Here is a 57671-nt window from a genome sequence, read left to right on the forward strand (position 1 = left end):
CATGGCCTCGGCCATGCGCTCACGGCCATAGTCGGCCGCTGTCAGCGCCGCGTCTCCGGTGCCGAGCCAGTTCGTCTTGTAGTCGACGACGATGTAGCGGGAATCCACGCGCAGCACCACGTCCACCGAACCGGACAGGTACCCTCGCAGCGGCTGGTTGCCCAGTACACCCACCGACAACCGGTCGGCGTAGGAGGCCATCGGATCCTCGGCAGTCAAATGGGCACGCAGCAACGCCCCGACATCCGCCAACCGGGCGAACGATCCGCCCCGCAGATCTCCGCCAGCCATCGGGAACTCGAAGTCCAACTCGCGCAACCGGTCCCGCAGCCCGATCTGGCGCAGTGTCACGCCGGGCACCGACGGGCCCAGCGGGGTGTCATGCATGGGTATCAGCGCTGCCGCGAGCTCGGACGCCTCAACCTCCGCGGGCCAGCGCGCCGAATACGCCTTGATGTGGTCTTCCAACTCGGCTTCCAGATCCGGGGCGAACGGGTCGGCGGTCTCCAGCACGGCATGCACGAGTGATCCGAACGCGGCGCCCGTCGGAAGGGACGCCATCGGTGACGGCACATCGGCTCCCTGCGCGGGTGCGACGACGGGAATGTCGGCTGGCTCATCGGTGAGTTCGACGACCTCGGGTTCGCTGGAAACCCCGGCGTTCTCGGCGGCCCGCAACAGACCGGAATACGACGTGCGTCGCCACGCCGTATCGATCGCGCGGTGAAAGTGCCGGGTGGCCAGGTCGTCTCGTGCCGGTGGCGGCGGAACAGGGGTGAACGCGCCGATCATCGATTCCTCCAGGACCGGGCCGCCGACTGCCTCCCACGCCCGCAACCGCGCCAGGGCCTCGTCATCGGACACCCTCACCGGCACACTCTTATCCGGCACGACGGACTCGCCGGGAGCGCGGCCCCGCAACAGCCGTGACAGCCCGCCGTTGGGTTCGTCGTTTGACGGTGCCCACCACGCCACCACCTGCGACTGCGCCCGCGTCATCGCCACATACGTCAGCCTGCTGTCGTCGGCCGCCGCCTCGGCGCGGCCGGCTCGCGCCACCGCGGGATCCGCGCCGCCGATGTGCAGGCACCGCACGCCCTCGTCGTGGAACAACACCAGATCCGGTTCGGGGACATAGCGATTGAACGCGAACGGCAGGTACACGATCGGGAACTGCAGCCCCTTGCTGACCCATACCGTCATGATCTGCACCGCTGCCGCGTCGCTGTCCAGGCGGCGGTTGCGCTCGGATTCACCGCCGCCCTCCGAGCGCTGGGTGCGCAGCCAGTCCCGCAGCGCGGGCAACCCGAACCCCTCGCGGTGCGCGGTGTCCTGCAGCAGCTGGGACATGTGCGCGAGGTCGGTCATCAACCGTTCCCCGCCCTGCCAGGACAGCACGCGCTTGCCCATCCCGGCCAGCTGTGCGGCCTCGAAGATCGCCGCCACGCCGCGTTCCCGGGCATTCCCGGCCCAGGCCCGCAGGGTTTCGGCGACCCGGTCGGTCAATGTCTCTCCGCCTGCGGCGAGGGATTCGGCGGTCTCCCCGAAGAACATCGTGGCCGCGGCTGCCCGGACCAGGCCCGGCCGGTGCGGCTGGTCGAACGCCTCAAGCAGGTACAGCCAATCCTCGGCGGCCTCGGAGTTGAACACGTCCGAATCCCCGGTGTACACCGCGGGAATCCCGGCTTCGACGAGTGCGTGGTGGCAGGCCCTGGCGTCCTTGTGGGTCTCGGTGATGACGGCGATATCGCGTGCTTCTACAGGCCTTTCGCAAAAGGTCGCGCCGCCGGCAAGCAGCGCACCGATATCGGCGGCCAGGTCCTTGCCGATATGGGTACGCAGGTCGGCGATCGGGATCACCTTGGTGCCAGCGCGGTTCCGTGTCACCACCCGCAGCCGGAACGGGTCGTTGTGTGGCGCCCCGGCCAGCCGGTGGCCCTGATGATGCGCCTGCACATCGTGCACGACGATGTCCGGGCCGCCGAGTTGAGCGCCGCGCAGCACCGCCTGCAGCCGGTCGACCAGTGCGCTGTCACTGCGCCAGTTGGTGCCGAGCGTCTGCTTGTCACCCGCGGTGGCAGCGGCGCGCAGATATGTGGCGATATCACCGCCCCGGAACGCGTAGATCGCCTGCTTGGGATCGCCGATCAGGATCAGCGTCGAGTGCCCCGAGAATGCCCGTTCGATCACCTGCCACTGCACCGGGTCGGTGTCCTGGAATTCGTCGACCATCACGATCGGCCAGCGCTGCTGCATCTGTGTTCGGGCGGGGGAATCCTCCGTGGCCAAAGCACCTGCCAGTCGGGTGAGCAGATCGTCATAGCCGAGCACGCCGCGGCGGCGCTTGCGGATCTCCAACTCGGCCAGCACATCCCGGGCGAACTTCAGGCGCACGGCGGCAGACGAATCGGGCTCGGGGTCGACGGGCCGCAGTTCGGTCGCCGGATTGTTCACCACGACCCGGGCCAGCTTGAGTGCTTCGGCGTAGGCCAGCTCCGGATCGTCACGCTGAGTCCCGAAGTGTGCGAGGTACAGGTCATCGACGATCTCGCATACCAGGTCGTCGAGACTCTCCACCAGCGTCACCCCGGAATCGCTGTCCCCGGCCACGCCAAGCGATTTGAGGACGATCTGGCAGAACTGATGTGTGGTCGCGATGGTCGCCGCATCGAAACCGGCCAACGCGTCGCGCAGCCGCTGCTTGCGGACCTGCTGATCGGTGGCCACCAGGTATTCCTCCAGATCGTTGGCCGCGCGCGTCGGGTCCTGCAAGGCCGCGAGTGCGTCGACGATCTGGCCGCGGACCCGCTCCCGCAGTTCCTGGCTGGCAGCGCGGCCGAACGTGATGAGCAGCATCTGATCCAGGGTCGCCGCGCCCTCGGCCACCAGCCGTGTCACCAACCCGGCGAGGGCGAACGTCTTCCCGGTGCCCGCACTGGCCTCCAACACGGTGGTGGTGTTACCTGCGGGCAACGGACCGAGCAGATCGAAGACCTTCACTGGGGTGCCCTTTCGGCACGAAGCATCGGCAGCCACAGCCGCTCGGCATAGTCAGCCAGCCCGACGAGTCTGCTCAGCGGCGCGCCACGACCCCAGGCCCGGACGTGTGCGGGCTGCTCATCTTCACCGGGGTATCTGCCGCTACGCCAACGGAATCCGGCCTCGCGCTCCGGGTCGTCACCTGCGTGCTTGGCTGCTGCCCAGGCGTAGGACGTCTTGACCGGCAGCGGCAGCGGCTCGCGTCGTCCGGCGTCGTAGATCGCCACCAGATCGGCCAGCAGCTCTACCGGGTTGTCGGGACCTTCGAGCCCCTCGACGCGCGGGGTTGTGCCACGCTTCGGCCGCCCGATGCACACCGCCGACCAGTCCGAGCCCGGACATCCGGCGGCCAACGCCAACAACGGAATCCATGACTGCATCAGGTGCTTACCGTCCAACTTGGAATACGTCACCGACACCAGCCGCTCGCCGAACACGGGCGTGACGGTGCCGGTGAGCCGACGCCCGGTGCCCAGATCGATGTCGACGTCATAGGCCTGGCCGTCGGCGCTTCGGTACCGCATCGCCTCGGTGGCCAGCAGTGCGCATTGATCACGAAGTGCATTGGCCCGGCGCCAGCCGAGCTGGCCGGGCGGCAGGGTGCCGCGCCGCCACTCGGCCTGCTGGGCGTCGGCCGGGGTCATGCCGCGCATGATGTCGCCCAGCATGCGGTCGCCGACCATCCATTCCTCCAATGCGTCGATGTCGACGGGCATTTCGTCGGACACGCCCTCGACATCCCACGGCAGCGTGTAGTCCAGCGCCCGGAAGAATCCTTTCACCGGATCCCGGAAGAATGCGGCGAGATCCTCCAGTGCGACGTCACCGGCTGGTGGCGGCGGCAACGGATCGGAGAAGAACGGCGGCCGCTCGGCGCGTCGACCAGTGCTCGCCCTCGCGGCGGTGAGCGCGTTGGGGTCGAAGGTGAAGGGCTTTCCCGGCACCATCTCACCCGGGATCACGTTTCGAATGTCGAAGGGCTGCAACGGGTGGGCGGTGACAACGTGCACCGGCTGTTCGGTGGTGATGTTGAGCGTGTCGAGAAGCTCCGCCAACGGGACGGCCGGTGGGCGGGGCTGTCCGGAGTACTCGTTGGCGCCGGTATAGGTGACGACGAGCGTCTGCGTGGCCGCGCCGATCGCGTCGAGCAGCAATTGCCGGTCCTCGGAACGGATGTCGCGTTCACCGGTCACCGGGTCCCGGGCCAGCGCGTCGTCGCCGTCGACGGCACCCAGCCGCGGGAACACGCCGTCGTCCAGACCGACCAGGCACACCACCCGGTGCGGCACCGAACGCATCGGCACCATCGTGCACACGGTCAGGGTGCCGGTGCGGAAGTTGGCCCGCGTCGGGCGCCCGGCCAGATGCCGGCCCAACAGGGCGCGGATATCAGGCAGCCGCAGCATAGTCGTTGTGGCGCCAGGAGTCTCGGCGATATCGGCGAACTCGCGCTGTACCTGAGCGGCCGGCCAGTCCTCGTCGGCCAACGCCAGCGCATCGATCCCCTCGGTCAGTGCCGCGAGCCACTCCGCCAGGGTTCGGGTCCCGCTCAGTGCCCGGACCGTGGTGGCGAGCTTGCTGACATAGTCGGCGAACCGGCCGGCCAACTCGACGCGGTTGCTGCTGACGTCGTCGAGCGGCAGCGTGGTGCCCAGCCAGGCGTGCGAGTCGTCGGACATCGCCACCCCGGCCAGCACCCGGTCGATGCCGAAACGCCAGGTGTTGTGCACGAATTCGACGCCGTAGGGTTGGCGGTGGTCCTGATCGAAGCCCCAGCGGATGTTGGCTTCCCGCACCCACGCCGCAATCGCATCGAGATCGTCGTCGGTGAATCCGAACCGGGCCCGCACCGGGTCGGACTCGGCCAGGTTGAGGACCTCGCTCGCGGTGGCCCTCCCGCCGGACAGGCCCAGCAGTTGTGCAGCCACCGCCAGTAGTGGATTCGTCTGCACCAGAGCGCGATCGGCCAGCCGCACCCGCAGCTTGTGCGCCGGGTGGGCGCCGAAGCTGATTTGTGTTCCTCGCGTGCCCGGTACAACGTCACCCAACCCGAAACCCGCCGTGATCAACGGCGCATACGTGTCGATGTCCGGGCACATGACGAGAATGTCGCGGGGCTCCAGCGTCGGGTCATCGGCGAGCAGTCCGAGCAGCACCTCACGCAGCACATCGATCTGCCGGGCGGGGCCATGGCAACTGTGCACCTGTACTGAGCGGTCCTCGGTCCGGTGCACGCGCCCTGCCGGCCGGAGCGCGTTGGCCGCGATGTCGGACTGTAGCCAACCGAGCAGGGTGTCGGGATGGGCTGTTCCACTGAGATATTCGTCGGTGTCGGGGACCGGCAGCACGCGCTGCAGCTCGCGCAGGTCACGGCCGAGGGTGGCCAGCAGCGGGTGGCCGACATCGCGGTGGCTGGTGTCGTCGCGGCGGGGGAGCGGGCCTTTCCTTGACGCGAGTGATTTCCACAGCTCGTCACTGGGATGCGGCAGCCACAGATGCAGATCGTGGTGGGTGGCCAGTGCGCTCAGCAGCTCGACCTCGGTCACCGGCAGCCGGGTGTGCCCGAACAACGACAGCCTCGTCGGCAGGTCGGTAGGCGACTCCTGCAGGCGGACAAGTGCTTTGGCATGGCGGACATGAGGCGGGTCGGCATCGATGCGCTCCACCAGGGCCTGCCACAGTGGGGCCTGCCAGGCGAGATCGTCAGGGAGGCCGGCCCAGTCGATGAGAAGCTGCGGACGCTGCCGGGCGTAGGACGCATACAACCCGGCCAGTCGGCGGGCGACCGCGTACCGTCGGCCTTGGCGCAGCTCGCGCTCCTCGCCGGCTTCGAAACGCCCGAGATGGGTGGCCAGGGCGGTGCACCACGGCTGGTCCAGGTTCTCGTCGATCACCGCGAGCAGCGGCCACACCATCGCGTCGGGCGACCACGGATCGTCGTCGGCGGTGCCGGTCAACTCGGCGATCAACGAGCGCGGGTTGCGGAACTCGACTGCGGCGCACACGCCCAGCCGATTCGCCAGCCGTTGGCTCAGCCAGCGTTCCACGCCCTTGGCCGGTACCAGCACAAGCTCCTGCGCGAACGGGTCAGGCAGCGGATCCGACAGCAGCGCGCCGAGCCCGTCCGCGAGCAGATCGGTGCGCTCGGCCCGGTGCAGGTGCAGTGCCATCGACACACACCCTAGGAGACGGCGCTAAGAGTGCCAGGACTTTTGCACGGCCAACGTGACCACCAACGTCAACCCGGCGGCGATGACGAACGCCACCCGTACGTTGAACAGATCGGCCGCCCCGCCCAGCAGCGCCGCCGCGAACGGGCGGGAGCCGAGAAAGCCGACCAGCCACAGCGCCATGATGCGGCCCCGCAACTCGTCGGGCGCACGCTCCTGCACCACAGTGCTCAAGCCCGTCATCGCCCAGCCGAAGCCCAGCCCCGCGATCGCGAAACCGGCCAGGGCCACCGCCGTGACCGTGCTGAGCGCCAGCAGCCCGCAGCCCGCGACGAGCAGCCACAACCCGATCGATGACACCCTGGCCGAGGCCAGCCGCCCACCCAGAATCGCCAGTACCGCCATCCCGACCGCCGCGCCGACCCCGAACGCCGCCGACAGCGCCCCGACCAGATGAGTTCCGCCACCGAGGTCTTCGGCCATCGACGGGGTCAGGGTGATCGACGGATCGGACGCGAACCCGACGGTCGTCACGGCCAGCAGCGCCAGCAGCAGCGGACGGTCCCGCCACACGTAGCGCAGCGCCGCCCGCACCCGGTAGTCGCCGTCGGGGCTGAGCGCCGGCCGGGTCGGGAAGGTGACCAACAACAGGAATGCGGCGAACACCAGGTGCAGGCACGCGCTGATCGCGAACCCAGACGCCGCGCCGAGATGGGCAGCCAGATAGGCACCGATGGCCGGGCCGAGAATCCGTCCGATGGTCATCGGAATGCTGTTGAGCGCCATGGCCGTAGCCAGTTCGCCGTCGCGGATCAGACTGGGCACGATCGACTGCATGGCGGGGCCGCCGATGACGAATCCGAAGCCGACGAGGGCCGAGCCCACGAGGATCGGTACCGCCGCGGCATTGCCCTGCAGATCGGGCGCGAGGCCCAGCCACACCGCGGTGGAACCCGAGCCGAGGACGCACATCACCCGGCCCAGCAGGATCTGGCGGGCCGGGTTGCCGACATCGGCCCACTTGCCACTCGTCGGGCTCAGGATCAGCTGGGGGAGGAACTGCGCGACGCCGACCAGTCCCACCATCACCGCCGACCTGGTGGCGTCATAGATCACGATGGCCGCGACGATGCCGTGCGTCCACACCGCGACGACGGAGAACATCTTGCCCCAGAACAGCGCCCCGAAAACCGGGTCGAACATGAGGCGCAATGCCCCACGCGGACGCGCAGCAGTCTGGGCCGTCACGAGGCGACTCCGCGTTCGAAATCGGTGACCAGCCGGTCCAACAGGTCGACGAGGGTGTCGACGTCCGTCTCGGGCCAGTCGGTCACGGTCTCGGCGACCATCTCCCTGCGTCGCTCGGTCACCTCCGCCAGCGCGCTGCGGCCTTTGTCGGTGAGCACCAGCACGCACCGTCTCTGATCGTCGGCGGCAAGGTTTTTCGTCAGCAGGCCCGCGTTGACCGCGCCGGCGACGGTGCGGCTCGCGGTGGAATGTTCGACGGCCATGTGCTCGGCCACCTCGCCGATCGACGCGGCCTTCCGCTGCTCGACGGCCCGCAGTACCCGCAGCGTCGAGAGCGTCGGTACTGCGCCTGACGCGTCGATGAGCCCGCGCCGCCAGCCCGGACGCTGCCAGACGGCGTGGATGCGCACGAGCAGCTCGTCGAGTTCGTTGTAGCGCGGCACGTTATATGCATAGCACATACATGTTTTTCGGGCCCGACGTCGGTGGGCGTCGGCACACTCCTGCCATGGGGGATCCATTCATCGGCAGCGAGGCACTGGCGGCCGGGGCGCTGACGCGTCACGAGTTACGTACTCGGTTCGTCGCAGTGCACCGTGATGTCTATGTCGCGAAAGGAACTAAGCCCACTGCGGTGTTGCGGGCCAAGGCCTGTTGGTTGCGGTCGCGGCGGCGCGGGGTGCTGGCAGGCTTCTCGGCTTCGGCGTTGCATGGTGCCCGCTGGATTGATCCTGCTCTACCCGCCTTCGTCATCAACAACAACAGTCGGCGGCCAGCCCGAGGGATCGTCACCTGGGCAGATGCGATCGATGACGACGAGATCTGTCAGATCGGCGACATGCGGCTGACCACGCCGGCGCGTACTGCAGTGGATCTGGCGTGCAAGTTTCCCGAAGACACCGCCGTGGCGGCCATCGATGCCCTGGCCCGGGCGGCGCGGCTGAAGGTGGCTGATATCGAGTTGGCAGCGCAGCGTCACCCGGGCCGCAAAGGCATCAAGCAGGCCCGCGCCAGCATCGCGTTGGTCGACCCTAGCGCGGAATCACCGCAGGAAACGTGGTTGCGGCTACTTGTCGTTCGTGCGGGCTATCCGCGGCCTGCCACTCAACATCCCGTCTACAACGAATACGGCGCGGTGATCGGTGTGGTCGATCTTGCGTGGCCGGACTTGAAGATCGCCGTCGAATACGAAGGGCGGCACCACACGGATCCCGAGGTTCTGCGCAAGGACATCGCGCGGGTTGACGAGATGATCGAAAATCGCTGGATTGTCATCCGGGTCACCTGCCGCGACGGTGCGGCCAACGTGCTCGGCCGGATCGCCAAGGCTTGGGCGGCGCGTGCGTAGCGCTGTGGCGGAAAAGCGGCTTGAAAATCGCCGTAGCGCTTCACACGTGAAAAGAAGTAGCGCGACGGCGCACCGACCAGGACCTAACCCGCGAATTCAGTTGCCAATCCGTCGATCCCGGCCCGGATCGCCGTCAACGCATCGGCGCGGGCCTTCAACTTGCTGGCCACGTGGGCGCCCAGGTGCACAGAGCCCGCCGCCTCGGCCGCGACCTGCTGAGCGCGAAAAAGCACCGCATCAGGCTCCACGATCTCGTCGAGCCAACCGCCCGCGATCGCCGCGTCACCGGCGAATGTCGCCGCCAGAGAGATGCCCCGCTGGAACGCCGCGCGCGTCAACCGCATCCGCATGATCTCGATGGCGGCCAGCGGCAACGTCATGCCGATCGTCACTTCGTTGGCCTGGCACCGGGATTTGGGGGAGCCGACCCGATGGTCGCCGGACAGCAGCAGGAACGATCCCATCGCGATCGCCGGACCGGTCGCGGCCATGATCACCGGAACGGGGAAGGTCAGGCAGCGCACCGAGAGTTCGAACCCGCCGGCCAGCATGCCGAGCGTGGCCGCCACGTCTCCCGACGAGAACACACTGAGGTCGAACCCTCCGCTGAACACCCGCGAATTCCCGGCCAGCACAAGGGCCTTCACTTCACCGGCGCCCGCAGCCTGCGCAGCCTGGTCCAGAGCCGCGTTCAGCTCGGCCTGCATGGCCGGGGACAGCGCGTTGACCTTGCCGTCGTCCAGCGTGACCGTGGCCACGGACTCGTTCAGCGCGTAGCTCACCAGGCTGCTCATCGCACCGATGGTACGGAGTCACTCAGCGCGGTGGCGACGCCCGGTGCGCACGGGAGGAGCGTTGATCAGGTCGGTCTCGGGATCGTCGTCGTCGAAGTCCTCGTCGTCGTCTTCCTGGGTGGCGTCATAGCGGCTCTTCCACCGGTCGCGCGCCTCGGCACCCAATGCCTTGATCCGGTTGATCTCGGAGCGCAGCGTCTGCTCGTCGGTCTCCCTCGCCGCGTACTGGAAATACACCAGCACGCCGCGCAGCAGTTCCAGCTTCTGTTTCTCCTGGCGGGCCCGGTCGTGTGTGGTCAGCAGTTCCATGCGGTCCACCGGCGGCAGCGTCGCCCAGTCCAGCACCGCGGTGTTGCGGAACTTCCGGCCATTGGATTTGCCGCCGGCGACCGGCTCGTCGTAGTACGTGACGGCGCCGTCGAACCGCGAGGCGATGGCCTCGCCCAACTGCTTGCGATCCAACGCCGAATCCCACACGATCCGCCACTCCTGGGACGGCGCCAGATAGGGAATCTCGGCGGGCAGGTTCAGCGGAACGATGTCGACGTAGTTGTCGGCGTAGGAACTCTCGTATTTGCCGACGGTCGGCGGGTTCGCGAACTCGAACCGCAGACCGTAGGCCGGCCGCTGGCCGTAGTTGCGGATCACGAGCTCGACGAGGTGCCAGTCGGAACTACTGGGCTCCATGAACATCGAAACGTTCGGCTGGCTCAGTTCAGCCCGGCGCTCTTTGGCCTTCAGCCACTGCCGCCACGCGTAGATCAGCGCGACGATGACGACCGCAATCGCAACCCACGCCGCGAGCGCTGTCCACGCGCCCGGGTCGAAACTAGCCAACTCGCGCCCCCGATCCGCGATTGAGTCAAAAATCCCCACAACCGCTTATATCACGGACGGGCAGCCCCGGCAGTGGTCCTGCGCAGCAAACTACGACGCCACAGCGGTGAGAACCTCACGCCGGACAGGCGCCCCGACCGCGCCGGGCATGAGCCGCTCGCCGCGCGCGAGCCATTCAGGATCAGCCCACTCGATGCGGGCCGGCAACCGCCGCCAGTACTGCGGATGAGACCGCAGATACACCTCGACGCTGGCATGCACCCTGGCGTCCAGCGGTAGCCGGCGAACACCGATGGTGTGGGCCGAACCGGCCAGGGCGTCCAAATCGCTGGGCGATGAATTGCGTTCGCACACCTGCAAACCCGCCGCGACGGCACCGTCGAGCATCCAGTCCAGCGCGATATCGGCCAGCGGACAGCATGCGCCCGCACCGCCTGCGATGTCGCAGTGCGCCCCGCGGAACCACACCTCGTCAACGGAACCGCCGCGGTGGAGTGCCCGACGTCCGCCGTCGACGGCCACCGCGTGCCGCCCCGCCTCGACATTGCGCATCAGTTCCGCACTCCCGCGCGCGCCGGGGATGGCCTTCGCATCCCACAACCCGAGGAACCGTACGGGGACGGCGGTCTCGTCGTCGCGGAGCAACTGGGCGGTCAGGTTACTGAGCCGCAGCCAGTCCTGCGTCGTGCGTGGCGTGCGCGGAAGTACGTAGGTGGCCAGTGCGTACTCGAGCAGGTCGTCGGACCGGCTCGCCAACAGTCCGACGGTCCCGAGCAGTGCGGCCAGTTCGCAGGCGCGGTGACCGCCGGGCCCGCTGCCGAACAGGAAAAGGTGATCGCCGGGTTCCCAGCTGCCACGTAGGAATTGATAGGCCTCGACGACGGCCGCGCGAGCTTCGCTGACCACGTCACCGCGGCGGCGCGGCGTGAGCTTGCGTCCGCGCTCGTCGCCTGCGCCGCTGTGATACCAACTGAGTTGGCCGGGGCCGTCCAGCAACCCGAACAATGCCTGGGTGTTGGTTGCGTCACGCGGACCTGGACGTTCATCTGTGTGATCGAAACACAGGACGATGTTATTCACGACGACCCCCGTCGGGCTGACTTCAAAGGCTCCTATGTCAGTTTGCCGGGGCCACGTCGCGGTGTCCTGAGTATTGCACTACTCGAATCCTGAACTTCCGCGGATTCTTGCGTAGGCAAATGGCCGAACAACGGAATTCGTGGCAGTGGCAGCTCTGCACGGACGAATTACTCCGTTGAAACTCCTTTGACCTGCCGTACTCGACAGTTTGGAGCTGCGTCAGGATGCGTTATGCGCCCATCAGCATGCGCCACTGGTCCAGATTCGACGCCCGATACACGTAGTTGCTGCGCTTGACCTCGTCCAGCGGGGCGCTCGGCTCGGCCGAGTACCAGTGGCCCGGGAAAACCGTGGGATCGCCGGGCAGTTGAGCCAGCGCCTGCAGGCTACGGAACATGTCGTCGACATCGCCGCCAGGAAAGTCGGTACGGCCGCAGCCCTCCAGGAAGAGGGTGTCGCCGGCCACCAGGCGGCCATCCAACAGAAAGCACTGACTGCCCGGGGTGTGGCCGGGTGTGTGCAGTAGCTCGATGTCGACCGCGCCCACGCTGACCTCGTCGCCGTGCTCGTGTGTTGTCAGCTCGCTCAGGGCGATTCCGGTGACCCGCGAAACCCAATCCGCCTCATGGGTGTTGACGTGCACCGGGACGGCGACTCGCTCCAGCAGCTCAGCCAATCCCTTGAGCTCGAAGCCCATCATCGACCCGCCGATGTGATCGGGGTGGTGGTGGGTGACCAGAACTCCCGACAGGTGCATGCCGTCGGCTTCCAGCGCGTCGACCAGGTCTCCGGCGGCATACGCGGGGTCGACCACCACCGTGTCGCCGGTCTCCCGGTCGCCGATCAGATAGGCGAAGTTGCGCATCTGCTGGGCGATCATGTCGTCGGCCGCGAAGTCGCGGCCCGCCAGCATCTGGCGGAAGTACAAGCGGTCATCAACCTTGGGCTCAGCCATGTCCCAAGCCTATTGGCCGGACTGCGCGGGCAATACTCGCAGGTCTAAAAACCGCACGTCATGACGTGTTTAACCCCACAGGCGAATAAGTCGCATCAAAAATGCGGAATTACTAGCGTCTGAGGCATGCACCTGACCCGGTTCACCGACCTCGGACTGCGCACGCTGATGCTGCTGGCCGCCGGTGAAACCGATGACCGGCGCATCACCACCCGAACCATCGCCCGTGCCGCCAACGCCTCCGAGCATCACGTCGCCAAGGCGGTGTCACGGCTGGCCGAGTTGGGCATGGTCTACGCGCGCCGCGGCAGGGTTGGGGGACTGGTGCTCACCGAAGAGGGCCGCACCGCATCGCTGGGCTGGCTCGTGCGCGAACTCGAGGGCGATCGCGAGGTCATCGAATGCGGCGGCGACGCGCCATGCCCCCTGATCGCCGCATGCCGATTGCGCCGCGTGCTGGCCGAGGCCAAAGACGCCTTCTACCGCGAACTCGACCGCTACACCGTCGCCGATCTGACGGCAGGCCCGAGCTTGCCCATCGTTCTACAACTCGCCCCATAAAGAATCACCGGAGAGGAACATTTGATGACCGTCATAACCGAGCCGTCGGCAGTGCCCCAGGAAGAGGAACTCGAGTCCCGCCATGCCGAGATCGTTTCGGCGACACTGCCTCTCATCGGTGCTCACATCGACGAGATCACCTCGGAGTTCTACCGGCGCCTGTTCGCCAATCACCCCGAGCTGCTGCGCAACCTCTTCAACCGCGGCAACCAGGCCCAGGGTGCCCAGCAGCGGGCGCTGGCCGCGTCGATCGCAACGTTCGCCACCCACCTGGTGAACCCTGACCTGCCGCATCCCGCCGCCCTGCTGTCGCGCATCGGCCACAAGCACGCGTCGCTCGGGATCACCGCCGACCAGTACCCGATCGTCCACGACAATCTGTTCGCGGCGATCGTGGCGGTGCTGGGCGCAGAGACGGTGACCGCCGAGGTCGCCGAGGCCTGGGACCGGGTGTACTGGATCATGGCCGACACGCTGATCGGGCTGGAACGTGAGCTGTACGCCGAGGCGGGTGTCGAGCCGGGCGACGTCTACCGGCGGTTGCGCGTCGTGTCCCGCGTCGACGATCCGTCCGGTGCGGTGCTGATCACGGTGCGCGCCGCGCAGCCGGTGAAATTTGTTGCGGGACAGTATGTGTCGGTGGGTGTGACGTTGCCGGACGGGGCGCGCCAGCTACGTCAGTACAGCCTGGTGAGCGTCCCCGGCTCAACCGATCTGACGTTTGTGGTCAAACCCGTCGACGCGACCGCAGGCCAACCCGCCGGAGAGGTGTCGTCCTGGATCCGGGCCAACGTCTGCGTCGGTGACCTGCTGGACGTCACCGTGCCATTCGGGGACCTGCATATCGCGGGCGACGGCAAGCCCGTGGTGCTGCTGTCTGCCGGCATCGGCATCACCCCGATGATCGGCATTCTGGAGTACCTCGCCGCCGAGCACCCCGAGACGCATGTGCGGGTTCTGCACGCCGACCGCAGTGACAACGCCCACCCGCTGCGCGAGCGTCAGCGGGAACTGATCGACGCACTGCCCAACGCGTCGTTGGACATCTGGTACGAGGACGGTGTCACCGGCGGTGCACCCGGCGTGCACGCCGGACTGCTGAGCCTCGACGGCATCGAATTGCCCGTCGACGCGACCTTCTATCTGTGCGGCGGAGCGGGCTTTGTCGAGGCCGTTCGGGCCCAGCTCACACGGCGCGAGGTGCCGACCGAGCGCGTGCATTGCGAGCTGTTCGCACCCAATGACTGGCTGCTGGACTGATCGAGCGCAGTCGAGTGCTCCCGGCATCCGCGCTGACCTGCGGTTTGGTGCGGTTGCCGGGTAGGCTGTACCCTCTTTAAGGCCCCGCACCTAGCGTCGCGGGCACCAAGCAGGCAGGCCCCCTTAGCTCAGTCGGTAGAGCGTTTCCATGGTAAGGAAAAGGTCAACGGTTCGATTCCGTTAGGGGGCTCGGTGGACGCCCGGCGGAGCGCCGTCCGCGTCGATCGGGGCGGTGTAGCTCAGCTGGTTAGAGCGCACGACTCATAATCGTGAGGTCGGGGGATCGAGTCCCCCCACCGCTACAGGAACTAGCAACAGAACGTGGAAGAGGGCAGCTGACGTGGCGTCGAGTACCGACGTACGGCCGAAGATCACTTTGGCGTGCGAGGTGTGCAAGCACCGTAACTACATCACGAAGAAGAACCGCCGCAACGATCCGGACCGGTTGGAAATCAAGAAGTTCTGCCCAAACTGCGGAACCCACCAGCCGCATAAAGAGTCGCGGTAGTCCTTTCGCTGTGGGTCTTTCGTCGAACATCGTCGGGATGCACTACAGGCATCCCGAGCATTACGAGGTCGGTCGCGAGAAGATTCGTGAGCACGCGGTAGCTGTCAAGAACGACGACGCGTTCTTTCACGACGAGGCTGCTGCTGCAGAGCTCGGCCATGACTCCCTGCCGGCACCGCTGACTTTCATCTGCATCTTCGGCTACCAGGCGCAGTGGGCGTTCTTCGAGTACGCCAACATCGGCATCCAGGACGCCCAGATCGTCCAGGTCGACCAGGAACTGAAGTTCCTCAAGCCGATCAAAGCCGGTGACCGCCTCTACTGTGATGTTTATGTGCACGCCGTCCGGCGGGCGCACGGCACCGACATCATCGTTACCAAGAACATCATCACCGACGACGCCGGTGACGTGGTCCAGGAGACTTACACGACCCTCGCCGGTCGTGCGGGTGACGGAGAAGAGGGTTTTACTGATGGCTCTGCGTGAGTTCAGTTCGGTCAATGTCGGTGACACGCTCCCTGAGCGGGTCATTCCGCTGACTCGCGGGGACCTTGTCAACTACGCCGGCGTGTCCGGCGACCTGAACCCGATCCACTGGGACGACGAAATCGCCAAGCAGGTCGGGCTCGACACCGCGATTGCCCACGGCATGCTCACGATGGGCCTCGGTGGTGGCTACGTCACCTCCTGGGTCGGCGACCCCGCTGCCGTGACGGAGTACAACGTCCGGTTCACCGCGGTCGTGCCGGTGCCCAACGACGGTGTGGGCGCTGAGATCGTCTTCAACGGCCGGGTCAAGTCGGTCGAGCCGGAAAACAAGACGGTGACCATTGCGCTCACCGCCACCAGTGGAGGCAAGAAAATCTTCGGCCGCGCAGTTGCAACCGCGAAGCTGGCCTAGAAGATGGCGCTGAAGGCGAACATCCTCGGCATCGTTTACAAATACCCCGACGTTTTCGAGGTCGGCCGCGAGCAGATCAAGCAGTTCGCGCGGTCGGTGAAGGCCAATGACCCGGCGAGTTTCGACGAGGCCGCCGCGGCCGAGTTGGGCCACGATGCGCTGGTCGCAGGTCCGACCTTCTCGTCCATCTTCGCGTTGCTGGTGCAGGCGGATTTCTTCCGCAATGTCGATCTCGGCATGGAAACCATGCAGATCATCCAGGTGGACCAGAAATTCGTCTACCACCGGCCGATCAAGGTCGGCGACCGCCTGCACGCGGAGATGAAGATCGAATCGGTCGACGTGCGGTTCGGCGCCGACATCGTCGTCACCCGCAACATCTGCACCGACGACGACGGCGAGGTGGTGCTGGAGGCCTACACCACGTTGATGGGCCACGAGGGTGACAACTCGGTCGGCGTCAAGTGGGATCCGGAATCCGGTCAGGTGATCCGCAAGGCCGCCGGCGAGTAATGGACGCAATTAGTAACTGACACGGCCGCCGGGGTACACTCGATTTTCGGGGTTTCCCATTTCAGCGCGCTGTCCGTCGGCTTTTGATCGAGCGAACGGAGAGCGCGCGAATTATGTGAGCCCCGGCCGTAGGACGTGATGACGGTGCCAACCGGGTCATCGCTGAAGGGGCGTAGCTCAACTGGCAGAGCAGCGGTCTCCAAAACCGCAGGTTGCAGGTTCAAGTCCTGTCGCCCCTGCTCAACTGAATACTCGACAAGGTGTGGACACTGGAAGGTGACACATGCAGACCAGTCCGCTAGGAAGAAACGGAGTATGCGGTGAGCGACGAGCGCGAAGGTGCCGGCTCCGCAGACGACACTGGCACCGACGCTGACAGCACCGGCGACAACATCGGTCATACCGCGGTGGTGACCCGGCCGCTGCGCCCGACCGGTAAGCGGTCGCGCCGTGGTGTGGTCAGCGATGCCGACAGCGGTGACGAGATCGAGACCGAAGCCGAGCCGACCGACTCCGGCAAGAACGGTTCCGGTAAGGCCAAGAAGGTAAAGAAGGACGCGACGGGACCGTCGCGCAACCCGATCATGTTCGTCGTCAACTACCTCAAGCAGGTTGTTGCCGAACTCCGCAAGGTGATCTGGCCCAACCGCAAGCAGATGGTCAGCTACACCACGGTGGTGCTGGCCTTCCTGGCGTTCATGGTCGCGCTGATTTCCGGCGCGGATTACGGCCTGGCGCGACTTGTGTCGCTGGTGTTCGGCACCTGACTGGAATTGAGAGAGGACTGACAACGTGACCACGTTCGACGGCGATGAGACCGTTGCCGAAGATCCGACTGAGGATCAAGGGGCCGTCGCAGCCGCCGAGTCGGAGACCGTCGACGCACCTGTCGTCGACGAGTCCGCCGATGAGGCCACTGACGCAGCCGTTGACGAAGCCGTTGACGAAGCGGCTGCAGAGGCGGCGCCCGAAGTAGACGAGGACGAGGATCCGGCCGTCGCGCTCAAGAAGGAGCTGCGGCTGAAGCCGGGTGACTGGTACGTCATCCACTCCTACGCCGGCTACGAGAACAAGGTGAAAGCCAACCTCGAGACCCGCGTGCAGAACCTGGACGTCGGCGACTACATCTTCCAGGTCGAGGTGCCCACCGAAGAGGTCACCGAGATCAAGAACGGCCAGCGCAAGCAGGTCAACCGCAAGGTGCTGCCCGGCTACATCCTGGTTCGGATGGAGCTCAACGACGAGTCGTGGGGCGCGGTGCGCAACACCCCGGGCGTCACCGGATTCGTCGGCGCCACGTCGCGGCCGTCCCCGCTGTCGCTCGACGACGTGGTGAAGTTCCTGCTGCCGCAGGGCGCCGCGAAGAAGGCCGGCGGCAAGGCGGCGGCGTCGACCGCCGCGTCTACCGAGGCAACCCTGGAACGTCCGGAGATCCTGGTCGATTTCGAGGTCGGCGAATCCGTCACCGTCATGGACGGTCCGTTCGCGACGCTGCCCGCCTCGATCAGCGAGGTCAACGCCGAGCAGCAGAAACTCAAGGTGCTGGTGTCCATCTTCGGCCGCGAAACACCTGTCGAACTGACCTTCAACCAGGTCGCAAAGATTTAGCCAGTAACGGCTAGAACAGCGGGCGCGACGCGCGCCCTCGGATCAGCAAGTAAGGAACACCACACGCATGGCCCCGAAGAAGAAAGTCGTCGGGTTGATCAAGCTGCAGATCCAGGCCGGGCAGGCCAACCCCGCCCCGCCGGTCGGTCCTGCGCTCGGCCAGCACGGCGTCAACATCATGGAGTTCTGCAAGGCGTACAACGCGGCGACCGAGTCGCAGCGCGGCAACGTCATCCCCGTGGAGATCACCGTCTACGAGGACCGCAGCTTCACGTTCGCACTGAAGACCCCGCCTGCCGCCAAGCTGCTGCTCAAGGCTGCCGGTGTGCAGAAGGGCTCGGGCGAGCCGCACACGAACAAGGTCGCCAAGGTGACCTGGGACCAGGTGCGCGAGATCGCTGAGACCAAGAAGGCCGATCTCAACGCCAACGACATCGACGCTGCGTCGAAGATCATCGCCGGCACCGCCCGGTCGATGGGCATCACCGTTGAATAACGGAGCCTAGCGAAGCGGATCATCCGTAACCCCGTGGGAGGGCTGGCATCGGCCCGCACCACGACTCCAACAACACGATTGGATTTCCAATGAGCAAGAACAGCAAGGCATATCGCGAAGCCGCCGAGAAGGTGGACCGCGACAAGCTCTACACGCCGCTTGAGGCCGCGAAGCTGGCCAAGGAGACCTCCTCCAAGAAGCAGGACGCCACCGTCGAGGTCGCCATCCGCTTGGGCGTCGACCCGCGCAAGGCCGACCAGATGGTCCGCGGCACCGTCAACCTGCCCCACGGCACCGGTAAGACCGCCCGCGTCGCGGTGTTCGCGGTGGGCGACAAGGCCGAAGCCGCCGTCGCCGCGGGAGCTGACATCGTCGGCAGCGACGACCTGATCGAGAAGATCCAGGGCGGTTTCCTGGACTTCGACGCCGCGATCGCCACCCCGGATCAGATGGCCAAGGTCGGCCGGATCGCCCGCGTGCTTGGCCCGCGTGGCCTGATGCCGAACCCCAAGACCGGCACCGTGACCCCCGATGTCGCCAAGGCTGTGACCGACATCAAGGGCGGCAAGATCAACTTCCGCGTCGACAAGCAGGCCAACCTGCACTTCGTGATCGGCAAGGCATCGTTCGACGAGGCCAAGCTGGCCGAGAACTACGGTGCCGCGCTGGACGAGGTGCTGCGCGCCAAGCCGTCGTCCTCGAAGGGCCGTTACCTGAAGAAGGTGACCGTCTCGACCACCACCGGTCCGGGTATCCCGGTTGACCCGGCGGTGACCCGCAACTTCACGGAGGCGTAGCGCAGCGGAGCCGACCATCGGCTATGCGGCGTAATCCTTCAGCCGAGTGGCCAGTTATGACACAAGATTCCCTGAATCACGTGTCATAACTGGCCATTCGGCGTTTCTGGGGTGAGCTCGGTGATGCGGCGGCGCAGGAACGCGGCGGCCGGCCCGGAGATGCCGTCGTGGTCCAACGCGACGCGGTACCAGTGCAGCGCCTCTCCGCGCCGTCCGGCACGGCGCAACAGGTCAGCGCGGATCGCTGCGGCGGTGTTCGACCGAGCCAGCCGGGGATCGTCGGCCACAGCGTCGAGCGCCGCGAGGCCGGCCGGGTAGCCGTCGCGGAAACCGACGGCCAAGGCCCGATTGACCCGCACCACCGGCGAGTCGAGCACCGCCAGCAGCCGATCGTAAGCCAGACAGATTGTCGCCCAGTCGGTTTCGCGCCAACTCGGGGCGGTCGCATGCAAAGCGGCGATCACCGCTTGCGGGAGGTAGGGTCCCGCCGCGCCCTCAGCGAGCCGCAATTGGTCCAGGCCCTGAGCGATCCGGCCGCGGTCCCAGCGGCCGCGGTCCTGTTCGTCGAGTGGTACCAGTGCGCCGTGGGCGTCGACGCGGGTCGTGCGCCGGGAATCATGCAGGAGCACGAGCGCCGCCAGGGCGTGCGCATCCCGATCACCGGGCAGCAGCGCGCACAGTTCCCGGGCCAGCCGCACGCCTTCGTCGCACAGCTCGTCGCGGATGGCCGAGGGGCCGCCGGTCGACCAGTAGCCCTCGGTGAACACCGAGTAGATGCAACTGAGCACGTGTGGCGTGCGCTCACCGAGCAGCTCGGCCGGCGGCACCCGCAACGGGATGTTGGCTTTACGGATCTTGTTCTTGGCCCGGGTGATTCGCTGACCTACCGCGGCCTCGGACTGCAGCAGCGCGCGGGCGATCTCGGTGACGGTGAGCCCGGAGATCAGCCGAAGTGTCAGCGCCAGTTGCGAGCTGCGGTCCAGAGCCGGGTGGGCGCAGGTGAACATCATCCGCAGCTCGTCGTCGCGCACCGGGTGGAGCTCCTGCTCATCGGGTATTCGGCTGGCCACGGCAGCGAATTCCTTTCCGGGGCGCAGGGATTCACGTCTCAGTCGGTCCAGTGCCCGGTTCCGGGCCGTGGTGGTCAACCAGGCGCCGGCGTTGGCGGGCACACCCTCGGCCGGCCACACCCGCAGCGCTTGGGCACAGGCTTCCTGGACAGCGTCTTCGGCGATCGTGAGGTCGCCTGACCAGCGGGCGATCGTGGCGACCACCGGACCCCACTCGCGCCGAAAGGCGCTGTCCAGCTCGGTCATTGAGCGACTACAGGCCCGCGACGTCCGACAACTGGCGGACCTCGATGGCGGACGCCGGAATCATCGACGCAAGCTTGACCGCCTCGTCGCGATCCGAGGCCCGCAACACGTAGAAGCCGTTGGCCACCTCGGCGCCTTCGACATACGGTCCGTCGGTGAGCGTCACCTTGCCGTCACGCACGCGCACGGTGGTCGCGGTGGATGGCGGATTCAGCGCTGCCCCAGCCAGAATGCGCTCACCGGCAGCCTTGCCGAACTCGACATGTGCGGACACGCTGCGGTTCCAGTCGTCGGAGTCGGGGATATTGACATCCTCCGGCCGCTCCAGCAACAGCGCCAGCCAGTCGTTACCGAGTGGGCCCTCGGGCGCGTTCCAAAACACCATCGGCCACACCTCGACGGCGCCGTATTGTGCGGCGGGGATGCCGCGGGCCAGAGCCAGTGCCTCGTCGAGGTTCTCGGCCTCGAACACGTAGTAACCGCAGGCGACCTCGGCGCTTTCGGGGAACGGTCCATCGGTGACCACCGGGGCATCCGGGCCACCCGCGATGCGAACGCCAATTGCGGTCGGCGCCAACGCGTCGCCCGCGCGGATCGCCGACGCCGCCGTGGCATGGAAAGCCTGGTAAGCGGCCGTCGCCTCGGCGCGCTTCTCAGGCGTGAGTTCTTGCTCCTGGCTGATCAGCAGGGCGAAGTAGTGCATCGTCGTCTCCTCCGGCTAGTGAATGGAACCCGGTTCGTTCCACTCTCTACCCATCCGACGAACAGCGCTGCCGCAATCCGACAGCTGATGTGCTACTTCTGCAGCGTGAACTGATGCACGCTGATGTGGCCGGACGCGAAGTACTTCTGGCAGCCGTTCAGGTACTTGTCATAGCGGTCGTAGACCTCTTGGCCCTGCAGCGCGATCGCCTCGTCCTTGTGTGCCTCGAGTGCGTCCGCCCAGATCTTGAGCGTCTTGACGTAGTGCGGACCGATCTCCTGCAGCTGGGTGAGCTTGAAGCCGGCTTCGGTCGCCTTTTCCTGCTCCATCGACACCGACGGCAGCCGACCGCCGGGGAAGATCTCGGTCATGATGAACCTGGCGAACCGGGCGTCTTCGAATGTCATTGACAGACCGAGTTCTTTGGCCCGCCGCAAGTCGAAGCCCGTAATGTTGTGCAGCAGCATCATGCCGTCATCGGGCAGTGCGTTGTAGGCCGTTTCGAAGAACGCCGGGTAGCGCTCGAAACCGAAATGCTCGAACGCGCCGATCGACACGATGCGATCGACCTTGTCGTCGAACTCTTCCCAGCCCTGCAGCCGCACCTCGACGTTGCGCTCGGTGGGGATCTTGGCGAGTTTTTCGATCGCGTACTCGCGCTGCACGCCACTCAGGGTCAGGCCGATGACGTTGACGTCGTACTTCTCGATGGCCCGCGCCATGCAGGCGCCCCAGCCGCAGCCGATATCCAGCAGCGTCATCCCCGGCTGCAGCCCCAACTTGCCCAGCGCCAGGTCGAATTTGGCAATCTGCGCCTCGTCGCCGGTCATGTCTTCGCGCTCGAAGTAACCGCAGGTATAGCCCATCGTTGGGCCTAGAAACAGCTCGTAAAATTCGTTCGAAATGTCGTAGATCGACTGCAGTTCTTCATATTTTGGCGTCAATTTTGACATGCTCGACTATGCTCCAACCCTCAGAGTTCTCCCCGCGAGTCGTCAGCCTACAACAGGTGCGTGGCGAAACGACTCGACGACCGTCAATGAAAAAACCCGCGGCAAACAAGTGTTGACGCGTGGCGTGCCCGCTTGGGCCGACCAGGCCTGCGGTAACCCGATATCGGCCCGGTTGCGCAGCGAAGGATGTAACGACACGGGCTACTTCTGCAGGGTGAACTGGTTGACGTCGATGTAGCCCACCCGGAATGCGTTCGCACATCCGGTCAAGTAGTGCATGTAGCGGTCGTACATCTCCTGGGACTGGATCCTGACCGCCTCGTCGTGGTGCTTCTGGAGGGCGGCCGACCACAGGTCGAGCGTGCGCGCATAGTGCAGCTGCAACGACTGTCTGCGGGTCAGCCGGAAGGACGAATGCGCTGCATGTTCCGTGACCATCTCGATCGACGGCAACCGTCCGCCGGGGAAGATCTCGGTGACCATGAACTTGACGAACCGGGCGAACTCGAACGACAGCGGCATCCCGCGCTCGATCATCTGCTGCGGCTTCAGGCCGGTGATCGTGTGCAGCAGCATCACCCCGTCGGACGGTAGTGCGTTGTAGGCGAAGCGGAAGAAGTCGTCGTAGCGGTCGTGGCCGAAGTGCTCGAACGCGCCGATCGAGACGATGCGGTCCACCGGCTCGTCGAACTCCTCCCAGCCGGCCAGCAGCACCCGCTTCTGCCGCGGGCTGTCTGCCCCAGCGAACACCTGCTCGACGTGTGCCTGCTGATTGCGGCTGAGTGTCAGCCCGACGACGTTGACGTCGTAGCGCTCGATTGCACGCATCATCGTCGCGCCCCAGCCACAGCCGACGTCGAGCAGCGTCATGCCCGGCTCTAGGCCCAGCTTGCCCAGCGCAAGATCGATCTTGGCGATCTGCGCTTCTTCGAGCGTCATGTCGTCGCGTTCGAAGTACGCGCAGCTGTAGGTCCGGGTCGGATCCAGGAAAAGGGCGAAGAATTCATCGGACAGGTCGTAGTGGGCCTGCACGTCGCCGAAATGCGGTTTCAGTTGTCCAGGTTGCTCAACCATCTGCTGCCTCTCTGGAAGACCGGAGAGCGGCACCAAGCCACCATTGACTCAGCCTGCCCCCCAGACTGCAGCACAGCGTAAACCGGGTTCGCTCAGCTACCGAGTGTTAGAGAGCGAGCAAAGGGGTCGGCAGAAAATTGACGTTGCTGATGCAAACTAGCGGGCGTTGGCGAAGTTCGTCTTGAGCTCACCGACGATCTCGTCCCACACCGGTTCGGGCAGCTCATGGCCCATGCCGTCGATCAGCACGAGCCGGGCATCGGTGATCGCGTCGGCGACCGCGCGGCCTCCGGCCGGCCGCATCAAACGGTCCGAACGGCCGTGGATCACCACGGTTGGCGCGGTTATCCGTTTGTCGTGGTGTCGCAGGCTGCCGCTGCCGAGAATTGCGCCGAAATGCCGGGCGATGCCCGCGGGGTAGTAGGCACGGTCGTAGAGTTCGGCGGCCTCGGCCCTGATGCGCTCTTCGGGTGTGGGGTAGCCGGGGCTGCCGTTGAGCTTGCTGATCCGAACGGCGTTGTCGATGATCGCCTCCCGGGTCGAATCGACCGGTGGGCCGGTGATCACCGACAGCAGTTGCTTGAAGCCGGGGGGCGGAAGGAACGCCTGGTTGTTGCTGGAGAAGATCACCGCGAGCGTCTTGGTGCGCGACGGGTGCTGCGACGCGAACACCTGGGCGATCATGCCGCCCATCGATCCGCCGACGATGTGTGCGCTGTCGATGCCGAGATGATCCAGCAGGGCCGCGGCGTCGTCGGCGATGTCTTCGAGGGTGTAGACCGAGGGGCTGCGCAGGCCAAGGAACGAGCGGGCCATGCGGATCGGCAGCGGGGAGTCGACGCGCTTGCCGGATAGCTTCGTGGACAGGCCGACGTCGCGATTGTCGTAGCGGATGACCCGCAGCCCCTGGTCGACGAGCTTCTCGCAGAAACCGGTGCGCCACAACAGCATCTGCGCGCCGAGGCCCATGATGAGCAGCACCGCCGGGTGGTTCGGGTCGCCCATGTCCTCGTAGTAGATATCTATCGGGTTATCGGAGTCGCCGGCTCTGGCTCGCCCGTTTCGCACCTGCACTACGCCTCGACTCCGTTCTTTTCGGCCTCGCTGTGCTCGCGGCTGACTTCGACCATGAAGTTGGCGAAATATCCGGTGAGCTGTGGATCGCTCATCATCTGCCAATTCGGCGCCAGCAGTTTCATGTACCGCTCGACGTAGAGAAACTGCTTGCCGATGAGTACCAGCTCGCGGGGCAGCTTGACGTCATAGGCGTCGGCCAGCGCGGAGAGCTGCTTGCCGATTTCCGCGTACGACATATCGCCGAGCGACTTCATGGTCAGGGGAGTAGCAAACGCTTCCAGATCCTTGGCCGCTTGGCCCTCGGGTTTCACAGTCCCCACCGCGCCCATCAGCACCACGATCTTGCCCGCCGCGGCGTGATCCTTCTTGACCAGCAGCGCGTGGACGAGCTCGCGCAGTAGCCACCGGGTGCGCGGATCGATACGGCCCATGATCCCGAAGTCGAAGAACACGATCTTGCCGTCGGCGTCGACGTAGAGATTTCCGGCGTGCAGGTCGCCGTGGAACAGCCCATGGCGCAGGCCGCCCTCGAACACGGAGAACAGCAGGGCCTTCACCAGCTCGGTGCCGTCGAATCCGGCCTTGCGGATGGCGGCCACGTCATCGATGCGGACGCCGGATATCCGCTCCATGGTCAGCACGCGCTGGCTCGTCAGGTCCCAGTACACCTGTGGAACCCGGATGTTCGCGCCCAACGGGGAGGAGTGCATGTGCGACACCCAGGCGTCCATCGACTGCGCCTCGAGGCGGAAGTCGAGTTCCTCGGCAAGGTTGTCGGCGAAGTCGGCGACCACATCCTGCGCCGAAAGCCGCCGGCCCAGCTTGGCCAGCTCGACGAGTTGGGCGCCACGCTTGAGGATTTGGAGGTCAGCGGCGACCCGGCGGCGGATGCCCGGCCGCTGGATCTTGACCACCACCTCTTCGCCGGTGTGCAGCGTGGCGAAGTGCACCTGGGCGATGGACGCCGAGGCGAACGGCTTGTCGTCGAAGCTCTTGAACAGGTTCGTCGGCTCGTCGCCGAGTTCCTCTTTGAAGAGTTGGTGCACTTCGTCGGCGTCGGCGGGTGGGACCCGGTCCAACAGGCTGCGGAACTCCCGGCTCAGCGGCTCGCCGAACGCACCCGGGCTCGACGCGATGATCTGGCCGAATTTGACGTATGTGGGGCCCAGGTCGGAGAAGGTTTGCGGGACCTGTTTGACGATCTTCTGTTGCAGGGATCCGCGGCCCAGGATGTTGGTCACGACACGGGCGCCGGTGCGCGTGATCTGCCAGCCCGTCGCGCCGATACGGGCGGCTTCGACCGGCAATGGCACCCGGTCGAGCTTGGCCACCTCGCGGTGTTTGGGTTTCGGCGGGGTAGTGCTCATAGCTGCAGTGTCTCAAAACCCGCGGTACTGCCGAAAATATGTGTGCTGCGTGTCACACCGGTGCGAAACTGTCTTCGATCTCGTCGCGGCTGAGTTCTCGGTCGCTGCCGAGCACATAGGTGGGTTCGGTGTGCGGCGCCAGCGAGGGGTCGACTCCGTCGACGACTCTTTTTTGGGCCTGCCGGAACTCCAGCGTGGTGCCCGCCGCGGTGTGCAGGCCGTTGATGATCGACCACACGAGTGCTCGTCGGCCCGCCCGTTCGATCGGGTTGGGATCGGTGTGCCCGATGAGCTGCTTGGCCCATTTCGGCATGGTGTCGCGGATGGCCCAGTCGACCGCACTCTGCGGCATCGGCAGGTTGGGCCCGGTGGCCATGGCCGCGCCGTGGGTCAGCGCAAGCTTCGGCAGGTAGGACTCCAGGCAGTCCAGCGTCTCGGCCTTGGTGGTCGGCAGGTCGGTGCCGCCGAGCGCATGCCCGACGCGGACGAACTCGCCGTAGTAGCGGTCAAGTTTCTTCCCGCGCAACGGGTTTGGATGATAAATCTCGTGGGCGGTGGCCAGGCCCCACACCACGGTGGCGTAATTCCAGCGCAGCCAGTCCGGATCGTCGGCATCGTAGGCGGCGCCGTCGGGGCGGACGCCCTTGATGGTGTGGTGCATGGACCGCACGGTTTTGGCGACCCGCTCGGCGGTCTCGGTGTTGCCGTACGCGGTGCCGATGAAGAAGGCGATGGAATGACCGAGCCGCACCGCCGCGCCCTTGGGGTCGATGACCGGGATGCCGTTCCCGTTCTCATCGCGCTTGACCAGCCGCGAGTGGTGCATGCCCATCCAGTAGATGGACGGGTCGAGGCGTTCGATGTACGCAGCGCACTGCAGACCGAAGATCAGTGCCTCGGTGTGGGAGTGCACGTGCCAGACCGCGCTGCCCGGTCCGAACCACCCCGGATCGCCGGCCGGACCGGCGAACTCCATGCCACGGAAGTAATGCTGACGGACGTCCTTGTCGAACTTCCGCTGGAGCATCTGCTCGAGGACTTGGTGCGGCATGTCCACCCCGGGACCCCTTTCTGGTTACGTGTGTAGCCACAATACATTTTGGATACGGGTGTGACCAGACATAGGCTGTAGCGATGTCGACCCCGACCCGGTGGGCCGGCGTGCCGCTGACGGACCGCCGCGCCGAACGCCGAGCGCTGCTCGTCGAAGCAGCGTTCCGGCTGTTCGGCGACGGTGGCGAAGCCGCGCTGTCGGTGCGCTCGATCTGCCGCGAATGCGGCCTGAACACGCGCTACTTCTACGAGAGCTTCGCCGACACCGACGATCTGCTCGGCGCGGTCTACGACGAGGTCAGTGCGCTACTGGCTGCCGATGTCGACGCCGCGATGGCCGGCGCCGGGGATTGCGTGCGGGCCAGGACAAGGGCAGGCATCGCGGCGGTGCTGGGATTCAGCTCGGTCGATCCGCGCCGCGGCCGGGTGCTGTTCACTGACGCGCACGCCAATCCGGTGCTTGCGGCCCGGCGCGCGGCGACGCAGGACCTGTTGCGGGAGGCGGTTTTGAGCGAGGGGGGCCGGCTCAATCCCGGGTCGGATCCAGTCGCCGCCCAGGTCGGCGCGGCCATGTATACCGGCGCGATGGCCGAGTTGGCCCAGCAGTGGTTGGCAGGCAACCTGGGCGACGATCTGGATGTTGTGGTGGATTACGCGCTGCGACTGGTGCTGGGCCGCTAAGCGCTTGCCGCCGGCCGCCAGCGTTTGATCCAATCGGTCTCCGGCCACTGCTCTTCGGCTGCCATCAACTCGTACATCGTTGCGCGGTCGATGGATTCGCGAATGATGTCGGCGTGGCCTGCGTGCCGGCTCAGTTCCTCGATGAGGTGCATTGCCGCCCAGCGCACCGACCAGTGCTCGATGTCCTTCGGAAACCAGGGCACGTCGGGTGGAACCGGAACCGGTGTGTCGAGGTCCTTCTCGGCGAATGCCCGCAGCGTCTCGGCGTTCTGCGCCTTGAGTGCGTCGAGCAGGTCGGCAAGCTTCTCGTCGTCGTGCATCGTGTACTGGTCGGCGTAGTCGGCCATCTGCTCTTCCATCGGCCGCGGATCGGGCGGCGGCATGGCGGGTGCGTGCTCGGCGCGCTCGGCCCAGCCCTTCTGGACCCCGGCGGCGTGCTTGATGAGACCGCCGATCGACAGGGCGCTCACCGACGGCGTCGAGCGGGCTTGTTCGTCGGTCAGGCCGTGGGCCACCGCGAAGAACGAGTTCTGTTGAAATGCCAAGAACTCCAACAGGGTCTGGCGTTCGTCGGCGGCGGGTGGGGGCATGCCTGGCATCGGTCAGTTCTCCTCGTTGTTGTGGCTGTGAGCGTAAAGATCTCGGATACAAGCGATTTCGGAGCCGTGGTGGATGACTTCCCGGTTGACGTGCAGGACGAGCTCGGCCATCGGGTGTTCGGCCCACGGGCCTTCGGCAGGTCCGACCGGTCGATCCAAATCATCCTCGCTCAGCGCCCGCGCCCCGTCGATCCAATTTCGGTAGGCGTCGTCGAGCTGGCGCAGCGCGGTGGCAGCGTCGGTGGCATACGGCCAGGACTGGTAGTCGGCGGGCGGGCCGCCGAAGTGTGAGTGGTTGCGCATCGCCAGGACGCCGACGATGACGTGGGCCAGCCGCCAGGCGATCGTGGTGAACGGGGCGGGCTGCGGCTCGGGGTAGACGAAGTCGATACCGCCGTCGGGATGAACCGTCCAGCAGTCCGGCACCGGCTGCCAGAAGTACTCGTCGTCGGTCAGGCCGTCCAGGCGGGGCCGCAATTGGTTTGTCCAGTGGTAATCCAACTGGTCAGCGATGAGCGCTATTTGCATGCCAAAACCTTCTCACCCTTATAGGACAGTTTTGATCCTAAGACTCGGGCAGACTTGGTGCCGTGTCCGAAACGACCAGCCGAGTGCTCCAGCTGCTCGGCCTGCTGCAATCACGCCGGGTGTGGTCAGGAGCTGAGCTCGCCCAGCGGCTCGGCGTCACCGGCCGCAGCGTGCGCCGCGACATCGAGCGGCTGCGTGACCTCGGCTATCCGGTGCATGCCAGCAAGGGCCACGGCGGTGGCTACCAGCTCGGCGCGGGTGCGGCGCTACCCCCGCTGCTGCTCGACCCCGACGAGGCGGTGGCGATGGCCGTGTGCCTGCGTCTGGCCGCGGGAGGCAGCGTCGCCGGGGTCGGGGAATCGGCGTTGCGGGCGTTGTCCAAGCTCGACCAGGTGATGCCGGCGCGACTGCGTTCCCAGGTGTCAGCCGTCCACGACGCGACCGTCACCCTGACCCCCAACACCTCGGACGCCCCGGTGGAACCCGACGTGCTGATGACCCTGGCCCGCGCCTGCCGCGACCACGAACACGTCACCGCCGGATACACCGATCTGCGGGGCAACGGCACACAACGTCGGCTGGAGCCCTACCAACTGGTGACCACCGGGCGGCGCTGGTATCTGCTGGCCTACGACCGGGACCGCGCCGATTGGCGCACACTGCGCCTGGACCGGATGGCCGACGTGCGTGCGCTCGGCAGTACCTTCGCGCCGCGCCAGGCGCCGGACGCCGCGGCCTACGTGCGACGCGCCATCAGCTCCTCGCCTTACCGCTATGTGGCGCGGGTGCGCTACCGGGCACCGCAAGAGGTTGTGGCGCAAATGTTTTCGCCCGCCTCGGCGACCGTGGAGGCCGACGGGCCCGACGCGTGCATCGTCACCGCGGGTGCCGATCACCCAGAACGCATGGTGCTCTATTTCGCCACTGTCGGCCACGAGTTCGAGGTGCTCGAACCGCCCGAAGTGGTCGCTGCCGTGCGCACGGTGGCCGAGCGATTGCAGGTCGCGTCTGCTCGCCGAGAGGACGTCAGGTGATGCCCAGGCGGTCGGTGAGTACCAGGAACGCGACCGCGAAATCGTTGTCGGCGGTCGCCGCCCGCACCCGGTGCCAGTCGACCCGCTCCCGCACCGCGCGCACGGCTGGCAGCAGGGCTGCGAAGTCACATGATGTTCGTTGAGCGAGCTCAGTTTCTCCGAGACCACCAGCGTCGGCGGCAACACCGGCATCCGGATCGCCAGCACGTCGAGCACGTCGGCGGATTCCAGCGTCGCGGTGTCCACCGGCACACCGTTGAGTTGGTAGAGCACATCGACGACGAATTCCTCGCCGGCATAACCTTTGAACAGCCAGTCCTCAGGTGTGCGGACGATCCGAAACCCGGCCTTCTGCAACGTCACCTCGGCCGCTTCGGCGTCGACCTCAGCCACAACGAAATCGACGTCGTGCACGGGTTCGGGCGCGCCGTACGCCCACAACGCATAACTGCCCGCGAGCGCGAACTCCGGCCCGTGTGTCTTGAAGGCCGAGGCAGCGCGTTTGAGCGCGTCCCGCAGTTCATCGTTTCGATCGAGCACATGCCATCCCGTCGGTGAGAGCGTGTTGTCGGCCGTGGCGTTGTCGCTGACTGCCGTGGGTACCTAGTACCCATGCGGATAGCGACTTTCAACATTCTGCACGGACGCAGCGTCCACGAGGGCGATGTTGACCTGGGCAGGCTCGCCGCGGCGGTCACCGAACTCGATGCGGACATCCTCGCGCTACAAGAGGTTGACCTGGATCAACCGCGTTCGGGGAAGGCCGATCTGACTGCCGTCGCCGCCGAGGCGATGAATGCCGTCCACCACCGATTCGTCGCCGCGATCTCGGGAACCCCCGGGGCCACCTGGATGGCGGCCACCGGAAGCGAACAACCCGGAACCGCGGCCTACGGCATCGCTCTGCTGTCGCGCTTTCCCGTGGAGAACTGGCAGGTGATGCGACTGCCGCGCATTCCGTTCAGATTTCCGATGTACCTGCCCGCAATTCGCCGGGTGCGGATAGTTCACGAGGAACCGCGCGCAGCCGTCGTCGCCCGCGTCGACACGCCGTTGGGACCGTTGACGGTGGCCAACACCCACCTGTCGTTCGTCCCCGGCTGGAACAAGGTGCAACTGCGTCAGTTGGTCCGGGACATGCGGGGCTTCCCCGGCCCGCGGCTGCTGGTCGGTGACCTCAACATGGGGCCGGGGCAACCGGCCCGATGGCGATCGCTCGGATCTGCGCCGACGTTCCCCGCCGATGTGCCGACCCGGCAACTCGACCACATCCTCACCGACGACCCAGCGTTGTCCGCGACGGAATGCTCGGCGCCGCATCTCCCGATTTCGGATCACCGCGCACTCGTCGTCGACATATCCGTGCCGTGACGCCGTAGGGTTTCTGAGGTGCAGGTCACATCAGCCGAGACGACGGAGTTGTTCGCCGGACCTGCCGATGAGCCCCGGCAGTTGGTCCGGGTGACCTACACCGGTTGCGCCGCACCGACGACGATGCGGGTCGACGGTGACGGGTTGTCCGGGGAGGCGCCGGTCTCGCCCGGGGACGGCGTCGTCGAGGTGCCGGTGGTGGTCGAGGCGCCCGTACCTGGCGAAGTTCGGCGCGCGCGAGCCGGGGAGATGGATTTCGAGTTCACCGTCGCCGAACCCGGCTGGACGATGTACATGATCAGCCACTTCCACTACGACCCGGTGTGGTGGAACACCCAGGCCGCCTACACCAGCGTGTGGACCGAGGACCCGCCCGGTCAGTGCCGGCAGACCCACAGCTTCGACCTGGTGCACGCGCATCTCGAAATGGCCCGCCGGGAACCGGTTTACAAGTTCGTGCTGGCCGAGGTGGACTACCTCAAGCCGTACTGGGACGCCCACCCGGAGGATCGCGACGACCTACGCCGATTCATCGCCGACGGCCGCGTCGAGATCATGGGCGGTGCCTACAACGAGCCCAACACCAACCTTACGAGCCCGGAAACCGCCATCCGGAACTTCGTGCACGGCATGGGTTTTCAGCGTGACGTACTGGGCGCCGACCCGGCGACGGCATGGCAGCTCGACGTGTTCGGCCACGACCCGCAATTTCCGGGCATGGCCGCCGACGTGGGCCTCACCTCCAGTTCGTGGGCGCGCGGCCCGCATCACCAGTGGGGCCCGATGCAGAACGACGGCGACCCCGAACGCATGCAATTCTCCAGCGAGTTCGAGTGGATCGCGCCGTCGGGCCGCGGCCTACTCACCCACTACATGCCCGCGCATTATTCGGCGGGGTGGTGGATGGATTCGTCGGCCTCGCTGGGCGAGGCAGAGGACGCCACCTATTCTCTGTTCACGAAATTGAAGCGGGTGGCGCTGACCCGCAATGTGCTGCTGCCGGTCGGTACCGATTACACGCCGCCGAACAAGTGGGTCACCCAGATCCATCGCGATTGGAACGCCCGGTACGCCTGGCCGAAGTTCGTGTGCGCGTTGCCCAGTGAGTTCTTCGGCGCGGTACGCGCCGAACTCGACGAGCGGGGGATCGCGCCGTCACCGCAGACGCGGGACATGAACCCGATCTACACCGGCAAGGACGTCTCTTATATCGACACCAAGCAGGCCAACCGGGCGGCAGAGGACGCCGTGTTGGACGCCGAACGGTTCGCGGTGTTCGCCGGCCTGCTCGGCGGGGCCGATTACCCGCAGGCGGCACTGGCCAAGGCGTGGGTGCAATTGGCCTACGGAGCCCATCACGACGCCATCACCGGTTCGGAATCCGACCAGGTCTACCTCGATCTGCTGACCGGCTGGCGCGACGCCTGGGAGCTGGGCACCACGGCCCGCGACAATGCGCTTGCGGTGTTGTCGGAGGCGGTCGGTGGGTTCGGCGGGAAGGAACGTAGCGACCCGGGGTTCGGTCCGGTTGTTGTATGGAACGCATTGGCGCACAACCGCACTGACATCGTCACCGTACACCTCGACGAGCCGTTCACCGGTGCGGTGGTCGACAGTGACGGTGTTGGGGTCCCCGTGCTGGTCGAGCACGGCGGCGCGACCGTGAGCTGGCTGGCACGCGACGTGCCGTCGCTGGGCTGGCGCTCGTATCGGTTCAGCACCGGTGAGGCGTCTGGTTGGGAACTTGTGCCCGGGGACAGCATTGCCAACGATCGTTACCGGCTGCGCGTCGACGCTACGCGCGGCGGTGCGGTGAGCTCGTTGGTGCGTGACGGTCGCGAACTCATCGCCGACGGCGCGGTGGGCAACGAACTTGCGGTGTACGACGAGTACTCGGCGCACCCCGAGGCCGGGGAAGGCCCATGGCACCTACTGCCCAAGGGGCCGGTGGTGTGCTCGTCGGCCCTGCCGGCCGACGAGGTGTCGTGCTACCGCAGTGCCCTGGGGCAGCGGGTGATCGTGCATGGCCGGATCGGCGAGCTGCTGCGCTACACCCAGACCATCACGCTGTGGGACGGCCTCGACCGGGTCGACTGCCGCACGGTGATCGACGAGTTCGTCGGGGAGGACCGGCTTCTGCGGTTGCGCTGGCCCTGCCCGGTGCCCGGGGCGCTCCCGGTCAGCGAGGTCGGTGACGCGGTCATCGGACGCGGCTTCGGACTCCTGCATGACACCGCGCACGCGAGGAACGATCAGGCGAAAGCCGCATCGGCTGTAGACGCGGCGCAGCACCCCTGGACGCTGGACAATCCCGCCTACGGCTGGTTCGGGCTGTCTTCGGCGGCGCGTATTCGCGTGGGAGCCGATGCAGTACGGGCGGTTTCGGTGGCCGAGGTGATCAGACCGGCGATCACGTCCGAATCTCGCGCGGATTCGGCGACGCGTGCGCTGATGGTCGCGTTGGTGCGGGCCGGGGTGACGGCCACGTGCAGCAGCGCGGACAAGCCCCGCTACGGCGACCTCACCGTCGACTCCAACCTGCCCGACACCAGGTTCGCGCTCGGCGGCCCGGACGAGAACTCGTTCACCGCAGCGGTTCTCGAAGAGGCAGGCGCCGCCTATTCCGACGAACTCAAACGGCAGCTCGATAAGACCGGTTCCGCCCGGGTGTGGGTCCCGGCCACTGCGCCGCTGGCCGAACAGTGGGTACCCGACGCCGATCTGCGTGCGGTGCGTGCCCTGCCGGTGCTGATCCTCGCCGGTGATCTCAGCGCGGTGATCGATGACCTGGCCGACGCCGAGATCGTCGTCACGCAGCGGGCACCGGCAGGATCGGAGCCGTTCGAGCCCCACACCGTCGCCGTGCTCAACCGGGGTGTACCCAGTTTCGCCGTCGATCCCGACGGCACCCTGCACACCTCCCTCCTGCGATCCTGCACCGGCTGGCCCTCAGGTACCTGGATCGACCCGCCGCGGCGCACCGCACCCGACGGCTCCAACTTCCAACTACAGCACTGGACACACACATTCGACTATGCGCTCGTCGCAGGCGACGGGGACTGGCGGGCGGTCGGTGTCGCGGCCCGCGCCGCCGAATTCAACCGGCCGCTGCTCGCCGTGCCCGTCGAGCAGGCCACCGCCGGTGGACTGCCGCCGTGGGGAGCGCTGTTGGAGATCGAGCCGGCCGGTACCGTGCAACTGGGCGCGTTGAAAGCGACGGGCAATCCGCTGGCTTCGGGCAGCGTGCGTGGTGTCGACCCGGCTGATGGAGTGACGGCGCGGTTGGTGGAAATCACCGGCAACGCAACGGATGTGAAGATCACGTCCGGGCTGCGGACGGTAGCAGCGGCGGCCGAGCTGAACCTGCTGGAGGAGCCGGCGGCCCAGCAGGCGGAGTCGGATTCACTGAGCCTGCACGGATTCCAGATCGCCACGGTGTCCACCCGGCTGAACCTGCCGAAGGTATTGCGTGCCGACCACCGCCTACTGGCGCCCGAGGCGGAGGCCGCCCAGCCGCTGTATGCCCGCTATTGGCTGCACAACCGCGGCCCCGCGCCATTGGGCGGGCTGCCGGCGGTGGCCCACCTCCACCCGGAAAACGTTACTGCCGAGCCTGATTCAGACGCTACTCTGCGCCTCACCGCGGCCAGTGACTGCACCGACGCCCCGCTGCACGGCAAGGTGCGGCTAGCGGTGCCGTCAGGCTGGGAAGCGCAGCCCGACGAACTTCCCTTCGTGCTGCCGCCCGACGAACATCTGGAAACCGAAGTGACGCTGAAGATTCCCGCGGGCGCCGAACCTGGGCTCTATCCGGTGCGTGCCGAACTCGCAGTGACGGGGGGCGACTCCGTGGCGCTGCCGCCGTCCTGGCGCCAGAGCGTCGAAGACGTCTGCATCATCACGCTCGGCGAACCATCCGGACAGGTCCTCAAACTGATGGGCGAACCCGCGCCGGTCGAAGTCAAAGCCGGTGACCGCGCAACGCTCTCGGTGACCGTCGGTACCGACGCCCGCGCGGGGTTGAGCGCAGAAGCCCATCTGATCAGCCCGTGGGGAACCTGGGAGTGGATGGGCCCCTCGGCCGTGGGCGTGGACCTGCCCGCGGGTGGTTCGCGCGAGATCGTTTTCGACATTGCTCCGCCCGTGTGGGTCGAACCCGGCGAATGGTGGGCGCTGATCCGGGTCGGCTGCGCCGGTCGGCTGATCTACTCGCCCGCGGTGAAGGTGACGGTGCGATGAACATCGCGGCGACGGTTGCGGGACGCCCGGTTTCGATCACAGAGATCGACGACCGGGAGGCCAGGTTGCGGGCCACCAACCTGGCGTCGGCGTTGCCGCGACCCGGTACCAGCGAAGGACGTCAGTTGCGGCGCTGGCTCACCCAGTTGGTGGTGGCCGAACGGGTGGTCGCCGCGGAAGCCGCCGCGCGTGGAGTGACCCCCACCAACGCCCCAACCGAGGACGAGGTGTTGCCGGATACCACGGCACGGCTGGAAATCGGCAGCGTCGCGGCTTCGGCACTGGCCGAGCCGCTGGCCCGAGCGGTCTACACCGAGGTCACCGCGACTATCGAGGTGGACGAGGAGGACGTCGTCGCTTACCATCTGCGCAATCCTCTGCGCTTTGCCGCCAAACCCGGTGCGGGCCAGCAGGGTTGGTTCGGCCGGCCGGTCGCGCCCACCCTCGATGAGGTTCGCGCCCGGATCGTCGAGCACCTGCTCGGCTCCGCCCGCAGACGCGCGTTCCGGCTGTGGCTCGACGCGCGCTGTGCGGCCCTCGTCGAACTTGCGCCCGGATACGAACATCCGGGCGATCCGCGACAGCCGGACAACACTCACAAGCACTGAATAGGCGCGCATGACTCTGACCCTCGCCCTCGACATCGGTGGCACCAAGATCGCGGTCGGCCTGGTGGACTCCGACGGCGTGCTCGTACATCAGGCCAAGCTGCCCACCCCTGACGGGGACGCCGAGACGGTGTGGGCCGTCGTCGACCAACTGCTCACCGAGACCTTGCAGGCGGCTGACGGGACCGCCGGCGGTGTCGGTGTCGCGTCGGCCGGTCCGATCGACCTGCCGAGCGGAACCATCAGCCCGATCAACATCCCAGAGTGGCAACGCTTTCCGATCGTGGAGCGGGTATCCGCAGCGACCGGGCTGCCGGTGCGGCTGGGCGGTGACGGTCTGTGCATGGCATTGGGGGAACACTGGCGCGGCGCAGGCCGGGGTGCTCAGTTCCTGCTCGGCATGGTGGTGTCCACCGGAGTCGGCGGGGGGTTGGTGCTCGACGGCGCACCCTATGACGGCCGCACGGGCAACGCCGGTCACGTGGGGCACGTCATCGTCGCGCCCGACGGCGGTGCCCTGTGCACCTGCGGCGGACACGGCTGCGTGGAGACCATCGCGTCGGGACCCAACATGACGCGGTGGGCTCGCGAACAGGGCTGGGACGCACCGCCCGAGGCTGACGCCAAAGAGCTGGCCGATGCGGCTACAGCGGGGGACCAGTTGGCGCTCAAGGCGTTTCGACGGGGCGCTACCGCGGTGGCCGCGATGATCGCCTCGGTGGGCGCGGTGTGTGATCTGGACCTGGTCGTGATCGGCGGCGGGGTGGCCAAATCCGGGCCGCTGTTGTTCGACCCGCTGCACGAGGCGCTGGCGACTTACGCCGGACTAGACTTTCTGCGGGGAATCCGGGTGGTGCCCGCCGAACTGGGTGGCGACGCCGGCCTGGTCGGTGCGGCCGCCCTCATCCGCTGATGGCGGGTGCGCTCCATGTGGGCGCGGCCCCAGTCACACAGGCTTTGCAGAACCGGCGCCAGCGTCATGCCGTATTCCGAGATCGAATAGTGCACGCACGGCGGTACCGTGCCCGCGTCGTGCCGGTCGATGATTCCCGCGTCGACTAGGTCGTGCAGATGCCGGATGAGCATGCGTTCGGTGATGTCGGGGATGCTGCGGCGCAGTTCCGCGGTGCGCATGGGGCCGTCGGCCAGCCGCCACAGGAGGGTGCCCTTCCATCGGCCGTCGATAACGGAGAGCGTCGCGTCGATCGGGCACTCGCCGACCTCCTTCTTCGACACCGCCATGCCGGCCTCCTCGCGTGTCACTGCCAAATTTGTCAGTACCTTGTTTTTTGTCAGCATAGTCACCAGCCTGGATGGCATGGAAGACATCGTTCAGATTCTTGCGGTGATCGTCACCGGCCCGCTTCTCGGCGTCGAGTTCGGCGTTGCCGCTTTCACCAACCCGATCCCGCGGCGACTGCCCGACGCCGCCTACTGGCAGGCCCGCGGCACCGGTGCAGGGATCCTCGGAACGGTGATGCCGTTCTGGTACCTGGGGGCGACCGCGCTGTTGATCGCCGTCGCGGCGTGGAGCCCAGGGCCGTTGCTCATCACGGCGGCGGTGCTGATGGGGCTGGTAATGCTGCTGTCCGTCACCACGCTGGTGCCGATCAACAACCGCGTCGCGGCGGGGTTCGGAGATGGCGACGGGGATCCCGACCAATTCCATGAGCTGGCCCGACGCTGGGACCGGCTGCACTGGGTGCGGGTGGCGTTGTTGGGGGCGGCGTTCGTGCTGCTGGTGGTCGCCGGCGCACGCTGACGGGGCGCGACTGTGCGCAAACCGATGAGAAAATGCGGCGCGGCGGGCAACAGACCCGCACGGTCGCCGAAACGAGGGGACCGTTTTGGCTGATCGGTGGGTGTTCGGCTACTCTGGTCGAGTTCCACCGAAGACCGTAGGTCACCGATGAGCGCTTGCGCGAAGAGCAAGTGGCTCGGCAATCGGTTGAAGGTCCGGATTTGTCTGTTGTTCCTCGCGCAAGCGGCTCATCAGAGACCCGGCGGCCCACGCAGGAGGACGAGGCTAGACCAGTTCTGTACTGGGTATATCTGCGCCCCGACCTGTCTGCGTCGGGGCGTTCGTCATTTCCAGGCCTTTCAAGCGGTGGAGCACACGAAACCCACCACAAGGAGGCATGCATGGCCAAGGCTGACAAGGCCACGGCGGTTGCCGACATTGCCGAGCAGTTCAAGGAGTCGACGGCCACCGTCGTCACCGAGTACCGCGGGCTGACAGTGGCAAACCTGGCTGAGCTGCGTCGTTCTCTCGGCGACTCCGCCACGTACACCGTCGCCAAGAACACTCTGGTGAAGCGTGCTGCATCAGATGCCGGCATTGAAGGTCTCGACGAGCTGTTCGCCGGTCCCACGGCGATCGCGTTCGTCAAGGGCGAGCCCGTCGACGCCGCCAAGGCGATCAAGAAGTTCGCCAAGGACAACAAGTCGCTCGTCATCAAGGGCGGCTACATGGACGGCAAGGCGCTGTCCGTGTCCGAAGTCGAGAAGATCGCCGACCTGGAGTCGCGCGAGGTGCTGCTGGCCAAGCTGGCAGGCGCCATGAAGGGCAACCTGTCCAAGGCCGCCGGCCTGTTCAACGCCCCCGCTTCTCAGGTCGCCCGGCTGGCCGCCGCTCTGCAGGAGAAGAAGGCCGCCGAGGAAGCCGCGTAGCAGCCGCTTCGTTTCAACCGCACTCTGCTGCTCAAACCAACCCACAAATCCGTAGAAAAATCAGGAAGGACCATAAACATGGCCAAGCTGTCCACCGAAGAATTGCTCGACGCGTTCAAGGAAATGACCCTGCTGGAGCTCTCTGAGTTCGTGAAGCAGTTCGAGGAGACCTTCGAGGTCACCGCTGCCGCTCCGGTCGCGGTCGCCGCCGCCGGCCCCGCCGGTGCGCCCGCCGAGGCTGCCGAAGAGCAGTCGGAGTTCGACGTCATCCTCGAGGGTGCCGGCGAGAAGAAGATCGGCGTCATCAAGGTCGTCCGCGAGATCGTCTCCGGCCTGGGTCTGAAGGAAGCCAAGGACCTGGTCGACAGCGCTCCCAAGCCGCTGCTGGAGAAGGTCACCAAGGAAGCCGCCGAGGAGGCCAAGGGCAAGCTCGAGGCTGCCGGCGCTTCGGTCACCGTCAAGTAGTTCGCGACTGCACAAAAAGAGCCCCCGGATCCTCGGATCCGGGGGCTCTTTGCTGCAGAATGGACTGCAAATCCGGTACATCGGGACAACGGTGATCCCGTGGTCCGCGGTGCGCTATGGTGACTCATGCCACAGGCGGTAGCAGGTGGCGCTGTGAGCTGTAGGTGGAAGGAAATCTGAATGGGCGTCCAAATCGACGTGACGGGGCTGAGCAAGTCTTTTGGATCGTCCAAGATCTGGGAAGACGTGACGATGTCCGTCCCCGCAGGCGAGGTCAGCGTGCTGCTGGGCCCGTCCGGTACCGGTAAATCGGTGTTCTTGAAGTCCCTGATCGGCCTGCTGCGCCCAGAGCGCGGCTCCATCGTGATCGACGGCACCGACATTCTCGAATGCTCGGCCAAGGAGCTTTACGAGATCCGCACGCTGTTCGGGGTGCTGTTCCAGGACGGCGCGCTGTTCGGCTCGATGAGCATCTATGACAACACGGCTTTCCCGCTGCGGGAGCACACCAAGAAGAGCGAGAGCCAGATCCGTGAGATCGTCATGGAGAAGCTGTCCCTGGTCGGTATGCCCAATGACGGACACAAGTTCCCCGGCGAGATCTCCGGCGGTATGCGCAAGCGCGCCGGCCTGGCTCGCGCCCTCGTGCTCGACCCGGAGATCATCCTGTGCGACGAGCCGGACTCCGGTCTGGACCCGGTCCGTACCGCCTATCTGAGCCAGCTGCTGATCGACATCAATGCGCAGATCGATGCCACGGTTCTGATCGTCACGCACAACATCAACATCGCCAGGACGGTGCCGGACAACATCGGCATGTTGTTCCGCAAGAAGCTCGTCATGTTCGGGCCTCGCGAGGTGCTGTTGACCAGTGAGGAACCCGTCGTCAGGCAGTTCCTCAACGGTCGGCGTATCGGTCCCATCGGCATGTCCGAGGAGAAGGACGAGGCGACCGCGGCCGCCGAGCAGGCCATGCTCGATGCCGGTCAGCACGACGGTGGCGTGGAGGAGATCGAAGGCGTCCCGCCGCAGCTGACCGCCACCCCGGGTATGCCAGAACGCAAGGGTGTGGGCCGGCGCCGCGCTCGCGTGCGCGAGATCCTGCACACGCTGCCGCCGCAGGCGCAGGCCGCGATCCTGGAGGAGCTCAACAGCCACAGCAACGGCCAGGCCGAGCCTGCTCCGGTGGCGAATTACGACGAGCCGACGGCACGCCATCAGCGCGCAGTGGAGGACGACGCCCCCACCGGTGTCATCGAGGTGCCCAAGCAGAGCTGATCAGAATCAGTTTCCCGATTCGGCGCGCCCATTGTGGCGCGCCGTTTTCGTCGGCCAGTGGCCTCGGGTAATGCGGTGGCGGCCTGGTGTCAGGGTGCGCCGAACACTGGCTGTCTGAGCACGCCGAAACCGCTGCACCGATTCTGAAGGACCCAAAGGGTTTCCGTACGTTCTGATGCGCGCTTCGTGCTCGCGGAGGACCCTGGTCATCCCTCAGGAGGAGGGAGATTGCGGTCTCGGGGAGGATCCGCGAACGCCAAGTCGGTTCCTATTCTCATCAGTTATGACCATCCGGAGGCCGGCGCGGGACCTGGGGCCTGTATGCGATCGAATCCGTTGCGCGACAAACCCGTTGGATCCTCGGAACGCTGCGTTTGATCGGCCGACGGCACGCCGTTGGCCGCTGCGAGATCGAAGTGGCGACCGGTGACCGTCACTGCTTCGCGTCCAGTGACAGGGGAGCCCAAACCTGCCGAAATTCTCGCGAAGGCGCGTGCGCTTTGTGACCCGGTATTGCGAAGTGCGGTCGAGCAGTTGCCGGAATCGCTGCGTCTCATGGCGGGCTATCACTTCGGTTGGTGGGACACGACAGGTCGTCCGATACGCGCGCGATCCGGCAAAGGGATTCGCGCTGCGCTCGTGATCGGAGCGAGTGCCGCGTGTGGGGGTACCGAGATGGCAGCGGTGTCAGCTGCAGCCGCGATCGAGATGCAGCACAACTTCACCCTCGTTCACGACGATGTGATGGACGCCGACGAAATGCGGCACGGCCGAGCGACAGTGTGGCGGGTGTGGGGCAGGGATGCGGCCCTCGTGTTGGGGGATGCGTTGCACGCGATGACGGTTCGGATGCTGCTGGACCTGCCGACGACATCGGTTCTTGAAGCGGTGGGGCGTCTTGAGGCGGCCACCCTCGAATTGTGCCGGGGGCAGTACGAGGACTGCGTGTTCGAGACCCGCTCAGCCGTGGAGGTCGAGGAGTACATGCACATGGTGATGGGCAAGACCGGTTCTCTCATGGGTTGTGCGTGCGCACTCGGCGCGCTGTGTGCCGAAGCCGACGACGCGACCGTCACTGCGTTCGGCAGATTCGGCCTGGAGCTCGGTGCGGCATTCCAGTTCGCCGACGACGTGCTGGGAATCGTCGGCGATCCGGCGGTGACTGGTAAGCCGGTCGGCAATGACCTGATCCGGCGCAAACGGTCGCTGCCCGTGGTCGCCGCGTTGGAGTCAGGTTGTCCGGGGGCCACCGAACTCAGTGAGCTGTACCGATCGGATGCGCCGATGACCACCGCCGAGGTGGCACGAGCCACGCAATTGGTGGCGGCCTGCGGCGGGCTCGACTGGGCTTCGGAGCAGGCAGCGCTGCGCGCGCAGTCCGCGCTGCAGGCACTTCCCGCCGGCATTGCCTCCGCGGAGCTTCGCGCGTTGACCGGAGTCGCGGTCCGGCGGGATCGATGATGGCGGCGGGCGGCGGTGGGCTGGCGACGTCTATCGATGAGCATGTTGTCCTCCTCGACGAACTCGGCAATGCCATCGGAACCGCTCCGAAAGCAGGAATCCACACAGACCGCACGCCGCTGCATCTTGCGTTCTCTTGCTACGTGTTTGGGCAGGACGGACGCTTCCTGGCCACACGGCGCGCTACAGAGAAGACGACCTGGCCGGGAGTGTGGACCAACAGCTGCTGCGGTCATCCCGCGCCCGGAGAGCCGATCCCGATCGCGATTCGCCGGCGGTTGCTCGACGAACTCGGATTCCGAAACGCCGAAATCGCCCTCGTGTTGCCCACATTCAGATATCGCGCAGTCATGCCCGACGGCACCGTCGAGTACGAACTGTGCCCGGTCTATCGAGCGACCGTCGATACCTCGCCCAGCCTCAACCCCCGCGAGGTTTCAGAGGTCCGCTGGCTGGAGTGGGATGAATTCTGTGCGGTGACCGCCCCGAATGCGCTCACACCCATCTCTCCATGGTGTGTGGAACAACTGGCGATCCTCACCAAGCTCGGCAGCCCGCTCACGTGGCCTGTGGCCGCGGAAGCTGAATTGCCGCCTGCGGCACGGACGAACCTTCCTTCGATTTCGGCGGAAGAAATGTGGTGAACATTCTCGAATTGGCCGCCAAATCGGCAAAACAGTTGCCCGTCAACACGAACGGAAAGGACCAGTTCAGTGAACACGCTTCAGTTTCCCAAGCTCGGCCTTGATGGCAAAGCCAGAATCAGCCCTGATGTGGACATGGCAGGGGCTCATCTGAAGGCCTGGTCGCGCAATATCGGCATGGTCGGCGACGGCCCCGGTGGCGACAAGTTCGATTCCGTCCTGCTGCACCGGTTGGCCGCCTGGACCTATCCATACGCAAGCGGCGACAGGCTCGACCTCATGGCGGATTGGATGGGATGGTTCTTCGCGTTCGACGATATTCTCGACGACACTGAAGACGGTTGTGATCAAAGGTTCGCGACAATGACTGCGCAAACCATCAATTCGGTCTACACCGACATCCCCGCTGCAGCCCCGAGTGCTGAGCTCCGCCCGTATTTCCTTGCCATGGAAGATCTATGGACACGGACCACGCAGGGAATGCCGGCCGGCTGGTGCCGGCGTCTCGCAAATGACATGGTCGAGTATGTCAACTCCTATCGCAGCCAAGCGCTCATCAATGCGCCGAGATGCGCTCTGGACGAGGTGTCTTACCGCGCTCACCGGGTGATCTCGAGTGCGGTATACGTGTCACTCGATATCGGCGAGTTCGCGTCTGGTTACCCGCTGCCGGAGTCGCTGGTGGTGCATCCGTACATCCGGGTGGCTCGGGAAGCGGCCACCAACATCGTCGCGTGGAGCAATGATCTCTACTCTGCCCCAAAGGAACTCAGCCTGGGTGACCTGTGCAACTACGTCGCAGTTCTGCGGGACCAGGACGGCATCACAGTGGATCAGGCAGCCGAGCGGGTCAGCCAACGTGTGCAGGAGCAGGTCGCTCTCTTGCACGAGGTCGAAGGTCGCATTCACTCGCAGCTCATCCCGCAGTTGACGGCTAGTGAGCGTCAGGCCGTGATCGCAATACTCGATACGTGTGCGTGCTGGACGACCGGCAATGTGGCGTGGTCCACGGAGACTGCGCGCTACGCATCCCGCCGCATCGACGAGATGGCGCGGAAGGCAAGTGCGGTCGCCGGATGACGTTCGGAGTGATCAGTGGATCTGGCAGGTATCGGGATGAACGGGAACGCTGTCGCTACTGGTGAGTCGGCTGGTCTGACGAGCCCGATGCCGCCTCGTCGCGAGTTTGCAGTGCGGTTCGACGCGCTGTACGTCAGAGGTGGTAGTCCGCCGTTGCGGGCGCTGTCGAAGGCGGCGCGTCAGCGTGCGCAGTCGCTCAAGATGAACGCGGGTGACCGGAGTCCCGAGCGCCCGGTGTTCGTGTCGCCCCAGCGGATCAGTGATTGGAAAGCGGGACGCAACGTTCCCTCTCGGTTCGAGGCAGTGCTGCCGGTGCTGCTGGTTCTCATCGACAGAGTTCGGCGTCGAGGGGAGCCCGCACGGCTCGAATTGGTCAGCCTGCCGTCGTGGAAGCGGTTGTGGGAGCGGGCGCAGCCGGGGCGACCGACCCGAGCAGCCGGCTCGGTTGGTTGTTTCCGGGATGGCAAATCGGCGCGTTGGGACCAGTGTGCAACGGCATTTGTCGGCCGGGAGAAGGCGATTGCCGATCTGGCCCGGATGGTGGCTGAGACTGCAACCGATCGCTCCGGACCACGGATCGTCGCCTTGACCGGTGCCAGCGCGGTCGGTAAAACATCGCTGCTGCAGGCGGGTCTGGTTCCCCTCCTGGAGTCGCATCCGCAACCGTGGACAGTGCGGATCCTGGTGGTCGGCGCCGAGCCGATGTCTTGTTTCGATGATGTTCTCGACCGCCGGGATTTCGTCGATGGCTGCGCGCGTGAGACCGCCACCAACGGCGGCGCGCACGGTGGAAATCCGCGTTTGGTGATCATCGATCAGTTTGAGCGAATCTTCTGCCACGGTGTGGATTCCGGTATGCGTGAGTCATTCCTGACGATGGTGCAGCGGCTCGCCCGTACTGCCGTGGTCTTGATCAGCTGTCGCTCAAGCGACGTTGCGGCGTGTGCCGAGCTACCCGAGCTGGTAGAGGCGGTTGAACGTCGTCGATACCGGCTCGAACCGATGGGTCTCGCCGAACTACGGGCAGCGGCGGAGCTCGCGCACGGCGATGGCACACAAGTCGAGACCGGCCTCATCGATGTCGTGCTGGCCGCGCTTGCCGGACGCAAGCCCGACCATGAGCCGGCAGAGATTTCAATCCTGTCACGCACGCTCGCCTCGCTACGACGTCGATGCACGGGATCGCGCCTGACCGTGGCAAGTTACCGCAGAATCGGGGGCGTGGTCGGAGTGATTCATGATGCCGCAGAAGCGGTGTGGGAAAAGCTTGGACCACAGGAACGAACGGTCACCAAACAGATCCTGTTGGCTTTGGTGGGCGCGCACGCGTATACCGATGATGCGCGCCGCCGGATCCCCTACCGCGAGCTGCGGTGCCTGACCGACGGAAAAGTGCACGGACCGCAAGCTCTGGACAAACTCGTCGATGCGAAGATCATCACCGTCGACGAGGGGCAGGCCTACCTCAGTCATGACCTGTTGCTGACTTGGCCCAGACTCGTAACGTGGCTTGACCGGGAACGACCCGCGCTGATCATCCGCGGTCGGACCACGACCGATTCCGCGGAATGGATCGCCGCTGACCGGGACCCTTCACTGCTCTACCGCGGGCTACGCCTGGCCACGGCGATCCATTACCTGGACAACACAAGCGAGCTCGCTGTCGAATTTCTCCGCGACTCGATGCGCGCAGAACAGGCAACCGGTGAACTGCGCGCTGCCGAGGCAGCCATTGATGTTGGTGCGCGGGGCAATCGATGACAACAACGGAGGCGAGGGCGATGAATGGGTTCTACAAGGGCAAACTGCCGGCAGCGTTTCCGGTCTGCCTGCACGTGACAAAAAGAGAGGCCGATCGCATGGTGAAACAGTTGATCGGTCTGGGCGGCGATCCACACGGCAGCAGCTTCGCCTACACCGCCGATGGCCCGTATCTGTGGCTGAGTGAGGCCTCAGCGAAAGCACTAAGAGTCCCATTGGAATCCGACGCGCTTGGTCGCGCCGGTCGCAACGGAGGTTTTTACCATGGTTGACCACCCCGCATTGGCTGGCGTGGATGAGTTGGTCGGAGCGGCCCGCGAGCTCCATGAACTGGTCGAAGATCTCCAATCCCATGTCGCCACAGACGATCGGCTGAGGAGTACGGAACTCGTGGATCGCGTGATCGATGAGATCTGGTCAGATGGTGAGGTCTTTCCCACTGCTGTTGCCGCGGTTCCCGTTCTGTGCACACTGCTGAAACAGGACGCATCGTGGCTTCACCCGAAGCTGCTGTTGGTGCTCGGCGTGCTGGTTGAGGCAACTTCTGACAACCCCGACATTGCGAGGGATGTTCACCACCAGATTGGTTCGCGACTCGACCTCTATCTTTCACTGGCCTCGCGTGCCCGCCATGATGATTCGCTCAAACTCGCGCTGATCTATCTGCTGGCTCACTTTCCAGAGAACCGCACCAAAATCGAAGTCGGCCTCGAAATGATCCCCATGACGAACGACGACAGGGCCAGAATTGATCGCTGCCTGACCATCCCCGATTTCAGCCAGGACGAGACTTTCGCGCTCATCGGCCACAGTTGGCCGACGCCGGCGATCTGGGAGCTCACAGCGGAGGAGAATCTCATCGACGCTTCCTGGCGACAGTCCCTCGACCTGAATGACGATGAAGCAGCACAGGTTTGGGATCTGGAGACCAAAGCGATACTTGCTTATCTCGGCGCTCAGGCAGAGCATGCAATCGGTGGCACTTCGTGACGACCCCCGTACTGCGAGTCCGGTCCCGAATTCTACAACCGTTCACCGTTAGGACGATCTGATGTCTCTCGATCTATTCCATAGGCACGCACAGGTTTTCACGTGCACTCGATGTGCGGGTCCGCTCTCCGGTGAGGGAGACATGGCACGTTGCGGCGAGTGCAGCACGTCTTTCCTATGGCAAGACGGGTATCTCGATCTGGTGCCGGAGCTGCGGCTGCCCACCACGGCGGGGCTGGGGCCGTTGCTCCTTCAAGACCCGCTGCAGGTAATCCGCTACGAAGATCTCACGAGACCCGCGTTCTTGCGGGTCGCTGCCACCAACTGGCAACCCGCACTAACACCCGAAGACGAACGCCAATACCTACGAACTCACGCCGATCCCGCCGACGGACCGATACTCGACATCGCATGCGGTGCGGGACGTTGGACGAGGGTCTTCGCGGACCAGTTCGGCTACGAACGCATCATCGGCCTCGACATGAGCCCGGCCATGCTGACGGCGATCAGCCGTGATCTACCGGGTGTGCTGGCTGTACGAGCCAGTGCGCTGCGGCTTCCCTTCATGGACGATTCCCTCGGAGCTGCGAATTGCTCGGCTGCCCTGCAGATCATGCCGGACCCCAAGAAAGTCATCCAAGAAATCGGCCGCTGTATCCGCCCCGGTGGGACGTTCACGCTAGCCACGCTGCAACCCGCATCTCGCCAGCTGCAACGCTACTTCCAGCACCGGCAAGAAGAAGTGTTCAACACCCGGTCGTTCGATCCCAAAGACATTCTTGAATGGCTTGACGGTGCCAACTTGACCGTGATCGACCACACCACGCCTGCAGGCTTTCAACTCGTAACTGCCGAAAAGCGAGGTGCTTTCGCGTCCGATACTGACCGCGATGCTTCGCAGTTGCGTGAGCTCGTCCCGTGACGTGAGTGGTCAGCATCTGCTGGCTGCGAGTGTTTGGTGGTAGGCGGTGGTCACGATGCCGTGGTCGTAGGCGTAGACGATGGCGGCTTGCCGGTCACGTAGATCGAGCTTGACGAAGATGCGGCCGATGTGACTCTTTACCGTGGTGCTCGAAATGCTGAGTGTGTCGGCGATTTCAGCATTGGTGAGGCCGCGTGCCAGCAGGGTCAGGACGTCGCGCTCGCGCGCGGTCAACTGCTCCGGTGGCGCGTGGGCGACAGCAGGAGCAGGGGCGCGTCGGTACGTCCGCAGAACGCGGTCGGTCATCGCCGGATCGAGGTATGCGCCGCCCCGCGCGACGGTGCGTACTGCCCGGATCAGTTCCTCGGCCGAGGAATGTTTGAGTATGAATCCCGCGGCCCCTGCGTGTAAGACCCCGGTCAGGAGTTCGTCATCGTCGGACGTGCTGAGGGCCAAAACCGGTGGGCCGTTGGTTGCGGTGAGTTGTCGGGTGGCTTCGATTCCGCTGATATGGCGCATCCGGATGTCCATGAGGACGATGTCGGGTCGGCAGTTGGCCGCGGTGGCCAGCACTTCGCCACCGTCGCTGGCTTCACCGACGATGTTGAATCCGTCTGCACGTTGCAGTATGTGTCGTAGACCCGAGCGGACCAGTTCTTGGCCGTCGACCAACAACACGCTGATCTCGGGATAGTCGCTATTTGGATCGAACTGGGTGCTCATCGACGTCCGAACTGTATTTGGACAGCGGAATTTGGACTCGTACCTGTCGAGCGCCTTCCTGAATCAACAATTGCACGAACACCTTCCGTTGACTCGCGACTGGACAGATCGCGATCACAGGGCGAGGTTAGTAACATCACGGTGGGCTGGGCTTGCGTGAACGCGCACGGTGCTGCCGGATCCGCGCAAAAGGAGGCGGCGGTCGGATGGCGACGGCGAAGTACCTCACCGGCGGGGAGGACACCCGCAGCGTTGCTCCGCGTGAGCAGCCCGACGCATGGAGCCGCCATGTTGCCTCCACCCAGGGAAGGGTCGATTGCGCGTTCGGGGCGTCGGACACTTTTGTCGGTGGCACCCGGGTACAGCGCTGCGGGGATATCGGACTTGTAGAGTTCTGGTCCGACCCCGTGTGCTACGTGCGGCCGCCCCGCGCGGCTGACTTGGACAATGACGACAGCATCCGGTTGCTGCTCCCACTGTCAGGAAGTCTGAAGATCTCCGGGCCGAGCGCGGACCGGCGGTTGAATCCGGGAGTGGCCGCGGCGGCGGTTTCCATGAGCGCGGGGTTTCATATCGAGCACCAACGGCCAGCGGAAGCGCTGGTTCTCTCGGTTCCGCGTCGGCTCTGGCAGGGAACGCCGCCCTCGGATCCGGCGGTGTGGGAGCTCGGTCGGGGCTGTGGAGCAGTGTTGGATGCGATGTTGCGCGTGGTGGCTGAGCAGCGCGGGCACCTGAACGCCGCGTCTTTCGTGCAAGCGTGCGAGTCCGCGGCCATGCTGGTTTCCGGATACCACGGCGACGTTGACCTGACCTCTCAGGCCAGGGTTGTCGCTCGTCAGCACGCCGACAATGTCAACTTCGATCCCGCGGCACTTGCTGACCTACTCGGGTGGTCACTCCGATCGCTCCAGTTGGCGCTGCACCGAGCAGGCACCACGCCTGCCGAGTTGATCCGCGCCGAGCGCCTCGAACGCGCCGCCGCTCGGCTCCGCCATCCATCTTGGCGGCGACACACGGTCAGCCACATCGCGTTCGCCTCCGGATTCGGCTCGCTCAGCGCATTCAATTCGGCGTTCCGATCGCGCTTCGGCTACACGCCGACTGACCTACGAGCAAGCGTGACTTAGCATCGCCGCTTGACAGCACGCTCAACTGTTTCGGAGCGCCCGGGCTGTTATTGCTGACGGGGAACGGTGTTGGCGACGGCGGCGGCAATTGCGGCGCGGAGCCGCGTATGCAACGGACGGAGTATGGATCGTGGACAACCCACTTCCACGACACGCACACCGGGCCTCGGTGTGATTGCCGCGCGGAACTCATCGGCGGTGTCCACTCGCTGGTGGGGAACACCGAACCCGGCACAGAGACGGGCGATGTCGACACTCTGAGGTGTGCCGAATATCCGTTCGAACTGCTCGGCGTACTGTGGCTCGCCTTGTTCCAGGAGTGAAAAGATGCCGCCACCAGAGTCATTCAAAACCACGATGGTGAGATCGGGTCGTGGTTCGGCGGGGCCCATGGCCAGACCCGTGATGTCATGCAGGAACGTCAAATCGCCCATCAGCGCGTATGCGGTGCGACCGTCCGGAGCGCCGTCGGCGAGGCCGAGCGCCGCGCCGACCGCAGTGGAAATACTTCCGTCGATCCCGGCAACCCCCCGATTGGACACCACGTGGATGTCGCTGCGTGGGACCGCGACCAGGTTGACGTCGCGAATGGGGTTTGAGGCGCCGACAAACAACAGGGATCGCGCGGGCAGCGCATCGACCAGGTTGCGGGCGAGTTGTAGTCCGCTCGGCCAGGGTTGGCTCGACAATACGTCGTCGACCACCTTGGCGGCGGCGGCGTCGGCGTCGAGCCAGGCCCGCAGCCAACTTGGATCGCACCTCTGGGCGAGGCGCTGCCATGCGCACCGGTGCGGTCCTTCCGGTACGAGCGAGACGCTCACCTGGTGAGCGGAGTGTCGAAGGTCGGTTCGATGCACGGGGTCGCCGACGACATGTAGCACGGGGGCCTGCGCGGCGATCCGCTGCACCCCGCGACTCAAAGTCGATCTGCCAACCACGACAACAGAATCCGGGAGAAGCCAGCTGGGCAATTCGTCCAGCTGGGCGATGAGTGCCCCGTTGTTGACGACGGCATTGTCGGAGTCGAGGGTCGCGTATCCAGCGCTCGTTGGCTCTGCGAGCACCGGCCAGCCCAGCTGCCAGGCGGTGCGACTCGCTGCCAGCGCGGCATCGGGCCGGGTTTCGCCGATGATCATCAGGGTGCGGGGCGTCAGCTGGTCCGGAGATCCACCATGAATCTCGTCGGTCGACTCCGAAGTCCGGGTCCACGGTGTCCCACCGATGCGGCCACTTGTCGATTCCGGCCAGTCTTCGTCGCCGTCGGGCACAAGGGGTTCGCGGAATGGCATGTTCAGTTGCACGGCTGTCCCGGCGCGGGCGAGCCCAACCGCGCGGCAGACCAATCCCCGCCACAGTGCATTCTGACCGCAGCGCCGTTCGGCTACCGGAAATTCCACTGCGGCAGCGGCATTCCCGTAGATGGCGTGTTGATCGATCGTCTGGCTGGCGCCGGTGCCGTGGTACTCGGGTGGCCGGTCGGCCGTGATCACCAACATCGGCGTGCCCGAGTGGTGCGCTTCCAACACCGCCGGGTGGAGGTTCGCCACGGCGGTTCCCGATGTACAGACAACCGCGGCAATTTCTCGGCTTCGCCCGCCAAGTGCCAATCCACGCGACAGGCCCAATGCGAGAAAGCCCGCGCTGCGTTCATCAACGCGCACGTGTAAAGAGACCTTGCCGGTCTGTACGGCGTCATAGAGCGCGAACGACAGCGGTGCGTTGCGCGACCCCGGACATAACACGACGTGTCGGACGCCGTTGCGCGCCAGCTCGTCGACAATCACTCGAGACTGGATGGTGGACGGGTTCACGTCACGGCCGCTTTGCCGGATCCTGATCCTGCTGCGCGACAGGTTCTTCCGAGGAAAAGGGCGCGACTGCAGTGTGAACGTGAACTATGCCCCAATCCAAGCGACGGAACGAAACCTGGCTCCAGCCGGCCTGACTGATCCACTGGGAGAGCACCTCTGGATCTGGCCATGCCCGAATCGACTCCGCGAGGTACTTGTATGCCTCGGGGTTGCTGCTGATCGCCCGTCCGATGATCGGCACGACGTACCGCAAGTACGCCCCGAATACGATCCGCGGTATGCGCCCGGGCGGCATGCTGAACTCGCATACCACCAACCGGCCACCCGGGCGGGTGGCAGCGCGCATTTCCGCCAGAACGACTTGAGGTTTCGCCATGTTTCGCAAGCCGAACGAGATTGTCGCGGCATCGAAGCTCTGTCCGTCGAACGGCAGTCGATGAGCGTCGGCAAGCACCGTCTGCAGATGGCTGTGGCGTCGTTCGCAGACAGCGAGCATGCCTGCAGAGATGTCGCATGCCACAACACGAGCCCCGTGGCGGGCCAAGATGGCCGCCGATGTACCCGTCCCCGCCGCGACATCCACGATTCGACGTCCGGGTCCAGCGTCGGCGCCCTTGGCCATCTCTTCGCCCCACGTGTCCATCCGCCCCCACCACAACCGGGCTCGAGTGCGGTCATAGCCGGCTGCGACTTGGTCGAACATGCCGGCCACCTCGGCGGCGTTCTTGCCCAGGTCTGCTCTAGTCATGGTTCTTGCGTCCTGTCATCACGTTGCGGTCATTTCCGAACTGGCACTGGGTCAGGCTGCGGAATGTTCAGGGGCGGTCCGCAGAAGCGATCGGCAGGCCGTTGCGATGTCCGAGCCCGTCAAACCAAAGTGCGCCAGCAGTTCTGAGCGGGAACCGTGTGGAATGTATGCGGTGGGCAACCCGAGTGCCCGAATGTAGGTCGGAGACTGCTCGCTCAACATCTGCACCAGGCGAGTGCCGATCCCGCCATCGGCTATGCCGTCTTCGACGCTCACGGTGATGCGGTGCCGGGCCGCGACTGCCGCAAGAGCGGGATTGAGCGGCCAGACCCAGCGAGGATCGACGACTGTCACACCGATGCCGCTGTCGGTGAGTTCCGCGGCAGCCTCGAGGCAGGAACCGGCCATCGCGCCGACTGATACCAGCAGGACATCGCATGTCGGTTGCGGGCTGTCGTAGAGGATGTCCATCCCAGCCAGTTGAGCCACTGCGGGAATATCTTGCCCAGCAGTGCCTTTGGGGTAGCGCAGTGCGGTCGGGCCATTGACGTCGATCGCCTCGTGTAACAACTCGCGCAAGCGCGCGGCGTCGCGCGGGCAAGCAACCCGGATTCCCGGTACGCAGCTCAGCAACGCCAGATCCCAAATGCCATGGTGACTGGGACCGTCCGGTCCGGTGATGCCTGCCCGGTCCAGCACCACGGTGACCGGTAGATGGTGCAAGCCGATGTCGAGGAGGAGTTGGTCGAGCGCGCGGTGCAAGAACGTCGAATACAACGCCACTACCGGATGCGCGCCGGCCGTGGCCATGCCAGCCGCCGAGGCGAGCAAATGTTGTTCGGCGATACCGGAGTCGAACACGCGATGTGGGTTTGATCGCGACAACGCACCCAGCCCGGTCGGTAACCGCATTGCCGCGGTCAGGGCGACGACATCCTGGCGGGTCCGCGCCAACTCGGCAATCTCATTCTCGAACACGTCTGTCCAGCTGCGCCCGCCGCTTGACATGGTCGACTGGCCGGTTCTGGGATCCACGACGCCGCAAGCGTGCATCCGATCATCGGCGTTGGCCTCCGCAGGTGGATACCCTCGCCCCTTCGCCGTCACCGCATGGACGACGACTGGCCCAGTGATAGTGGCTGCTCGGCGCAGCATGGCGCTGGTGGCCATGACGTCGTGTCCGTCGACCGGGCCCAGGTATGCGAATCCCAGCGTCGTGAAAAGGTTCCCAACTTCGGACTCGCGCCGCCGCAACTGTCCAAGATGTGCTGCGAGGGCCCCGACAGTCGGGTCGTAGGAGCGATCGTTGTCGTTGAGTACGACGATGACCGGCAGACTCGATGCACCGAGGTTGTTCAGCCCTTCCCACGCCACACCGCCGGTCACGGCACCGTCTCCGATGACTGCGACAACGCGCCGGCCAGTCTCACCGCGCATGTGCATCGCTTTTGCCATTCCATCGGCCCAGGCGAGACTCACCGAAGCGTGGGAATTCTCCACCCAGTCGTGGGACGACTCGGGCCGACTCGGATACCCGGACAACCCGCCCCATTTGCGCAGTGTGTGGAAATCGGCAGCGCGGCCGGTAAGGAGTTTGTGCGAATATGCCTGGTGCCCGGTGTCGAATATCAGCACGTCGTGCGGAGAATCGAATACCCGGTGCAGCGCGATGGTCAGCTCCACCGTGCCCAGGCACGGACCCAGGTGCCCGCCGGTCGCGGTCACAGTCTCAATCAGACACGTTCTCAGTTCCCGGGCCAGCGTCAGCAGCTCGTCCGGATCGAGTGCTGCCACATCGTCGTGGCCGCTGATCGAAGCGAGCACGGGAGTTTCGCGGTAAGCCGCCGCCGCAGGCGCCGTTGCTGAAATTGCTGTCATGGCGTTCTCTTTCCTGCCGGCAGCCGGATTGACAGTTGCAGGGCGATCTTTCAACCGTGCGGTTGTTGACTCAGTCGGTGCGAGTGGCCTGGCTCAGGAAGCCTCGTTGAAAAGAATGGCCGGTGATGGCGCGACCGGAGCCGGGCATACTTCTCGAGCTTGAGTTTCAGATTTGTCTAAAGTGCAAATTTCGACCGGGAATGGCTGGACTTTCACGCCAATCGAACTTTGTATTTACATATTCACACCATAGCGACGTTCGTCACCCCGAGAAACCGTTCATTGCCTCCGCCGCCCCGTTTGTGCTGGCTGGGGGACCACAATCGCTGTCCGGACCGGATGCCCTTCGTCCATGCCGGTGTCATTGAGGGTGTCAACGGAGCTGATCGAATTTCTGGCCAACCTGGTGCCCGTCGGTGGCGCGCCGAATTCGACATCACAGGGATCGGACGTCGGTGAGCCGTCCTCGCTTCCGGTGCCGACTCGGGGCGCGGTCACTGTGGACGCCTGGTGCGATCCGCAGGGCGCCTACGGCGACGCCGGCCACGGCGCAGCTGCGGGCGCTCAGGGTGGAGGCTGGGCCGCCCGACGACCGAACCCAGGGTGCAGGGCTCAACGCTGCTCGACCACGGGGGAAACTCCTGCCAAAACACTGCATGAGCTCTTGACGGACGGGCCCAAACCGACCAATCTGTTGGGCAGCATGTGTGAAGGGTTTAAGGACGCCAGCCAGCGCCAGGCGACCCGTTTCATGCAGTGGAGCTGTGGTGGTTGAGGAATGCGCCGTTCTGCGCTATTGTTGGACGTTGCGCTGGCTGCATCCTGCCCACCTCACCTGCACTTGACACCGTGGTCCTAGCCTGAGTATTTGCTCAGTATCTAGTCCTGTGCCTTGCGTCCGGGGTTTTGGACAGGCAGAACGCCAGCCGAACCGACGCAGAATCGCGACAAATGGTCCGGTGTTATCCGGCTCCTGATCGTCGCATGAGGTGCTGGAAGGATGCATCTTGGCCGTCTCTAGCCAGAGCAAGTCAGCGAACGCTATCACCAATAACTCCGTCCCAGGAGCACCGAACCGAGTTTCATTTGCCAAGCTCCGCGAGCCGCTTGAGGTTCCGGGGCTACTCGACGTTCAGACCGATTCCTTCGATTGGTTGGTCGGGTCCGACGGGTGGCGGCAGAAGGCTCTGGACCGCGGTGACACCGAACCCAAGGGTGGTCTCGAAGAGGTCCTCGAGGAGCTCTCACCGATCGAGGACTTCTCCGGCTCGATGTCGCTGAGCTTCTCCGATCCGCGCTTCGACGAGGTCAAAGCCCCGGTCGACGAGTGCAAAGACAAGGACATGACGTACGCGGCCCCGCTGTTCGTCACGGCCGAGTTCATCAACAACAACACCGGCGAGATCAAGAGCCAGACGGTCTTCATGGGTGACTTCCCGATGATGACCGAGAAGGGCACCTTCATCATCAACGGCACCGAGCGTGTCGTGGTGAGCCAGCTCGTCCGGTCGCCCGGTGTGTACTTCGACGAGAACATCGACAAGTCCACCGAGAAGACGCTGCACAGCGTCAAGGTGATCCCCGGCCGCGGCGCGTGGCTGGAGTTCGACATCGACAAGCGTGACACCGTCGGTGTGCGTATCGACCGCAAGCGCCGTCAGCCCGTCACCGTGCTGCTCAAGGCACTGGGCTGGACCAACGAGCAGATCGTGGAGCGCTTCGGCTTCTCCGAGATCATGATGGGCACGCTCGAGAAGGACAGCACCGCCGGTCCCGACGAGGCGCTGCTGGACATCTACCGCAAGTTGCGCCCGGGCGAGCCGCCGACCAAGGAGTCCGCGCAGACCCTGCTGGAGAACCTGTTCTTCAAGGAGAAGCGTTACGACCTGGCCCGCGTGGGCCGCTACAAGGTGAACAAGAAGCTCGGCCTCAACGCCGGTAAGCCGATCACCAGTTCGACGCTGACCGAAGAGGACGTCGTCGCCACGATCGAGTACCTGGTGCGGCTGCATCACGGTGACCAGATGATGACGGTCCCCGGTGGAGTCGAGGTTCCGGTCGAGGTCGATGACATCGACCACTTCGGCAACCGTCGTCTGCGCACCGTGGGCGAGCTGATCCAGAACCAGATCCGGGTCGGCCTGTCCCGTATGGAGCGTGTCGTGCGTGAGCGCATGACCACCCAGGACGTCGAGGCGATCACGCCGCAGACCCTGATCAACATCCGTCCCGTCGTGGCGGCGATCAAGGAGTTCTTCGGCACCAGCCAGCTGTCGCAGTTCATGGACCAGAACAACCCGCTCTCGGGTCTGACCCACAAGCGCCGCCTGTCGGCGCTGGGCCCCGGCGGTCTGTCCCGCGAGCGCGCCGGCCTTGAGGTTCGCGACGTGCACTCCAGCCACTACGGCCGCATGTGCCCGATCGAGACTCCTGAGGGTCCGAACATCGGTCTGATCGGCTCGCTGTCGGTGTACGCCCGGGTCAACCCGTTCGGCTTCATCGAGACGCCGTACCGCAAGGTCAACGACGGTGTGGTCTCCGACCAGATCGACTACCTGACTGCCGACGAGGAGGACCGCCACGTCGTGGCGCAGGCCAACTCGCCGATCGCTGACGACGGCCGCTTCACCGAAGACCGCGTCATGGTCCGCAAGAAGGGCGGCGAGGTCGAGTTCGTGCCGGCCGATCAGGTCGACTACATGGACGTCTCGCCGCGCCAGATGGTGTCGGTCGCGACCGCGATGATCCCGTTCCTCGAGCACGACGACGCCAACCGTGCCCTGATGGGTGCCAACATGCAGCGCCAGGCCGTTCCGCTGGTGCGTAGTGAGGCACCGCTGGTCGGCACCGGTATGGAACTGCGTGCCGCGATCGACGCGGGCGATGTCGTCGTCTCCGAGAAGACGGGCGTCGTCGAGGAGGTCTCCGCCGACTACGTCACCGTGATGGCGGACGACGGCACCCGGCACACCTACCGGATGCGCAAGTTCGCCCGGTCCAACCACGGCACCTGTGCCAACCAGCGTCCGATCGTGGACGCCGGGCAACGGGTCGAGGCCGGCCAGGTCATCGCCGACGGACCGTGCACCCAGAACGGTGAGATGGCACTGGGCAAGAACCTGCTCGTGGCGATCATGCCGTGGGAGGGCCACAACTACGAGGACGCGATCATCCTCTCCAACCGCCTGGTGGAAGAGGACGTGCTCACCTCGATTCACATCGAAGAGCACGAGATCGATGCCCGCGACACCAAGCTGGGCGCCGAGGAGATCACCCGGGACATCCCGAACGTCTCCGATGAGGTGCTGGCCGATCTCGACGAGCGCGGCATCGTCCGCATCGGCGCCGAGGTCCGCGACGGCGACATCCTGGTCGGCAAGGTCACCCCGAAGGGCGAGACCGAGCTGACCCCGGAAGAGCGTCTGCTGCGTGCCATCTTCGGCGAGAAGGCCCGCGAGGTCCGCGACACGTCGCTCAAGGTGCCCCACGGTGAGTCCGGCAAGGTCATCGGCATCCGCGTGTTCTCTCGCGAGGATGACGACGAGCTGCCCGCCGGCGTCAACGAGCTGGTCCGCGTGTACGTCGCGCAGAAGCGCAAGATCTCCGACGGCGACAAGCTCGCCGGACGCCACGGCAACAAGGGCGTCATCGGCAAGATCCTGCCCGTCGAGGACATGCCGTTCATGCCCGACGGCACCCCGGTGGACATCATCCTGAACACCCACGGTGTGCCGCGTCGTATGAACATCGGCCAGATCCTGGAAACCCACCTCGGGTGGGTAGCCAAGGCCGGCTGGAACATCGACGTTGCCACCAGCACTCCGGACTGGGCGAGCAAGCTGCCCGAGGACCTGCTCTCCGCCCCGGCGGACAGCATCGTGTCCACCCCGGTGTTCGACGGTGCTCGCGAGGATGAGCTGACAGGTCTGCTGTCGTCGACCCTGCCGAACCGCGACGGTGACGTCATGGTCAACGGCGACGGCAAGTCGCAGTTGTTCGATGGCCGCAGTGGCGAGCCGTTCCCGTACCCGGTGACGGTCGGCTACATGTACATCCTCAAGCTGCACCACCTGGTGGACGACAAGATCCACGCTCGTTCCACCGGCCCGTACTCGATGATCACCCAGCAGCCGCTGGGCGGTAAGGCGCAGTTCGGTGGCCAGCGGTTCGGTGAGATGGAGTGTTGGGCCATGCAGGCCTACGGCGCCGCCTACACCCTGCAGGAACTGCTGACCATCAAGTCTGACGACACCGTCGGTCGAGTCAAGGTGTACGAGGCGATCGTCAAGGGCGAGAACATCCCCGAACCCGGTATTCCGGAGTCGTTCAAGGTGCTTCTCAAAGAGCTGCAGTCGCTGTGCCTCAACGTTGAGGTGCTCTCCAGCGACGGTGCG

At 65.5% G+C, this 57671-nt stretch carries 52 protein-coding genes, 3 tRNA genes and 1 pseudogene (2 of these 56 cut by a window edge); 33 read left to right on the forward strand and 23 right to left on the reverse strand.

What is annotated here, in order from left to right; genetic code table 11:
- The 4 genes in view from recB to ABQF30_RS01695 are tightly spaced (at most 24 nt apart) and all read right to left on the reverse strand, a layout consistent with a single transcriptional unit that may run on beyond the window.
- On the reverse strand, positions 1 to 3000 hold the 5' portion of the coding sequence (recB, locus tag ABQF30_RS01680) for an exodeoxyribonuclease V subunit beta (RefSeq protein ID WP_448460532.1). Its footprint begins 237 nt before the window's first position; only the first 3000 of its 3237 coding nucleotides appear in the window; the start codon lies at positions 2998 to 3000; its stop codon lies off the left edge, out of view.
- Positions 2997 to 6209, reverse strand: coding sequence for an exodeoxyribonuclease V subunit gamma (gene recC, locus ABQF30_RS01685; protein ID WP_448460534.1), 3213 nt, complete (start codon positions 6207 to 6209; stop codon positions 2997 to 2999). Before recC ends, recB begins: the two co-directional genes overlap by 4 nt.
- A 24-nt stretch (positions 6210 to 6233) precedes the next feature.
- Positions 6234 to 7457 (reverse strand): MFS transporter, encoded by a 1224-nt coding sequence (locus tag ABQF30_RS01690; RefSeq protein WP_448460536.1) that lies wholly within the window; start codon positions 7455 to 7457, stop codon positions 6234 to 6236.
- Entirely contained in the window at positions 7454 to 7918 is a 465-nt protein-coding gene (locus ABQF30_RS01695) for a MarR family winged helix-turn-helix transcriptional regulator (protein ID WP_448460538.1), read from the reverse strand. Before ABQF30_RS01695 ends, ABQF30_RS01690 begins: the two co-directional genes overlap by 4 nt.
- Positions 7919 to 7965: 47 nt before the next feature.
- Here ABQF30_RS01695 and ABQF30_RS01700 point away from each other — a divergent pair, with 47 nt between their 5' ends.
- On the forward strand, positions 7966 to 8805 hold the full coding sequence (locus ABQF30_RS01700; protein WP_448460540.1) for a hypothetical protein: 840 nt from the start codon (positions 7966 to 7968) through the stop codon (positions 8803 to 8805).
- Between the two features lie 83 nt (positions 8806 to 8888).
- Here ABQF30_RS01700 and ABQF30_RS01705 read toward each other — a convergent pair whose 3' ends face one another.
- The 4 genes from ABQF30_RS01705 to ABQF30_RS01720 all read right to left on the reverse strand — a co-directional run bounded on the left by ABQF30_RS01705 (position 8889) and on the right by ABQF30_RS01720 (position 12471).
- Entirely contained in the window at positions 8889 to 9599 is a 711-nt protein-coding gene (locus tag ABQF30_RS01705) for a crotonase/enoyl-CoA hydratase family protein (protein WP_448460542.1), read from the reverse strand.
- Positions 9600 to 9617: 18 nt separating this feature from the next.
- Positions 9618 to 10475 (reverse strand): DUF8453 domain-containing protein, encoded by an 858-nt coding sequence (locus ABQF30_RS01710; protein ID WP_448460544.1) that lies wholly within the window; start codon positions 10473 to 10475, stop codon positions 9618 to 9620.
- Positions 10476 to 10526: 51 nt separating this feature from the next.
- On the reverse strand, positions 10527 to 11516 hold the full coding sequence (locus ABQF30_RS01715; RefSeq protein ID WP_448460546.1) for a phospholipase effector Tle1 domain-containing protein: 990 nt from the start codon (positions 11514 to 11516) through the stop codon (positions 10527 to 10529).
- Between the two features lie 229 nt (positions 11517 to 11745).
- Complete coding sequence (locus ABQF30_RS01720) at positions 11746 to 12471, reverse strand: MBL fold metallo-hydrolase (RefSeq protein WP_448460548.1); 726 nt, start codon at positions 12469 to 12471, stop codon at positions 11746 to 11748.
- Positions 12472 to 12597: 126 nt separating this feature from the next.
- Here ABQF30_RS01720 and ABQF30_RS01725 point away from each other — a divergent pair, with 126 nt between their 5' ends.
- The 13 genes from ABQF30_RS01725 to rplA all read left to right on the forward strand — a co-directional run bounded on the left by ABQF30_RS01725 (position 12598) and on the right by rplA (position 19116).
- On the forward strand, positions 12598 to 13032 hold the full coding sequence (locus ABQF30_RS01725; RefSeq protein ID WP_448460550.1) for an RrF2 family transcriptional regulator: 435 nt from the start codon (positions 12598 to 12600) through the stop codon (positions 13030 to 13032).
- A gap of 24 nt (positions 13033 to 13056) precedes the next feature.
- Positions 13057 to 14292 (forward strand): globin domain-containing protein, encoded by a 1236-nt coding sequence (locus ABQF30_RS01730; RefSeq protein WP_448460552.1) that lies wholly within the window; start codon positions 13057 to 13059, stop codon positions 14290 to 14292.
- A gap of 117 nt (positions 14293 to 14409) precedes the next feature.
- Positions 14410 to 14482 (forward strand) — tRNA-Thr (locus tag ABQF30_RS01735).
- Between the two features lie 38 nt (positions 14483 to 14520).
- Positions 14521 to 14594: transfer RNA gene (locus ABQF30_RS01740), tRNA-Met, on the forward strand.
- A gap of 38 nt (positions 14595 to 14632) precedes the next feature.
- Positions 14633 to 14800 (forward strand): 50S ribosomal protein L33, encoded by a 168-nt coding sequence (gene rpmG, locus ABQF30_RS01745; protein ID WP_003881823.1) that lies wholly within the window; start codon positions 14633 to 14635, stop codon positions 14798 to 14800.
- Between the two features lie 10 nt (positions 14801 to 14810).
- A complete protein-coding gene (gene hadA / locus ABQF30_RS01750) occupies positions 14811 to 15287 on the forward strand; it encodes a (3R)-hydroxyacyl-ACP dehydratase subunit HadA (RefSeq protein WP_448460554.1) in 477 nt (158 codons plus the stop codon).
- Positions 15274 to 15702, forward strand: a complete 429-nt coding sequence (gene hadB / locus ABQF30_RS01755) for a (3R)-hydroxyacyl-ACP dehydratase subunit HadB (protein WP_448460556.1) — start codon at positions 15274 to 15276, stop codon at positions 15700 to 15702. Before hadA ends, hadB begins: the two co-directional genes overlap by 14 nt.
- Before the next feature lie 3 nt (positions 15703 to 15705).
- A complete protein-coding gene (gene hadC / locus ABQF30_RS01760; RefSeq protein ID WP_448460558.1) occupies positions 15706 to 16215 on the forward strand; it encodes a (3R)-hydroxyacyl-ACP dehydratase subunit HadC in 510 nt (169 codons plus the stop codon).
- A gap of 166 nt (positions 16216 to 16381) precedes the next feature.
- Positions 16382 to 16454 (forward strand) — tRNA-Trp (locus tag ABQF30_RS01765).
- 81 nt (positions 16455 to 16535) lie between these two features.
- Entirely contained in the window at positions 16536 to 16982 is a 447-nt protein-coding gene (secE, locus tag ABQF30_RS01770; protein ID WP_448460560.1) for a preprotein translocase subunit SecE, read from the forward strand.
- Positions 16983 to 17007: 25 nt separating this feature from the next.
- Positions 17008 to 17823: a transcription termination/antitermination protein NusG gene (nusG, locus tag ABQF30_RS01775; protein ID WP_448460561.1), complete on the forward strand. Its 816-nt coding sequence runs from the start codon at positions 17008 to 17010 to the stop codon at positions 17821 to 17823.
- Between the two features lie 67 nt (positions 17824 to 17890).
- Complete coding sequence (rplK, locus tag ABQF30_RS01780) at positions 17891 to 18319, forward strand: 50S ribosomal protein L11 (protein WP_448460563.1); 429 nt, start codon at positions 17891 to 17893, stop codon at positions 18317 to 18319.
- A gap of 89 nt (positions 18320 to 18408) precedes the next feature.
- Positions 18409 to 19116 carry a 50S ribosomal protein L1 gene (gene rplA / locus ABQF30_RS01785; RefSeq protein ID WP_448460565.1) on the forward strand — a complete coding sequence of 236 codons (708 nt, stop codon included), beginning with the start codon at positions 18409 to 18411 and terminating at the stop codon, positions 19114 to 19116.
- 83 nt (positions 19117 to 19199) lie between these two features.
- Here rplA and ABQF30_RS01790 read toward each other — a convergent pair whose 3' ends face one another.
- The 7 genes from ABQF30_RS01790 to ABQF30_RS01820 form a co-directional block, all read right to left on the reverse strand.
- Entirely contained in the window at positions 19200 to 20432 is a 1233-nt protein-coding gene (locus ABQF30_RS01790; RefSeq protein ID WP_448460567.1) for an RNA polymerase sigma factor, read from the reverse strand.
- Between the two features lie 7 nt (positions 20433 to 20439).
- Positions 20440 to 21135: a YciI family protein gene (locus ABQF30_RS01795; RefSeq protein ID WP_448460569.1), complete on the reverse strand. Its 696-nt coding sequence runs from the start codon at positions 21133 to 21135 to the stop codon at positions 20440 to 20442.
- 92 nt (positions 21136 to 21227) lie between these two features.
- Positions 21228 to 22088 (reverse strand): cyclopropane mycolic acid synthase family methyltransferase, encoded by an 861-nt coding sequence (locus ABQF30_RS01800; RefSeq protein ID WP_448460571.1) that lies wholly within the window; start codon positions 22086 to 22088, stop codon positions 21228 to 21230.
- A gap of 201 nt (positions 22089 to 22289) precedes the next feature.
- A complete protein-coding gene (locus ABQF30_RS01805) occupies positions 22290 to 23162 on the reverse strand; it encodes a cyclopropane mycolic acid synthase family methyltransferase (protein WP_448460573.1) in 873 nt (290 codons plus the stop codon).
- Positions 23163 to 23318: 156 nt separating this feature from the next.
- On the reverse strand, positions 23319 to 24236 hold the full coding sequence (locus ABQF30_RS01810; protein WP_448460575.1) for an alpha/beta fold hydrolase: 918 nt from the start codon (positions 24234 to 24236) through the stop codon (positions 23319 to 23321).
- The gene (locus tag ABQF30_RS01815) at positions 24236 to 25606 is read right to left on the reverse strand and encodes an ABC1 kinase family protein (RefSeq protein ID WP_448460577.1); all 1371 of its coding nucleotides are present in this window, start codon (positions 25604 to 25606) and stop codon (positions 24236 to 24238) included. Before ABQF30_RS01815 ends, ABQF30_RS01810 begins: the two co-directional genes overlap by 1 nt.
- A 52-nt stretch (positions 25607 to 25658) precedes the next feature.
- Positions 25659 to 26663: an oxygenase MpaB family protein gene (locus tag ABQF30_RS01820; protein ID WP_448460579.1), complete on the reverse strand. Its 1005-nt coding sequence runs from the start codon at positions 26661 to 26663 to the stop codon at positions 25659 to 25661.
- A 77-nt stretch (positions 26664 to 26740) separates the two neighbouring features.
- On the opposite strand from ABQF30_RS01820, the gene ABQF30_RS01825 reads away from it, so the two are divergent.
- The gene (locus tag ABQF30_RS01825) at positions 26741 to 27340 is read left to right on the forward strand and encodes a TetR/AcrR family transcriptional regulator (protein WP_448460581.1); all 600 of its coding nucleotides are present in this window, start codon (positions 26741 to 26743) and stop codon (positions 27338 to 27340) included.
- On the opposite strand, the gene ABQF30_RS01830 is transcribed toward ABQF30_RS01825, so the two are convergent.
- On the reverse strand, positions 27337 to 27939 hold the full coding sequence (locus ABQF30_RS01830) for a DinB family protein (RefSeq protein WP_448460582.1): 603 nt from the start codon (positions 27937 to 27939) through the stop codon (positions 27337 to 27339). The two genes, ABQF30_RS01825 and ABQF30_RS01830, sit on opposite strands and share 4 nt — an antisense overlap.
- 3 nt (positions 27940 to 27942) lie before the next feature.
- The gene (locus ABQF30_RS01835; RefSeq protein ID WP_448460583.1) at positions 27943 to 28467 is read right to left on the reverse strand and encodes a DinB family protein; all 525 of its coding nucleotides are present in this window, start codon (positions 28465 to 28467) and stop codon (positions 27943 to 27945) included.
- A gap of 62 nt (positions 28468 to 28529) precedes the next feature.
- Here ABQF30_RS01835 and ABQF30_RS01840 point away from each other — a divergent pair, with 62 nt between their 5' ends.
- Entirely contained in the window at positions 28530 to 29501 is a 972-nt protein-coding gene (locus ABQF30_RS01840; RefSeq protein WP_448460585.1) for a helix-turn-helix transcriptional regulator, read from the forward strand.
- Here the strand turns inward: ABQF30_RS01840 and ABQF30_RS01845 are convergent.
- A pseudogene (locus ABQF30_RS01845) lies at positions 29494 to 30041 on the reverse strand (hypothetical protein). The gene ABQF30_RS01840 and the pseudogene ABQF30_RS01845 sit on opposite strands and share 8 nt — an antisense overlap.
- 72 nt (positions 30042 to 30113) lie before the next feature.
- Here ABQF30_RS01845 and ABQF30_RS01850 point away from each other — a divergent pair.
- From ABQF30_RS01850 to ABQF30_RS01865, 4 genes are read left to right on the forward strand one after another with little or no spacing between them, the layout of a single operon-like run.
- Positions 30114 to 30872 carry an endonuclease/exonuclease/phosphatase family protein gene (locus ABQF30_RS01850; protein WP_448460587.1) on the forward strand — a complete coding sequence of 253 codons (759 nt, stop codon included), beginning with the start codon at positions 30114 to 30116 and terminating at the stop codon, positions 30870 to 30872.
- An 18-nt stretch (positions 30873 to 30890) separates the two neighbouring features.
- Positions 30891 to 35111 (forward strand): glycoside hydrolase family 38 N-terminal domain-containing protein, encoded by a 4221-nt coding sequence (locus ABQF30_RS01855; protein WP_448460589.1) that lies wholly within the window; start codon positions 30891 to 30893, stop codon positions 35109 to 35111.
- Positions 35108 to 35719, forward strand: a complete 612-nt coding sequence (locus ABQF30_RS01860; protein ID WP_448460590.1) for a DUF7158 domain-containing protein — start codon at positions 35108 to 35110, stop codon at positions 35717 to 35719. Before ABQF30_RS01855 ends, ABQF30_RS01860 begins: the two co-directional genes overlap by 4 nt.
- A gap of 10 nt (positions 35720 to 35729) precedes the next feature.
- A complete protein-coding gene (locus ABQF30_RS01865) occupies positions 35730 to 36632 on the forward strand; it encodes an ROK family protein (protein ID WP_448460591.1) in 903 nt (300 codons plus the stop codon).
- On the opposite strand, the gene ABQF30_RS01870 is transcribed toward ABQF30_RS01865, so the two are convergent.
- Positions 36536 to 36982 carry a winged helix-turn-helix transcriptional regulator gene (locus ABQF30_RS01870; protein WP_448463360.1) on the reverse strand — a complete coding sequence of 149 codons (447 nt, stop codon included), beginning with the start codon at positions 36980 to 36982 and terminating at the stop codon, positions 36536 to 36538. The genes ABQF30_RS01865 and ABQF30_RS01870 overlap by 97 nt on opposite strands.
- A gap of 55 nt (positions 36983 to 37037) precedes the next feature.
- Between ABQF30_RS01870 and ABQF30_RS01875 the strand changes: the two genes are divergently transcribed.
- From ABQF30_RS01875 to ABQF30_RS01925, 11 genes are all read left to right on the forward strand, one after another.
- Positions 37038 to 37481, forward strand: coding sequence for an anthrone oxygenase family protein (locus ABQF30_RS01875; protein ID WP_448460593.1), 444 nt, complete (start codon positions 37038 to 37040; stop codon positions 37479 to 37481).
- Positions 37482 to 37861: 380 nt separating this feature from the next.
- Positions 37862 to 38389 (forward strand): 50S ribosomal protein L10, encoded by a 528-nt coding sequence (rplJ, locus tag ABQF30_RS01880; RefSeq protein ID WP_448460595.1) that lies wholly within the window; start codon positions 37862 to 37864, stop codon positions 38387 to 38389.
- Positions 38390 to 38467: 78 nt separating this feature from the next.
- On the forward strand, positions 38468 to 38854 hold the full coding sequence (gene rplL / locus ABQF30_RS01885) for a 50S ribosomal protein L7/L12 (protein ID WP_448460596.1): 387 nt from the start codon (positions 38468 to 38470) through the stop codon (positions 38852 to 38854).
- Between the two features lie 180 nt (positions 38855 to 39034).
- Positions 39035 to 40132 carry an ABC transporter ATP-binding protein gene (locus ABQF30_RS01890; RefSeq protein ID WP_448460598.1) on the forward strand — a complete coding sequence of 366 codons (1098 nt, stop codon included), beginning with the start codon at positions 39035 to 39037 and terminating at the stop codon, positions 40130 to 40132.
- A 555-nt stretch (positions 40133 to 40687) separates the two neighbouring features.
- The gene (locus ABQF30_RS01895; protein WP_448463362.1) at positions 40688 to 41593 is read left to right on the forward strand and encodes a polyprenyl synthetase family protein; all 906 of its coding nucleotides are present in this window, start codon (positions 40688 to 40690) and stop codon (positions 41591 to 41593) included.
- Positions 41593 to 42237, forward strand: a complete 645-nt coding sequence (gene idi / locus ABQF30_RS01900; RefSeq protein WP_448460600.1) for an isopentenyl-diphosphate Delta-isomerase — start codon at positions 41593 to 41595, stop codon at positions 42235 to 42237. Before ABQF30_RS01895 ends, idi begins: the two co-directional genes overlap by 1 nt.
- A 69-nt stretch (positions 42238 to 42306) precedes the next feature.
- Positions 42307 to 43317 (forward strand): terpene synthase family protein, encoded by a 1011-nt coding sequence (locus tag ABQF30_RS01905; RefSeq protein WP_448460602.1) that lies wholly within the window; start codon positions 42307 to 42309, stop codon positions 43315 to 43317.
- A gap of 87 nt (positions 43318 to 43404) precedes the next feature.
- Complete coding sequence (locus ABQF30_RS01910) at positions 43405 to 45078, forward strand: ATP-binding protein (protein WP_448460604.1); 1674 nt, start codon at positions 43405 to 43407, stop codon at positions 45076 to 45078.
- On the forward strand, positions 45075 to 45350 hold the full coding sequence (locus tag ABQF30_RS01915; RefSeq protein WP_448460606.1) for a hypothetical protein: 276 nt from the start codon (positions 45075 to 45077) through the stop codon (positions 45348 to 45350). The genes ABQF30_RS01910 and ABQF30_RS01915 overlap by 4 nt, the downstream gene beginning before the upstream one ends.
- Complete coding sequence (locus tag ABQF30_RS01920) at positions 45343 to 46068, forward strand: hypothetical protein (RefSeq protein ID WP_448460608.1); 726 nt, start codon at positions 45343 to 45345, stop codon at positions 46066 to 46068. Before ABQF30_RS01915 ends, ABQF30_RS01920 begins: the two co-directional genes overlap by 8 nt.
- A 142-nt stretch (positions 46069 to 46210) precedes the next feature.
- Positions 46211 to 46990, forward strand: coding sequence for a class I SAM-dependent methyltransferase (locus ABQF30_RS01925; RefSeq protein WP_448460609.1), 780 nt, complete (start codon positions 46211 to 46213; stop codon positions 46988 to 46990).
- 9 nt (positions 46991 to 46999) lie between these two features.
- Here the strand turns inward: ABQF30_RS01925 and ABQF30_RS01930 are convergent, their stop codons facing one another.
- Complete coding sequence (locus ABQF30_RS01930; protein ID WP_448460611.1) at positions 47000 to 47713, reverse strand: response regulator transcription factor; 714 nt, start codon at positions 47711 to 47713, stop codon at positions 47000 to 47002.
- A 206-nt stretch (positions 47714 to 47919) separates the two neighbouring features.
- On the opposite strand from ABQF30_RS01930, the gene ABQF30_RS01935 reads away from it, so the two are divergent.
- On the forward strand, positions 47920 to 48840 hold the full coding sequence (locus ABQF30_RS01935) for an AraC family transcriptional regulator (RefSeq protein WP_448460613.1): 921 nt from the start codon (positions 47920 to 47922) through the stop codon (positions 48838 to 48840).
- Between the two features lie 47 nt (positions 48841 to 48887).
- Here the strand turns inward: ABQF30_RS01935 and menD are convergent, their stop codons facing one another.
- From menD to ABQF30_RS01950, 3 genes are read right to left on the reverse strand one after another with little or no spacing between them, the layout of a single operon-like run.
- A complete protein-coding gene (menD, locus tag ABQF30_RS01940) occupies positions 48888 to 50651 on the reverse strand; it encodes a 2-succinyl-5-enolpyruvyl-6-hydroxy-3-cyclohexene-1-carboxylic-acid synthase (protein WP_448460615.1) in 1764 nt (587 codons plus the stop codon).
- 1 nt (position 50652) lies between these two features.
- On the reverse strand, positions 50653 to 51399 hold the full coding sequence (locus ABQF30_RS01945) for a ubiquinone/menaquinone biosynthesis methyltransferase (RefSeq protein WP_448460616.1): 747 nt from the start codon (positions 51397 to 51399) through the stop codon (positions 50653 to 50655).
- 51 nt (positions 51400 to 51450) lie between these two features.
- Positions 51451 to 53223, reverse strand: a complete 1773-nt coding sequence (locus ABQF30_RS01950) for a 1-deoxy-D-xylulose-5-phosphate synthase (protein ID WP_448463364.1) — start codon at positions 53221 to 53223, stop codon at positions 51451 to 51453.
- A 1043-nt stretch (positions 53224 to 54266) separates the two neighbouring features.
- Between ABQF30_RS01950 and rpoB the strand changes: the two genes are divergently transcribed.
- Positions 54267 to 57671: the 5' portion of a DNA-directed RNA polymerase subunit beta gene (gene rpoB / locus ABQF30_RS01955; protein WP_448460618.1), read on the forward strand. It continues 108 nt past the right edge of the window; only the first 3405 of its 3513 coding nucleotides appear in the window; its start codon is at positions 54267 to 54269; its stop codon lies off the right edge, out of view.

This window comes from Mycolicibacterium sp. XJ870 (assembly GCF_053483975.1).

Coding starts and splice junctions, on each gene's coding strand:
- recC (WP_448460534.1), bottom strand. CDS start 6,209: ATGGCACTGCACCTGCACCGGGCCGAGCGCACCGATCTGCTCGCGGAC.
- ABQF30_RS01695 (WP_448460538.1), bottom strand. CDS start 7,918: ATGTGCTATGCATATAACGTGCCGCGCTACAACGAACTCGACGAGCTG.
- ABQF30_RS01700 (WP_448460540.1), top strand. CDS start 7,966: ATGGGGGATCCATTCATCGGCAGCGAGGCACTGGCGGCCGGGGCGCTG.
- ABQF30_RS01705 (WP_448460542.1), bottom strand. CDS start 9,599: ATGAGCAGCCTGGTGAGCTACGCGCTGAACGAGTCCGTGGCCACGGTC.
- ABQF30_RS01720 (WP_448460548.1), bottom strand. CDS start 12,471: ATGGCTGAGCCCAAGGTTGATGACCGCTTGTACTTCCGCCAGATGCTG.
- ABQF30_RS01725 (WP_448460550.1), top strand. CDS start 12,598: ATGCACCTGACCCGGTTCACCGACCTCGGACTGCGCACGCTGATGCTG.
- ABQF30_RS01730 (WP_448460552.1), top strand. CDS start 13,057: ATGACCGTCATAACCGAGCCGTCGGCAGTGCCCCAGGAAGAGGAACTC.
- hadB (WP_448460556.1), top strand. CDS start 15,274: ATGGCTCTGCGTGAGTTCAGTTCGGTCAATGTCGGTGACACGCTCCCT.
- hadC (WP_448460558.1), top strand. CDS start 15,706: ATGGCGCTGAAGGCGAACATCCTCGGCATCGTTTACAAATACCCCGAC.
- rplK (WP_448460563.1), top strand. CDS start 17,891: ATGGCCCCGAAGAAGAAAGTCGTCGGGTTGATCAAGCTGCAGATCCAG.
- rplA (WP_448460565.1), top strand. CDS start 18,409: ATGAGCAAGAACAGCAAGGCATATCGCGAAGCCGCCGAGAAGGTGGAC.
- ABQF30_RS01790 (WP_448460567.1), bottom strand. CDS start 20,432: ATGACCGAGCTGGACAGCGCCTTTCGGCGCGAGTGGGGTCCGGTGGTC.
- ABQF30_RS01795 (WP_448460569.1), bottom strand. CDS start 21,135: ATGCACTACTTCGCCCTGCTGATCAGCCAGGAGCAAGAACTCACGCCT.
- ABQF30_RS01800 (WP_448460571.1), bottom strand. CDS start 22,088: ATGTCAAAATTGACGCCAAAATATGAAGAACTGCAGTCGATCTACGAC.
- ABQF30_RS01805 (WP_448460573.1), bottom strand. CDS start 23,162: ATGGTTGAGCAACCTGGACAACTGAAACCGCATTTCGGCGACGTGCAG.
- ABQF30_RS01815 (WP_448460577.1), bottom strand. CDS start 25,606: ATGAGCACTACCCCGCCGAAACCCAAACACCGCGAGGTGGCCAAGCTC.
- ABQF30_RS01825 (WP_448460581.1), top strand. CDS start 26,741: ATGTCGACCCCGACCCGGTGGGCCGGCGTGCCGCTGACGGACCGCCGC.
- ABQF30_RS01830 (WP_448460582.1), bottom strand. CDS start 27,939: ATGCCAGGCATGCCCCCACCCGCCGCCGACGAACGCCAGACCCTGTTG.
- ABQF30_RS01835 (WP_448460583.1), bottom strand. CDS start 28,467: ATGCAAATAGCGCTCATCGCTGACCAGTTGGATTACCACTGGACAAAC.
- ABQF30_RS01850 (WP_448460587.1), top strand. CDS start 30,114: ATGCGGATAGCGACTTTCAACATTCTGCACGGACGCAGCGTCCACGAG.
- ABQF30_RS01860 (WP_448460590.1), top strand. CDS start 35,108: ATGAACATCGCGGCGACGGTTGCGGGACGCCCGGTTTCGATCACAGAG.
- ABQF30_RS01865 (WP_448460591.1), top strand. CDS start 35,730: ATGACTCTGACCCTCGCCCTCGACATCGGTGGCACCAAGATCGCGGTC.
- ABQF30_RS01875 (WP_448460593.1), top strand. CDS start 37,038: ATGGAAGACATCGTTCAGATTCTTGCGGTGATCGTCACCGGCCCGCTT.
- rplJ (WP_448460595.1), top strand. CDS start 37,862: ATGGCCAAGGCTGACAAGGCCACGGCGGTTGCCGACATTGCCGAGCAG.
- rplL (WP_448460596.1), top strand. CDS start 38,468: ATGGCCAAGCTGTCCACCGAAGAATTGCTCGACGCGTTCAAGGAAATG.
- ABQF30_RS01890 (WP_448460598.1), top strand. CDS start 39,035: ATGGGCGTCCAAATCGACGTGACGGGGCTGAGCAAGTCTTTTGGATCG.
- ABQF30_RS01895 (WP_448463362.1), top strand. CDS start 40,688: ATGGCGGGCTATCACTTCGGTTGGTGGGACACGACAGGTCGTCCGATA.
- idi (WP_448460600.1), top strand. CDS start 41,593: ATGGCGGCGGGCGGCGGTGGGCTGGCGACGTCTATCGATGAGCATGTT.
- ABQF30_RS01910 (WP_448460604.1), top strand. CDS start 43,405: ATGCCGCCTCGTCGCGAGTTTGCAGTGCGGTTCGACGCGCTGTACGTC.
- ABQF30_RS01915 (WP_448460606.1), top strand. CDS start 45,075: ATGACAACAACGGAGGCGAGGGCGATGAATGGGTTCTACAAGGGCAAA.
- ABQF30_RS01920 (WP_448460608.1), top strand. CDS start 45,343: ATGGTTGACCACCCCGCATTGGCTGGCGTGGATGAGTTGGTCGGAGCG.
- ABQF30_RS01925 (WP_448460609.1), top strand. CDS start 46,211: ATGGCACGTTGCGGCGAGTGCAGCACGTCTTTCCTATGGCAAGACGGG.
- ABQF30_RS01930 (WP_448460611.1), bottom strand. CDS start 47,713: ATGAGCACCCAGTTCGATCCAAATAGCGACTATCCCGAGATCAGCGTG.
- ABQF30_RS01935 (WP_448460613.1), top strand. CDS start 47,920: ATGGCGACGGCGAAGTACCTCACCGGCGGGGAGGACACCCGCAGCGTT.
- ABQF30_RS01945 (WP_448460616.1), bottom strand. CDS start 51,399: ATGACTAGAGCAGACCTGGGCAAGAACGCCGCCGAGGTGGCCGGCATG.